At 42.9% G+C, this 44,283-nt stretch carries 37 protein-coding genes and 2 tRNA genes (1 of these 39 running past the window's edge); 25 read left to right on the top strand and 14 right to left on the bottom strand.

Annotated features, from left to right (window positions below; translation table 11 throughout):
- The first annotated feature begins 191 nt into the window (after positions 1 to 191).
- The 7 genes from BW716_RS15430 (at position 192) to BW716_RS15400 (ending at position 10,639) form a co-directional block, all read left to right on the top strand.
- Positions 192 to 1,229, top strand: a complete 1,038-nt coding sequence (locus tag BW716_RS15430) for an aldo/keto reductase (protein ID WP_083723541.1) — start codon at positions 192 to 194, stop codon at positions 1,227 to 1,229.
- A 190-nt stretch (positions 1,230 to 1,419) separates the two neighbouring features.
- Positions 1,420 to 2,004, top strand: a complete 585-nt coding sequence (locus tag BW716_RS15425) for an RNA polymerase sigma factor (RefSeq protein WP_179091149.1) — start codon at positions 1,420 to 1,422, stop codon at positions 2,002 to 2,004.
- Positions 2,005 to 2,099: 95 nt separating this feature from the next.
- Positions 2,100 to 3,224, top strand: a complete 1,125-nt coding sequence (locus tag BW716_RS15420; RefSeq protein ID WP_179091148.1) for a FecR family protein — start codon at positions 2,100 to 2,102, stop codon at positions 3,222 to 3,224.
- Between the two features lie 209 nt (positions 3,225 to 3,433).
- Positions 3,434 to 7,063 (top strand): SusC/RagA family TonB-linked outer membrane protein, encoded by a 3,630-nt coding sequence (locus BW716_RS15415; RefSeq protein WP_143708859.1) that lies wholly within the window; start codon positions 3,434 to 3,436, stop codon positions 7,061 to 7,063.
- A 23-nt stretch (positions 7,064 to 7,086) separates the two neighbouring features.
- Entirely contained in the window at positions 7,087 to 8,778 is a 1,692-nt protein-coding gene (locus tag BW716_RS15410) for a SusD/RagB family nutrient-binding outer membrane lipoprotein (RefSeq protein ID WP_083723535.1), read from the top strand.
- A gap of 56 nt (positions 8,779 to 8,834) precedes the next feature.
- Positions 8,835 to 9,353 carry a redoxin domain-containing protein gene (locus BW716_RS15405; protein WP_083723533.1) on the top strand — a complete coding sequence of 173 codons (519 nt, stop codon included), beginning with the start codon at positions 8,835 to 8,837 and terminating at the stop codon, positions 9,351 to 9,353.
- Complete coding sequence (locus BW716_RS15400; protein WP_143708858.1) at positions 9,353 to 10,639, top strand: cytochrome c; 1,287 nt, start codon at positions 9,353 to 9,355, stop codon at positions 10,637 to 10,639. The genes BW716_RS15405 and BW716_RS15400 overlap by 1 nt, the downstream gene beginning before the upstream one ends.
- Before the next feature lie 338 nt (positions 10,640 to 10,977).
- Here the strand turns inward: BW716_RS15400 and BW716_RS15395 are convergent, their stop codons facing one another.
- The gene (locus tag BW716_RS15395; protein WP_083723529.1) at positions 10,978 to 12,624 is read right to left on the bottom strand and encodes a 7TM-DISM domain-containing protein; all 1,647 of its coding nucleotides are present in this window, start codon (positions 12,622 to 12,624) and stop codon (positions 10,978 to 10,980) included.
- Positions 12,625 to 13,094: 470 nt separating this feature from the next.
- On the opposite strand from BW716_RS15395, the gene BW716_RS15390 reads away from it, so the two are divergent.
- A complete protein-coding gene (locus BW716_RS15390; protein ID WP_083723527.1) occupies positions 13,095 to 16,406 on the top strand; it encodes a carboxypeptidase regulatory-like domain-containing protein in 3,312 nt (1,103 codons plus the stop codon).
- Between the two features lie 315 nt (positions 16,407 to 16,721).
- On the opposite strand, the gene BW716_RS15385 is transcribed toward BW716_RS15390, so the two are convergent.
- Genes BW716_RS15385 through BW716_RS36775 form a run of 5 tightly spaced genes read right to left on the bottom strand, consistent with a single transcriptional unit; the run spans position 16,722 to position 20,850 of the window.
- Positions 16,722 to 17,384, bottom strand: a complete 663-nt coding sequence (locus tag BW716_RS15385; protein WP_083723525.1) for a hypothetical protein — start codon at positions 17,382 to 17,384, stop codon at positions 16,722 to 16,724.
- An 18-nt stretch (positions 17,385 to 17,402) separates the two neighbouring features.
- Positions 17,403 to 18,029, bottom strand: a complete 627-nt coding sequence (locus tag BW716_RS15380; RefSeq protein WP_083723523.1) for a hypothetical protein — start codon at positions 18,027 to 18,029, stop codon at positions 17,403 to 17,405.
- A gap of 9 nt (positions 18,030 to 18,038) precedes the next feature.
- Entirely contained in the window at positions 18,039 to 20,252 is a 2,214-nt protein-coding gene (locus tag BW716_RS15375; protein ID WP_083723521.1) for a TonB-dependent receptor, read from the bottom strand.
- An 11-nt stretch (positions 20,253 to 20,263) separates the two neighbouring features.
- Positions 20,264 to 20,644: a LytTR family DNA-binding domain-containing protein gene (locus BW716_RS15370; protein WP_083723519.1), complete on the bottom strand. Its 381-nt coding sequence runs from the start codon at positions 20,642 to 20,644 to the stop codon at positions 20,264 to 20,266.
- Positions 20,645 to 20,673: 29 nt separating this feature from the next.
- The gene (locus BW716_RS36775; RefSeq protein WP_179091147.1) at positions 20,674 to 20,850 is read right to left on the bottom strand and encodes a hypothetical protein; all 177 of its coding nucleotides are present in this window, start codon (positions 20,848 to 20,850) and stop codon (positions 20,674 to 20,676) included.
- Positions 20,851 to 21,149: 299 nt separating this feature from the next.
- Here BW716_RS36775 and BW716_RS15365 point away from each other — a divergent pair, with 299 nt between their 5' ends.
- The 14 genes from BW716_RS15365 to BW716_RS15300 all read left to right on the top strand — a co-directional run bounded on the left by BW716_RS15365 (position 21,150) and on the right by BW716_RS15300 (position 34,247).
- Positions 21,150 to 22,259, top strand: a complete 1,110-nt coding sequence (locus BW716_RS15365) for a sensor histidine kinase (RefSeq protein ID WP_083723517.1) — start codon at positions 21,150 to 21,152, stop codon at positions 22,257 to 22,259.
- A gap of 2 nt (positions 22,260 to 22,261) precedes the next feature.
- Positions 22,262 to 23,002, top strand: coding sequence for a LytTR family DNA-binding domain-containing protein (locus tag BW716_RS15360; protein WP_083723515.1), 741 nt, complete (start codon positions 22,262 to 22,264; stop codon positions 23,000 to 23,002).
- 339 nt (positions 23,003 to 23,341) lie between these two features.
- Positions 23,342 to 23,749, top strand: coding sequence for a hypothetical protein (locus tag BW716_RS15355; RefSeq protein WP_083723513.1), 408 nt, complete (start codon positions 23,342 to 23,344; stop codon positions 23,747 to 23,749).
- Positions 23,742 to 25,145, top strand: a complete 1,404-nt coding sequence (locus BW716_RS15350) for a class I adenylate-forming enzyme family protein (RefSeq protein ID WP_083723511.1) — start codon at positions 23,742 to 23,744, stop codon at positions 25,143 to 25,145. The genes BW716_RS15355 and BW716_RS15350 overlap by 8 nt, the downstream gene beginning before the upstream one ends.
- Positions 25,142 to 25,747 carry a 4'-phosphopantetheinyl transferase superfamily protein gene (locus BW716_RS15345; protein ID WP_083723509.1) on the top strand — a complete coding sequence of 202 codons (606 nt, stop codon included), beginning with the start codon at positions 25,142 to 25,144 and terminating at the stop codon, positions 25,745 to 25,747. Before BW716_RS15350 ends, BW716_RS15345 begins: the two co-directional genes overlap by 4 nt.
- On the top strand, positions 25,744 to 26,202 hold the full coding sequence (fabZ, locus tag BW716_RS15340; protein ID WP_083723507.1) for a 3-hydroxyacyl-ACP dehydratase FabZ: 459 nt from the start codon (positions 25,744 to 25,746) through the stop codon (positions 26,200 to 26,202). The genes BW716_RS15345 and fabZ overlap by 4 nt, the downstream gene beginning before the upstream one ends.
- On the top strand, positions 26,199 to 27,374 hold the full coding sequence (locus tag BW716_RS15335) for a beta-ketoacyl synthase N-terminal-like domain-containing protein (RefSeq protein WP_083723505.1): 1,176 nt from the start codon (positions 26,199 to 26,201) through the stop codon (positions 27,372 to 27,374). The genes fabZ and BW716_RS15335 overlap by 4 nt, the downstream gene beginning before the upstream one ends.
- Positions 27,375 to 27,376: 2 nt before the next feature.
- The gene (locus BW716_RS15330; protein ID WP_083723503.1) at positions 27,377 to 28,126 is read left to right on the top strand and encodes an SDR family NAD(P)-dependent oxidoreductase; all 750 of its coding nucleotides are present in this window, start codon (positions 27,377 to 27,379) and stop codon (positions 28,124 to 28,126) included.
- 14 nt (positions 28,127 to 28,140) lie between these two features.
- Entirely contained in the window at positions 28,141 to 29,352 is a 1,212-nt protein-coding gene (locus BW716_RS15325) for a beta-ketoacyl-[acyl-carrier-protein] synthase family protein (RefSeq protein ID WP_083723501.1), read from the top strand.
- A gap of 30 nt (positions 29,353 to 29,382) precedes the next feature.
- Positions 29,383 to 29,658 (top strand): hypothetical protein, encoded by a 276-nt coding sequence (locus BW716_RS15320; protein WP_083723499.1) that lies wholly within the window; start codon positions 29,383 to 29,385, stop codon positions 29,656 to 29,658.
- Positions 29,659 to 30,783: 1,125 nt separating this feature from the next.
- A complete protein-coding gene (locus tag BW716_RS15315) occupies positions 30,784 to 31,992 on the top strand; it encodes a M50 family metallopeptidase (RefSeq protein ID WP_083723497.1) in 1,209 nt (402 codons plus the stop codon).
- The gene (locus BW716_RS15310; RefSeq protein WP_083723495.1) at positions 31,977 to 32,735 is read left to right on the top strand and encodes an alpha/beta fold hydrolase; all 759 of its coding nucleotides are present in this window, start codon (positions 31,977 to 31,979) and stop codon (positions 32,733 to 32,735) included. Before BW716_RS15315 ends, BW716_RS15310 begins: the two co-directional genes overlap by 16 nt.
- Positions 32,725 to 33,837: a hypothetical protein gene (locus BW716_RS15305; protein WP_083723493.1), complete on the top strand. Its 1,113-nt coding sequence runs from the start codon at positions 32,725 to 32,727 to the stop codon at positions 33,835 to 33,837. Before BW716_RS15310 ends, BW716_RS15305 begins: the two co-directional genes overlap by 11 nt.
- Before the next feature lie 5 nt (positions 33,838 to 33,842).
- Positions 33,843 to 34,247 (top strand): DUF2141 domain-containing protein, encoded by a 405-nt coding sequence (locus tag BW716_RS15300; RefSeq protein ID WP_083723491.1) that lies wholly within the window; start codon positions 33,843 to 33,845, stop codon positions 34,245 to 34,247.
- A 180-nt stretch (positions 34,248 to 34,427) separates the two neighbouring features.
- Here BW716_RS15300 and BW716_RS15295 read toward each other — a convergent pair whose 3' ends face one another.
- The 6 genes from BW716_RS15295 to BW716_RS15265 all read right to left on the bottom strand — a co-directional run bounded on the left by BW716_RS15295 (position 34,428) and on the right by BW716_RS15265 (position 41,109).
- Complete coding sequence (locus BW716_RS15295; protein ID WP_083723489.1) at positions 34,428 to 34,970, bottom strand: hypothetical protein; 543 nt, start codon at positions 34,968 to 34,970, stop codon at positions 34,428 to 34,430.
- Positions 34,971 to 36,355: 1,385 nt separating this feature from the next.
- Positions 36,356 to 36,427, bottom strand: a tRNA-Arg gene (locus BW716_RS15290).
- 74 nt (positions 36,428 to 36,501) lie between these two features.
- The gene (locus tag BW716_RS15285; protein WP_083723487.1) at positions 36,502 to 38,286 is read right to left on the bottom strand and encodes a long-chain fatty acid--CoA ligase; all 1,785 of its coding nucleotides are present in this window, start codon (positions 38,284 to 38,286) and stop codon (positions 36,502 to 36,504) included.
- A 15-nt stretch (positions 38,287 to 38,301) separates the two neighbouring features.
- Positions 38,302 to 38,592 carry a 2TM domain-containing protein gene (locus BW716_RS15280; protein WP_083723485.1) on the bottom strand — a complete coding sequence of 97 codons (291 nt, stop codon included), beginning with the start codon at positions 38,590 to 38,592 and terminating at the stop codon, positions 38,302 to 38,304.
- A gap of 355 nt (positions 38,593 to 38,947) precedes the next feature.
- On the bottom strand, positions 38,948 to 40,162 hold the full coding sequence (locus BW716_RS15275; RefSeq protein WP_083723483.1) for an MFS transporter: 1,215 nt from the start codon (positions 40,160 to 40,162) through the stop codon (positions 38,948 to 38,950).
- Between the two features lie 260 nt (positions 40,163 to 40,422).
- Positions 40,423 to 41,109 (bottom strand): FadR/GntR family transcriptional regulator, encoded by a 687-nt coding sequence (locus tag BW716_RS15265; protein WP_083723479.1) that lies wholly within the window; start codon positions 41,107 to 41,109, stop codon positions 40,423 to 40,425.
- A gap of 89 nt (positions 41,110 to 41,198) precedes the next feature.
- On the opposite strand from BW716_RS15265, the gene BW716_RS15260 reads away from it, so the two are divergent.
- The 3 genes from BW716_RS15260 (at position 41,199) to BW716_RS15250 (ending at position 42,791) form a co-directional block, all read left to right on the top strand.
- A complete protein-coding gene (locus BW716_RS15260) occupies positions 41,199 to 41,849 on the top strand; it encodes a lipopolysaccharide assembly protein LapB (protein ID WP_083723477.1) in 651 nt (216 codons plus the stop codon).
- Positions 41,850 to 42,043: 194 nt separating this feature from the next.
- Entirely contained in the window at positions 42,044 to 42,655 is a 612-nt protein-coding gene (locus BW716_RS15255) for a MarC family protein (RefSeq protein WP_235643719.1), read from the top strand.
- Positions 42,656 to 42,719: 64 nt separating this feature from the next.
- Positions 42,720 to 42,791 (top strand) — tRNA-Arg (locus BW716_RS15250).
- A gap of 240 nt (positions 42,792 to 43,031) precedes the next feature.
- Here BW716_RS15250 and BW716_RS15245 read toward each other — a convergent pair.
- Together BW716_RS15245 and BW716_RS15240 are read right to left on the bottom strand one after the other, a co-directional pair.
- Positions 43,032 to 43,946: a nucleotidyl transferase AbiEii/AbiGii toxin family protein gene (locus BW716_RS15245; protein ID WP_083723473.1), complete on the bottom strand. Its 915-nt coding sequence runs from the start codon at positions 43,944 to 43,946 to the stop codon at positions 43,032 to 43,034.
- A protein-coding gene (locus tag BW716_RS15240; protein ID WP_083723471.1) for a type IV toxin-antitoxin system AbiEi family antitoxin crosses the window boundary here: on the bottom strand, positions 43,930 to 44,283 show its 3' end. The gene runs 426 nt beyond the window's last position; the window shows 354 of its 780 coding nt (coding positions 427-780); the start codon falls outside the window, past its right edge; it ends in the stop codon at positions 43,930 to 43,932. Before BW716_RS15240 ends, BW716_RS15245 begins: the two co-directional genes overlap by 17 nt.

Genomic DNA, 44,283 nt, shown 5'->3' with positions numbered 1-44,283 from the left:
AAAAGTATAAACAACTTCGAGAACAAAAATTGAGCATGCCAATGCCTGGTTAGACGCGTTTAAAGCTCTATCTGTTCGCTATGAAACAAAAGTATTCACATGGATGGGGTTACATTGGCTTGCTCTTATTACATTATTCTGTCGAAAATTAAAAGTTTAAACAACTTCATACAGATAAAAGTTTTGAAACTATGGAATACAGACAATTAGGAGGATCAGGATTAAGAGTACCCGTATTGAGTTTTGGGACAGCGACCTTCGGTGGTGGCAACGAGTTTTTTAAAGCATGGGGTAGCACGCAGGTAGAAGAAGCGCGTCGCCTGATAGATATCTGTTTAGAAGCCGGTGTCAATTTTTTTGACACTGCCAATGTATATTCAGCAGGAACTTCTGAAGAGATCCTGGGCAAGGCCCTGAAAGGCCTGCGCGATCAGGTCCTGATTTCTACAAAATCCACTTTCCCGTTGGGTGAAGGGGTGAATGATTATGGTTCTTCCCGTTTTAATCTTATCAAGAGCGCTGAAGCGAGTTTGAAGAGACTGGGTACAGATTATATCGATGTGTATCACCTGCATGGCTTTGATGCCAATACGCCTGTAGAGGAAACGCTGAATGCCCTGAATACGCTGGTACAGAGTGGTAAAGTGCGTTACATAGCCTGCTCTAACTTCTCCGGCTGGCACCTGATGAAGTCACTGTCAATATCTGAAAGATATGGCTGGTCTAAGTACATCGCACACCAGGCCTACTATTCACTGGTAAACAGGGATTTTGAGTGGGAGTTGATGCCACTGGGTATCGATCAGAACGTGGGTACCATCGTATGGAGCCCGCTGGCAGCAGGCAGATTAAGTGGTAAATACCGCCGTAACCAGCCTGCACCTGCTGATTCAAGGGTAGCACAGGGTGGTAGCCCCATTCCGGCATCTGCCATCACTGACGAGGTGTTTTACAACATCATCGACGAACTGGAAGCTATTGCCAAAGAAGTAGAGAGAACAGTGGCGCAGGTAGCCATCAACTGGTTGCTGCAAAGACCGACTGTTTCCAATATCATCATTGGAGCCAGGAATGAAGAACAGCTAAAACAGAATTTTGGAGCAGTAGGCTGGAACCTGACCGTAGATCAGGTAAAGCGATTGGATAAAGTAAGCGAGGTACCACCGGTGTATCCTTACTGGCACCAGCGTGAGTTCCCAATGCTGAATGCAGCGCCGAAATTGTACTAAGGCCGTTTTCTTATAACAGAAGATTGCAAAGCCCTTAGAAAAATGCTTCAACATTTTTCTAAGGGCTTTGCTCGTTTTATAATAATGACGAATGGTATTTCTTTGATGCTAACCGGATTTTTGTATTTTTATTCGGTTACTAACATTATTTAATCGCATGGGTGGGGCAGATACCAGTTTCAACCAAGATATGACGAGGACACATTTGGATACTGTCTTCTTCCAGCGCATCGCAGCAGGTGATCAGACTGCATTTGCAGTTTTGGTATCCCAATACTCTAAAGTTGTGTATAGCGTCGCATACAGGCTCACAAGGTCTGTTCCCCTTTCGGAAGAGATTGTGCAGGATGTATTTCTGAAGATCTGGCTGAAAAGGGCAATGCTTGTTGATATCGTGAACTTTCCAGCTTTTCTGCATACTGTTTCAACAAATATCATCTATAGTACACTCCGGCAACAACAGAGGGATGTTTTGAGTATCAATGCGACAGACATAGAAGCGCATCAACCTGCGGTGAATGCAACAGAAGACATAGTTCAGGACCGGGAATATGCCGGCTTATTGGAGAAGGCGATCCGCCGGTTACCAGAGCGCCAGCAACAAACCTATATACTTATTAAAAAAGAAGGGATGAAAAGAGATGCAGCCGCTGCGGCTATGAACATCTCTCCGGAAACAGTGAAATCTAATCTGGAACAGGCAATGAAGAACATCCGGGCATTTTGCCTGGCTAATCTGGACATACTGATGATTATTATCTGGCTGATCCTGTAATTTTTTTTATAAGTCATACCCCCAAACCTATTTTTTAAGCGTCATTATTAATAATGGATTCATTTAACCGTCTGGAAGAATTATTTCAAAGATGCATGAGTGAGCAAGCTACTAAAGAAGAAGTAGCGGAACTGACCGACCTGTTGCGACTACCTGAAAATGAGGAGAAAGCCAGGCAGTTAATAGAACATGCTCACCTGACAGTGCCAGAAATGGAGTTGCCAATGAGTACTATTGCATCCATTACAACCGCCATATTCCAGGCTGAAGAAAAGCAACAGCTGGTAGTGGTAAAGAAAAGTAATTTGCGCTGGGTACGGCATGCGGCTGCAATTATTCTGCTACTGGCAGTAGGTGGAGGGTATGTATGGCGGTCATACCACAAGTCTAAACCGGAGGTCCTGACGCAACAGGTATATGATATCATGCCCGGCGGAGATAAAGCAATCCTGACACTGGCAGATGGCTCTACTATCGCCTTGGATAGTATGGGAAATCAGCAGATTGCAAAACAAGGCGGGACTTCTATTTTAAAATTAGCAGGCGGCACATTAGCCTATAATCCTGAGGGCAATAGCAATGAAGTTTTATACAATAAAATCAGCACACCACGCGGAGGCCAGTTCCAGATAACATTGCCGGATGGGTCACAGGTATGGCTCAATGCCCTATCGTCACTCCGCTTTCCGACAGCGTTTACCGAGAGTAACAGAACAGTGGAACTAACCGGTGAAGCCTATTTTGATGTACAGCAAAATGCAGCTAAACCATTCATAGTAAAGGTTGCAGGCATGAAAATAGAAGTACTGGGCACAAGTTTCAATGTTATGGCCTATCCAGATGAAAAGAGCGTTCAGACAACTTTAATGACAGGCGCAGTTAAAGTCTCAGCCACAGGACAAACCAGGCTGTTACTGCCTGGACAACAAACACAATTACAAAAAGATGGCAAGCTTGATGTGATATCCACCACAGACACAGAGAGCGTAATTGCATGGAAAAACGGTTATTTTAAATTCAACCAGGCAGATTTGCCAGATGTTATGAGACAATTGGCCCGTTGGTATGATATCGACGTCAATTTTGAAGGTCCTATACCTGATTTTCGATTCGTAGGTGAACTTAAGAAGGGAGCTAGTTTATCGACCAATTTAAAAATCCTGAGTTATAGTCAGGTAAATTTTAAGATTGAAGGAAATACGCTAACAATTACTCCGTAGCGGTCTATATCTATTAAATATCAAACCAAAAACTAACATCATTATGAGCAGTAATCAAATGAAAAATTAACTTATTATCTAAACTGTTGTAAGCTTACTACTTAGTAAGCCGGGATTGCTACAACAACCCCGGCTGGTAGTTCTGGTTTGGCTATATGCATATAGCCTTAATGTATCGTCATTTTTCTTAACCAAAACCGACTCAAGGTATGAATTTATCCATGCACGGCAAAGCCTGGCCTGGCAGCCGTTTTATGTCTTCCGAAATCTTAAAAATTATGCGCCTTGCTATTTATCTGATATTGGCCAGCTGCCTGCAGATTCATGCAAAAGGGTTTTCTCAGAAGGTCACTTTCTCCGGCAGGAATGTATCATTAACACATGTGTTGAACACTATTAAAGAGCAAACAGGGTACCTCTTCTGGTACGATGCCCGTTTAATTGAAAACGCACATCTTGTGAATGTCTCCTTGAAGGATGCCTCAATTGATGAGGCAATGTATGTCTGTTTGAAAGATCAGCCGATTACTTACAAAATTGAGGACAATACAATTGTATTAAGTCCTAAAAAAATAATTGATCCCGTGATACTATTCCGGCAGGTCATCACAGGTATCGTAAAGGATGAAAAAGGTACGCCGTTACCAGGCGTATCTGTGCGTGTAAAAGGTGCACAAAAAGGAACTTCAACCAAACCTGATGGTAGCTTTGAGCTGGATGCCCCGGCTGGAGCTACCCTCGTATTTTCTTTTGTTGGTATGGAGCAGAAGGAGGTGGTTGCAAATTCAGGCGAACCGCTCAAGATAGTGCTGGTGTCCAAAACAGGTGCCCTGAATGAAGTAGTTGTAACCGGGTTTGGTGACCGTAACAAAGGAGAACTGGGTTATAGTGCGGTAACCGTATCTGGTTTGGATGTGCAGAAAGCAACTCCAATCAACCCGATCGCAGCACTGCAGGGTATGGTGCCCGGGTTGCAGGTACAATCAGGTACCGGGGGACCTCAGGGTACCACACGTTTCCTGATCAGAGGGAGCGCTTCGCTTGACCCTTATGGCAACCAGCCACTGGTAGTAGTGGATGACATCATCATGGACCAGGATGTAATTATGCCTAACAAAGGCAGTGATCAGGATATGGGTAACATGCTGAAAGACATCAACCCGGATGATATTGAATCTATCACTGTATTGAAAGGTGGCGCTGTAACCGCACTGTATGGTAGCCGTGCTTCCAATGGCGTGATTCTCATCAAAACAAAAAAAGGATTTAAGCAAAAAGGTCTGGGTGTGAATGTGAGTGCTGATATCTATGCGAGCACGCCTTATAAAACAGTGGATTTCCAGGATAAATTCGGGTCAGGGTATGGTCTGAGTGACTTTGTTACTGACGCTGATGGCAACCTGAATGTGAATCCTAATACTTATGGTTACAATTTTGGTCCTGAAATGACAGGCCAGACTGTAATTGATATCACCGGTAAAACAATTAAAAATAATCCACGTCCTCATAATATCCTGGATGCATTTCGCACCGGTATCACTAGAAACTTTAACGTAGGATTATCCAATGGTAGTGAACTCGGTACCTATAGAGTGTCTTATTCTAATCTCTATTCAGAAGGTGTGACACCCAACAATGATTTGAAAAGAAATAACCTCACCTTCCGGGGTACTACTAAGATTGCCAATGTACTGACAGTAGATGCAAACATGACTTATGTACAGAGCACTGCCCTGAACCCTGCTAATACTGGTAGCACCTATGGTACTATGAAGAACTTTGTGTATGGTGGTACACGTAACTACGATACCAAATACTGGATGAATAACTACATTGATAAAACAAACGGTGGTGTAAATAACAATGACGTGAGTGGATTGACATGGTATGTATGGTATCCTATCTATCAGAACAGAATGACGCAGGTAGAAAATAACTTCAGGGGAAGCCTGAATCTGAAAGCAGATTTAGCCAGCCATCTCAGATGGGAGGCCCTTGCAAATGTGAACTACATTGGTACTGAATATGATAATAAAGTAAGAGGTAAAGATGAAGGCTTCGGCAATCCAGGATATTCTACCAGCAGTACTAACAAGAGAGTAGAGCGTTATATGTCTAATCTGACTTATACCAATGACCTGACATCCTCCCTGAGTCTGATCGCACAGGCTGGTGGTGAAATAGATAGAGGTACTCAGAAATATATGTATGCTGAAATGAATGGTTATATCCTTCCTGATATCTATCGTCTTTCCAACTCTTCAGGCACACCAACTGTAACGGAAGGTGCACCTAACCAATATCAGACCAGCTCCGCATTTGCACAGGCTACACTCGGCTATAAACAATATCTTTACTTAAACCTCTACGGCAGGAATGACTGGAATTCGACACTGGTTTACAATGATGGCCATGGTAACTATTCCTACTTCTATCCAGGTGCTGATGTCTCCTGGATCTTCACAGATATGTTCAAACTGCCTGCCGCATTCGATTATGGAAAGTTTCGTGTGTCTTATGCAAGCGTAGGTGGAGGTACATCTAACTATAAAGCGAATACCGGTGCTTATTCTGCTAATACACCCTATGTAAATGCAGTAGGTGATAACGTGGCTAACTATAGTTATTCTTCCAATACATTGCCTAACCAGACATTATTACCTACCCGCTCTAACAAGTTTGAAACAGGCCTTGAACTGAAACTTTTCAAAAACAGATTGGGCGCAGATATTACTTTTTACAATCAGGACAGCAAAGCACAGATCATCAGTTTCTCTGCCCCTGTTGAATCAGGTGTAAACGCTACCCTGATCAATGGTGGAAAGGTACGTAACCGTGGATGGGAAATACGAATTAATGCTACACCTGTTAAGACAAAGAACTTCTCATGGGATACCTACTTTAACTATACCCGCAACAGAAATAAAGTATTGACCTTGCCATATGGATTAGACTATGTAACACTGGGTAGCGGAGATGGATTCTCTGTGATAGCTAAAAAAGGTGGCGACTATGGTACTATCATCGCTAACTATGGATATGCACTATACAACAGCCCTGATGGAAAACATAGTGAAAACAATGGAAAACATGTAATTACTACTTCCGGTGCGAAGAGTTCTTCTTATTATGTAAGAGCACAAAACTATGCTGATGGCACCTCCAAAAGCCCGGCAGTAGGTAATATCACCCCTGATTTCCTGGGTAACTGGCGCAATAATTTTAACTACAAAAACTGGCAGTTAGGTTTTGTACTTGACAGCAAGTTCGGTGGTAAGGTGTATTCCTTTACACATGATCTGGGTAGCTGGCTCGGTAGTATGAAGAGCACTATTCCCAACAGAAACGCTAAACTGGGTGGTTTAAAATATACCAACTCGTCAGGTGTGGATCAGGAGAATGGTATGATCATCGATGGTGTGTACAAAGATGGTACTGTGATCACCGGTCTGGATGGTAACTCACATGACATCTCCGGAATGACGATGAAGGATGTATATGCCAATGGATGGATCAATCCAACAAGTGCTTTCGCCTATTATCAGAACACTCATAGCTGGGGAAATGGTATCCGTGAATCTTCAATGTTTACTTCTTCCTGGGTATCTCTGCAGCAGGTAAGTCTTACTTACGATATGCCGGCTAAGGTAGCCAGTAAGTTTAAAATGAATGGAATGCGTCTTTCCATTATTGGCAACAACCTGATGTATCTGTATAACAGTGCCAAAGACCATATCAATCCGGACAACCTGAACAGCAGCGGATCTGATGCATTCCAGGAGGTATCTGCTATGCCTTATATCCGCAATATAGGTTTTCAGATCTGGGGTAGCTTCTAATTTTAAAAGTAAACTTGTTAAAGATGAACATTACGAATAAATTAAAATATATAATCTTGTTGCTGTTTGTACCGGCTTTGTTTATCGGATGCAGCCGCGAAAAGTTTGCAGAAATGAATACTGATCCGGATGATCTGTTAAGTATAAATCCAGAGACAGAATTTACTTCTGCTTTATTAGCCATTAATAGTAGTAGTTTCGAGTATTATTACGATCATAACAGAGCAATGTACTACTGGACACAGTCCTTTGTAACATTAAATGGGGCCTCTTCCACAGTGTATGATGGTTCTGGTAACCTGAATCAGCGGTATAGCAATTTTTATAATAATGTAGGAAATCAGCTGGTGGATGTACAAAAACTGATCGAAAAAATGACAGGTGAGCAGCGTGAGAAGTATACTTATCTGTATGCTATATCATACATTCCGCTGGCTTATTATGCGGCTTATGTATCTGATGTACAGGGTAGCATTGCATACTCTCAGGCATTCCAGGCAAGGTATACCGGGTTGCTCACACCTGCTTATGATACACAGGAGGAATTGTTTTCCAACCTGCAGGTGAAACTGGATAGTGTTGTGCAGGTATTAAAATCCACTCCTTCTGTTGAGCAGGTAAATCTGAGTACAGCTGATGTAGTATATGGTGGCGATGAAAAGAAATGGATCAGAGCGGCAAACAGTTTGCGCTTAAGATTAGCAATGCGTCTTATAAACAGGGATGCTGATGAAATGAAGACCCTGGTAGCCGATATACTGTCAGATGATGGTGGATTAATCAGCTCTAATGAAGAGAACTGGCAGTTTGTAGGCGGTGTGAACTTCGCATCTGGTGGCAACTATAATCCTCAAAGTAATGGAGATGTATCTGGTTCTAAAAACCTGATTGATTATATGTCTGCTACATCAGATCCTCGTACCAGAATTTTCTTTCAGAAATCTGATTTTACAAAAGATAAATTTGATTCTGCAAAGGCCCAGGGTAAACTGCCTGCTACATTGACATGGGATGGACAGTTGTATAGAGGGCAGTTTGCGAATCCAGCTGCGTCTTCAGTATCTTCTAACAGCTATTATTTTTCAGACATTTCTTATAGTTATAAAGGCGTAACCACCGCAGATAGATGGGTGTCTAATATCCAGGATAGATTATTTTACAATCCTGAAACCAAGGCGCATATTACATTCCCTGTTATTACTTATGCTGATGTTTGCTTTATGCGCGCAGAGCTGGCGGTAAGAGGGATCACCAGTGAAGATGCTTCAGGTCTGTATACTGCCGGTATAGAAGCTTCTATCAAGGCGTATGATGAAATGGGTAGTAATGCGTCCCTGAGTGACTATACTGCCCTGGGGGCTACTGAGATTGCAACGTACCTTTCTCAAACTGGCGTGGCATATGATGCTGCCAATGCATTGGAACAAATCTGCATTCAGGAGTATCTAAACTGTTTCAAAAATCAGAACGAAGCATGGGCAACCATCAAACGTACGGGTTATCCTTCTATGACAAGCAGTATACTTAAGAGAGAGACTGTAGTAGTAGATGGTGATACGAAGACAATGCCAAGACGCTTTATCGTTAGTTATCCTTCAATTTCTGATCTGAACTATACCAACAGATTAAATGCGATCGAAGAGATGACGAAAGATGCTGGTTTCAGTACACCAGATGACATTACCGGTCGGGTATGGTGGGATACTGCTAATTAATAATTCTACCGGTGGCTACATTCATAGCCACCGGTTTTTTTTAAATTAAGTGATGTATGAGGGTGTCAGTTTTACTTTTATTGATCTGTAATTTTGCAGTAGCGCAAAATGTACAGCAATTTCTAAAGCAGGTACATACACCTATGGTGGCCATTGTATGGCTATCGCCAGAATGCCCGTTGTGCAGGAATTATACTAAACCATTGAATGAACTGAGCCGGAAATATGCCAACACAGTTACTGTGGTCGGCGTCTTTCCAGGGCATTGGTATACCCAAAAGGATTACACTGCATTTCAAAAGAAATATAAGGTCTTTTTCCCATTGTTAACTGATAGAAAGAACAAATTGGGTAAGCAGCTGCATGCATCTGTAACACCGGAAGTATGTCTCCTGAATAAAAAGGGGAAAGTGTTGTATCAGGGAGCAATTGACAACTGGGCAACTGGTTTGGGACAAACAAAAACCGGCACTGCAACAGAACATTACCTTGAAGATGCAATTACAAATACTATTGCCGGGAAAACTATATATCCAACGGTTACCAAACCAGTGGGATGTTTTATTAATGATTAATGATGAGAGCACTAATTTTATTGATGGTGATATTATTGCCTGCACGCCTGTTGCTTGCACAGACATATACAGATGTACAACCTGTTTTTGCAACAAGGTGTGTGGGTTGTCACCATACAGGTGGATCAGCACCATTTTCATTAGCCACTTATGATGAGGTAAAAAGAAGAATTTCGTTTATCAAAGAAGTGATCAATACCGGTTACATGCCCCCATTCAAAGCAGATGTGCACTATCGGGATTATGCCAATAACCGTATCCTGACCCCCGACGAAAAGAATGCTATTCTGAACTGGATAAGTAAAAATGCGCCAAAAGGGAAAACGGTGGCGCCGGCAAATGTTGTAGATGTGAATACCACAGCTCCTGATCTCATTCTGAAAGCAGATAAACCCTATATCGTAAAAGGCGATAACCAGGAGCGGTTTGTTATATTCAAAGTGCCTTTTGAACTGAAAGATGCTGCTAATATTGAGCGACTCGAATTATACACAGATAACAAGAAAGTCATTCACCATATCAATTATGGGTTTTATGCCGTGGCAGATGCCGGCAAAGACATCTCCATTGCTCCTTCCTTTGTAGAAGCAGATATTGATACCGCTGGCCTGGAAGTAAAAAGGTTCGGACCATTAAAGCAAAATATGGTGTACTATTCCGGATGGATACCCGGCACGACCGAAGAATTTTACCCTAAGCAGTTCGGATGGGTACTGCCTAAGCGCGGTGTCGTATTATTAACTGTACATTATGCCGCAGTAGCAGCAGACGAAGTATCTACAGTAGGGGTAAAGTTATTTTATAAGAAAGGACCTATACAGCGAAAGGTGCAGATCATCAGCCTTGGATCCGGAGGTATAGCCGAAAGAGATATTCAACCCAGGTTTGTAATCTTTCCGAACCAGGTTAGCACTTATACACTGAAGGTAAAAACACAGGAGACGCAGTCTGTTATGTATGTATGGCCGCATATGCATTTGTTGGGTAAGGAGTTTGTGGCTTACGCCGTGACGCCGGATCGTGATACCATCCCATTGGTACATATCCCTGCCTGGGATTTCCGCTGGCAGGAATTGTATCGTATGCAGCACCTGGTGAAAATACCTGCAGGTTCTGTCATTCATATGATTGGAATTTATGATAATACGACGGGCAACCCAGTGAACCCAAATAATCCGCCAAAGCTGGTGATGTCAAGTGGAGATATGCGGGCCAATGAGGAAATGTTTACCCTTATGATGATCTATGTGCCATATGAGTTGGGGGATGAAAAGATTACATTGTGATCAGTGATCAATCCCCTGACTGACCAGAAAAGATTCCTTTTCCAGCCAGTCAACAGGGGTTGGGATGGGGCTAATAGCGTTATCTAATTCATCACGCTTTGATAGAAATTTAAAAGAGGGCTTATCCCGAAGTATTGTTGGGGCTACAAATATGAATGCGCTTACGAACAATTCTTTCTTCGCAGTGAAGAAAGGGGATTAATTTCACTACAGGACTAATAGGCCGTTATGCTGATATGCTATTGCGAAGTAAAGAAAGGATAAAACACTCAAATCTGTATAAAATGAGCGTCTACAAAGTGTATACAAGGTATTGATTTGTAGTTGTGTAGTATGTTTTATTCGTTGGTTTTCAATTTTTTATTCAATCTTGCCTTTGCCTGCCGCACACTCGCTGCCTCAATATTAAGGAGGGCAGCAATCTCTTTTGTTGACAAATTGATGTGGAAATAAGCATATAATCTCAATTCATTATTGGTGAGATTTGGATGTTTGGACTTCAGTTTTTCGAAAAAACCAGGATGTACCTGTTCAAAATGTAACCTGAATTTATCCCATTCGGCATCCAGAAATTTATGTTCTCTCAATGAAGATTTGATTGATTTTATGCCCGGGTATAATTCGTCAATGTCGTGGATCTGTTTCTTCAGGTCATCCAGCAGTTTATTTTTCTGATAGATGTAGAGACTATTACTCACCAGCTCCCGGTTGTTGGTATCCAGCTTTTGCTGCAATAGATCGTTTCTGTCTTTTTCTGCCTGCATGGCCAGGGAGATCTGCTCATTTTCCTTTTCTATGAGCCATTGATGGTGTTTACTTTGGGCAATGTCCATTTCCAGTTTCGCTATTTCATATCCTTTTGCATCCAGTTCCTCATGGATGCTCTTGATCCGGCTCACCAGTACCATGGTGAAGGTAATGATCTGGGAAATGATGGCGATCTCCGGCAGCAGAGTGCTATTGTTACTATAATCAGGAGTAGAATTAATAATGAAAAACACGGCCAGTCCGGTGGCAAATATAATCGGCAGCATATTCGCCAGCATGAACACACTGGCCCCCCGTATGTGTTTCTTGTGAGCTACTACGCTGGTAATCAATAGACTTAAAGAAAGTACACAGATGAAGATGTCATCATATACCAGAGTATAATTGTCCATGTAAAACCAGCCTGAAATCGTGATGATACACGGAACTACCTCAAAAATTATATACCCGATCAGCAGATAACGAAGCATCCTGTCGTATGATGGCAACAACTCTTTGGTTCGCAGGTAGGAGCGGGTTAACTGAATGAGCCCTGTAAAGATGATGGTACAACCAACATGTAAAAAGAACGAGTTCAGATCGTACATATACACCGTACCATCCGGCATGGCCCTGAGCTGATAGTAGGAGAGGGGAAGTAACTGGGTGGTGAAATGCTTAAAGGAGGTAACAAATATCATGGCCCCCAGCTGTACCAGCAGGTACCAGATATTAACACGGTCGTGCAGTTGGAACCAGATATATAAATTATAAGCTGCAAAACAGGCCAACAGGGAAATGGTGACGATCCAGGAATTATGCATTAGGTGATCCCGGCTGGCGGCGGCGATCTCTTTTTCAAGCCGGATCATGGGATGGACCTTATATCCATAGCGCTGTATTTCGGCTAAATCTGGTTGTAGGTACAGGGTAGTGGTCGCATTGCCATTGAAAGTAAGATGTATTTCCCCTCTTTCCCGCTGGCGCGAGGGAATGGCCGGGCCTGCTTTGTACACCTTCCCGTCTATATATAATGTATAGTTTAGGGGCTCGGAAAGCGAGAACCGGTATTTTTCTTTGTTGGGATAGGGGTTCCCCACTATAACCTGAGCAGAATCAGTGCTGATTTCCAGTACCGGTTCATTGTTCAGATAGTGTATTTTAGATTGTGCGCGTACCCCCAACGTAGCGAACAGTAATAGTATAGGAATGAAATGATTGGCGACTCCCGATGGCATAATTATCGAATAGCGGGGAAGGTAGATGATAATCAGCGAAAAAGCAAAATGATAGAAGTTGTATATTGTGGGTATAAAATGGTTCGTATTTCTCTTTATACCTGTATCTTTCTCGTGCCATCAGTATCCTAAACAGCCAAAACAACCAACGACACAACAAGAACGATAACAGATACAACAAAAGAAGAGGAAGAAGAGATAAGTAATGCAGAAATTGGGCAATACGAAATAGATTCTCTGTTTGCACTAAAGAAAGATTGAGTTTAAGAATGGGGATTGTTGTGAAATTAGAATACAAGGCAAACAACCTTTTAAAGTGCCTTATAATACTGCCTATAAGTATGTACCGGAATTGTATCAGGATGCTGTAAAATACAAACTGGAAATGTAACCAACACTTAACACACATCTCATAATAAGTAGCTTGTAATTCATATAATTTAACAACCAAAATCAAAATCAGGCACATCATGTCGATCCGAAATTGTCTATTAACACTCGTGTTAATACTTTGTCTACCTATGTTCCTCCTGGCGCAGGAAACAACCTCAGAAATTCACGGTATCATTACCGACGGCCAGACTGGTGTACCAGGCGCCGTTATCACAGCTGTACACACCCCAACCGGCACCCGCTATGTAACCACCAGCCGTGCGGATGGTCGCTACAATTTTGCCAACGTACGTGTAGGCGGTCCTTACACCATTTCCGTGACCTATATCGGGTATGGCGATCAGCACCTGGACAACATCAATCTGTCGCTGGGACAGGAATTTACCGGCAACTTCACCCTCGCCCCGAGTACCAAACAACTGGGCGAAATAGTAGTGAAAGGCAAGCAGGATAAAACCTTTAACAACAGCCGAACCGGTTCCCAGGAGATCATCAGCAGAGATCAGTTGGAAAAACTGCCAACCATCAGTCGTTCTGCACAGGATTTTACCCGCCTTGAGCCTACCAGCAGTACTGTAGCCGCTGGCCAGAGCTTTGGTGGCAGAAGCCCCCAGTACAACAACTTTACGGTAGATGGTGCTAACTTCAACAACTCCTTCGGTCTGTCTGGTACCCTGGGTGGTCAAACCAGTGCACAACCTATCAGCCTGGATGCGATTGAGCAGGTACAGGTGAGCGTATCGCCTTACGATGTACGTCAGGGTGGTTTCTCCGGTGCCGGTGTAAATGCCGTAACCAGGAGTGGTACCAATACCCTGAAAGCATCTGTATACACCTACATCAAAGGTGCAGGTACACAAGGGTATAAAGTAGGCAACAGCCAGGTGAACAAAACACCGCTGTCCTTCAATATCCGTGGCCTCTCTATCGGTGGGCCGATCATTAAGAACAAAGTGTTCTTCTTCCTGAGCTTAGAGTCTTCCCGCCAGACCGCGCCTGCTACCAGCTGGGTACCTTCTGATGCTAATCACCCTGCTAATGCCAGCGCTGGTGTATCACAAGCCAATGCCGATACGCTGACTGCACTCGCAGCTTTCCTGAAGTCTAACTTCGGCTATGACCCAGGTGCTTTCACCGGTTATTCTTTCAGAACAAACAGTGATAAGGCTACGCTTAAATTCGACTGGAACATCAATGAAAAACATTCATTGACAGTGAAGTACAACTACCTGAAATCATTCACTGATCAGTTCGCGAGCAACAGCCGCCCTGCCGGCGTTACTACCGGTCAGCCGGGCACGAACGCCATGCCTTTCTTTGGTAGCGGTTATGTGATCAATAACAACTTCAACATCTTTATCGCTGAGTTGAATTCCCGCTTCAGCAATAAAGTGTCCAATAAGTTCCAGGTGGGCTATACCGCACTGCGCGACTATCGTACACCTAACTCTACTTCAAATACCTTCCCACTGGTGGATATCCTGAACAACGGTAATATTTATACCACCTTCGGATACGAACCATATACTTACAACAACGTACTGAATACAGACGTATTCCAGATCTCAGACATCTTCACGTACTATGCCAGTGCACACGAGATTACCGTGGGTACACAGGACTATTACAGGAAGTACCAGAACGCATTTGCTCCCGGCTACCAGGGCGCTTATCAGTTCAATAGTCTGACAGATTTCTACAACAGTGTAACCAATGGCACTGCCAATGCAAAAAGTTATTACCTGCAATACTCTGCACTGAAAGATGGTTCCTTCCCATGGGCATATGCAGGTTCTACAGAACTGGGTGTATTTGCACAGGATAAATGGAGAGTCTCCGATCGTTTCACTTTCACCTATGGTGTAAGGTTTGACATGACGATCTACAAGCAATCCTTTACTGACAACCCTAATTTCGACAAACTGATTTTCAAAGATGGTCAGTCTTACAACATCGGTAAAGCGCCGGGCAATGCAGTGCTGATCTCTCCACGCATCGGTTTCAACTATGATGTAATGGGCGACAGAACCCTGCAATTAAGAGGTGGTTTCGGTATCTTCTCAGGTCCTCCTCCGTTTGTATGGTTGAGCAACCAGGCTAGTAACAACGGTATTCAGTGGGGGTCCTTCACGAATACTTCCGGTGTGGCCTTTAGCGCAGATCCAAATGCATACCGTCCTGCGGGTGCATCAGCTAACACTTCGTACAGTGTAGCACTGACTGACAAGAATTTCAAATACCCTTCCGTATTGAAATCAAGTCTGGCTGTTGATAAAAAGATCAATGACTGGGTATTCACAGTAGAAGGTACGTATACCAAAGATATCAATGCAGTCTACTTCTCTAACATCAACCTGAATGAGACGAATGGTTATGCATTGAATAATGGCGGTGATAACCGTATGCGATATAATACATCGCTGACTACTTCTCTGAATACAAGCAATAAGTATTATTCAGGTACCACACTGGAAAACCCTAATATCGGCAATGCTATTCTGATGAAGAATACCAACAAAGGGTATACATACAATATCACAGCAAGAGTAGAGCGTACTTTTGGTAACCTGTACACCAGCGTAGCTTATGCACATGGCGACGCAAGAAATACTTCTGAAACAGGTAGTACCGCATCTTCTATGTGGAGTGCACGCGCAGTAAGTGGTGATCCAAATGGCGCTAATCTTGCATATGCTTCTTACAGACTGCCTAACCGTGTCATTGCGATGGCATCTTACAAAGTGTCTTATGCAAAGTATTTCTCTACTTCATTCGGTGCTATATTCGAAGCGGCACCTGCTGGTACCGTTTCTTATATTTACAATGGTGACCTGAATGGCGATGGCTTTAACAATGACCTGATCTATATTCCAAAGAGTGCTACCGATATCAACCTGATCAATGTGGGTTCTTACAATGCTACCACACATACAGGGTCTACTACAGGTACTACTGCTGATCCAAGAACTGCTTCACAGATCTATACACAGCTGGACAACTTCATTGGTCAGAACAAATACCTCAATTTCCACCGTGGTGAAACAGCAAAAGCAAATGCGGCTGTATTACCTTACTACAAAAAGCTGGATGTAAATATCACAGAAGATATCTCAGTAAAAACAGGAAAAGACAGACATACATTGAGACTGTCTCTCGATATTATCAATGTAGGTAACTTCCTGAACAGGAACTGGGGTATCGTGCAAGCCGCTACAGTCAATAACTTCCTTAAGTTTGAAGGGTTGGCTGCTGATGGTAAGACGCCTTTATTCTCATTCCCTTATGCTGATGCAAAAAATCAGGTATCTTATGTGAATAGCTATGCAAATAACACAGCTCTTACTTCAAGATGGCAGATGCAGTTTGGTGTCAGATATTTATTTAACTAAGAAAAACACTATCATAAAGAGCGTGTATCAAAAATAAATAAACCTCCTCAGAAGTGCTTAAAGGACTACCTATCTCCATTAGGTATCCGGATAAAACGAGGCTGTATCTTACTTAAGATACGGCCTCGTTCTTTGAAAATAGTTTTCATTCCCCGTTGGAAAATTCTCCTCTTTCGTGACTGTTTTATTCAGATACCTAATGGATCCAGGTTTTTATTTATTCGATTCTCAGGTTTTTTATTTATTTTATAATACAACCTCTTTTCTGAAAATGGTTTCATTCCCCGTTGGTGAATTCCCTTTTTCATGAATGTTTTATTTCGTTAATGCCAATGCAGACCCTTTTATCTTCGAATTCCAGTAAGTAATATAGAAAGTCCCTATAATCGAAGGCATTATCCACGTAACCAGCGTTTGTATATGTAAACCCGCCACCATAAAGGCTGTAATAGAAGCGATCAGCGCCGCCACCATCCTGCCTATATGACTACTCAACCATGCATTTTTCTTCTCTTTAAAAACCCTGAAAGTGTAAAAATCCTTCAATGTCATATACAACCCAAATCCACCAAAGAAAGCAAACAATACGGCATTTCCACCTTTGTGTGTAGTGATCTGGTAAATGCCGATCAGCAACATGATGACAGAAGCACCCAGCATAGTACCCGATATCGTTTTATCAATCGTATCAGCACTGCTTTTAGTATCATATCTGAATGTAAGCGCGCGATTGCCTGCCAGTACCAGATAAATGGTAAATACCCCGATCAGGAATAAGAACAGGTTCTCATGGCCAGGCATTCGCGCGATCACCAACGATAACAGTGAACTGATGACCATTGAATAAGAAAAAGTTTTGCCACTGTTTTTATGCAGCTTGCTGCCCTTTTTTACACCTATGCTGGCAATGCCGCTGACAAGGCCCAGGCCACCACATAAGGCATGTATATAAATAAGAACTTTTACGAGCGTTTCCATGGTAATAACAATTGATGGTTAATTACATTTGGCCAGGTATCTTTCTGTCTCTGCCAGTCCCCAGTGTGGATATAACTCTGCTGGTTTCTCTGCTTTAAAGAGTTGTTCTGCTTTTACAAACAGTGGTTTTGCTTTCTCTTTTCCTCCACCTATGTATTCAGGTTTACCAAAGGTAGAAGCACCATCTAGGAAGTACAGGCGAGGGTTGTTCGGATCCAGTTTGTATCCTTCCTGCAGGTAAGTATACGCTTTGATGCCAAAGGTTTTAAAGCGTTCCATGGGATTCACCAGCATCTGTATAGTCGCTGCCATATTGCGGATGGTGCAGAACTCTGCATTTTTCTGAATTGCTTCTCCTTTTGCTGCCAGGTCATTGGCTTTCTGACCGATGGCGTCTTTATCTGCTTTAGGATCGCCAAACCCAATGCGGGTCTGTGCCAGCGCTGCATAGTAGTAAGGCAGCCACTGTGTTTTTTCAGCATCACCAATACGTTCAAATGCCTGTGATACGGTAGCGAGTTGTTCGATGGTTTTGGCAGAATCAAGCAATTCGAGGTTATGCTGCATAGCTGCCACATACTTTGTGCTCTGTGCATGGGCACCAATGGTGACCAGTAAAGTAAGGGCGAAGATGATTTTTTTCATGGTTATATTTTAAAGGTTATCAATAGTGCTTTGTCTTCTATCTATGCCCCAGTTCAGTATCAGACCTACAAAGAAGGTGCGTTGTGCCGGGGGGAGAATGGGTTGTTTTACCAGGGCATTATAAGAGTAGTTGTATCCTGAGATGTTCGTACGCCCAAGCAGATTGGTAGCAGAAGCATATAGAATAGCCGATGCTTTGCCGATCGTGGTCAGGTGATAAACGCTCATGTCCAGTGTTTGATAGCCGTTTGTTTTGCCCTGATCTTTGATGTAGTAAGCTTTGCCTGTACTATCAGGGATGATGGCATAATAAGGCCTTCCTGTAGCAAAGGTGTACGTCAGACTGGCACCGGTTCCTATTTGAGTAAAGAAGCGTTTTACAGAAGCGGTAGCGGTGTGATTGGCTGCAATATTAGGCATGAGTGCCCTTGGATAATTCAGGTAATCACGTTTGGTATCCAGGTAGGAATAGCTGATGCTGTAATCCAGGTGTTTGAACGATGTCTTGTCACGGAAGTACAGTTCAATTCCTTTGGCATAGCCACTGCCGCTGTTGTTGTACGTAGGCACTGTTTTAATCAGGTCTTCGTATTGCTTGTAGAATGCTTCCACTCTCAGGAAGGTACCGCGTACCTGTCGCTGATAGTTGATGATATAGTGAGTGGCTTTGGTATAACCGAGCGATGAGGTCACTTGCAGATAGGTGTTTTCTGGTTTTTGCCAGAACTGTCCGTATGCTGCAGAGATGGTAGATCCATTGCCCATCCTATAGGCCAATGAGGCACGGGGTGCCACTTTGGCCTTTTGGAGGATGGAAGAATATTCTGCCCTGATGCCGAAAGTAGCCACGAGCGAATTCGTAAAGTATAGTTCTGTTTCAGCAAAGCCGGCGGTCAGTTGATCCGGAAGCTCCTTACTGATTTTATTATAATGGAAATTATAGGAAGAGTACCAGTATTCACTACCAAAGCGAATGGTATTCAGGTTGCTGAATTTTTTCTCTATCACAGCTTTGCCTTGTATCAGGCTTTCTTTTCTGTCTAATCTAAAATTCACCGTATCCAGCCAGTATTTTTCAGAGATGTATTGAGGTACGTTGTTCGCATCCTGCAGCTGACTGCTGATGCTGTCGTGGGTAATGCTATAGCTGGCGGAGAGGGTCATTTTCCAGCCGTCTCCCAGGTTTTCTTTCCAGTTGAGGGCATTGAACCAGTTATAATTACTAAGGGTGATCGCGGTTTTCATATCAACCGTGTCGATATTGGGATTGCGTACACCCAGTTTATTATAACTAAAGGTGGTGTAGTATTTTATCATTCCGTTCTTAGTCCTGATGCGGAAGTTAGCATCCGCATTATGAAACCGTGGACGGATAAAGTAATCAGGTGTTTGTTTCACCAGTGCATAATACAGGCTGGTGTTGGTATATTGATAGTTAAAGCCAAAAGAAGATCTTTGGTTCTTCGCAAGCTTTTGTACACCCAGGCTATTCTGGATAGGAGAGATGAAGGCATTGGCTTCTGATTGCTGTGGCAGATCGATGGTCTCCATGATCAATACAGAGCTGAGGGCCTGTCCATACAGTGCGGAATAGCCACCGGTACTAAAGGCAAAGCCTTTGAACAGGGTAGCCGGGTATCTGCCACGGCTGGGGATATTAGAGGCACTCAGGTAGTAAGGTCTGCTCACGAGCGATCCGTCTATGAACTGTTTGGCTTCATAGCTATCACCCCCTCTTACAAAGAGGCCTTCCTGGTTGTTGATCTGTTGTGCACCGGGTAGGGTATTGACAGCCCGGGAAATGTCTGCGTTGGCGCCGGCCGTGGTTTGTACGTCCAGCGAACTTAATACGGTAAGGCCTTTTTTGCCCAAACCTCCTCCAAATGCGCCTGCGGTGATCGTGACGGCATTGAGTTCACTTATCTTTTCCTTGAGGGCAAAGTCTATTTGTATAGGTTCACTACCCAGGGTGATGGTTTGTACTTTGGTCTCATACCCTGTGGCGGAGGCGATCAGTGTGAAAGTACCTTTTTCTGTGGTACTGATACGGAAGCGCCCGGTAGAGTCAGTGGTGGCACCATCGTAGGTGTCTTTTAAAGCGACAGATACACCAGGTATTGCCTGCTTTTTGTTGTCAGTAACCGAACCGGTTATTTGTGCCTGCCCAAGGGCCACGGTGGTTACAAGCAGGAACAATATGATGGTAAGTATCTTTTTAGGCATACAATGAAGGGTTAATTTAATTTGGATGCGTGCAGGTCCTTTATTCTCCCTATTTCTTTTTTAAAGAGCAGGAAACTCACGGGTTTGTTTAAATATCCTACGTTGGCTAATTGTCTGGGCAATATATCCAGCACATAGTCATATGGATATTTGGTGACGAAAACATAGACAATGTCCTTCTGGAATATGTCGTCAAACACCAGGTTTTCAATACCTGAAATACTGACGTCTATAAAAACTATATCCGGAGCGGACTTACTGATGGTGGTCAATATATCGGAGGCTTTGGTCGATTTGGCAATGAGCCTTATTCCATCCGTCTGACTGATATAGTATTCCAGCATATCAACACTGAGCGGGTCTTCGTCTATTATAATACAAGTCAAATACATTGCTGGTAGATAATTAATGAAAAAAGGGATTAAGCGGTTACAGTCGCTAAGCTGGATACACCGGTAGGCAGGGTGTTGATAGAAGAATAGTTGTTGCCCTGGCCATTCGCACCTTTGCCGCAACCGCAGGCGTTGAGCTTGCTGATAATTTCTTTGTTCAGGCTCAGATTTGATTGTTTGCCGGTAGTGTTTTTTACTTGTTTCATAGTGGTAGTTTTTTGTTGTTGATTACGATACAAACTTTCATCTTTTCCCGCCGGGCAAAAATTCTTTTAGACCAAAGTGATGTCTTACCCAACGAAATGATCACACCGTAGGCATCAAGGATTTTGAAAAACAGGAAAAATGGGGGAAGAAGGGTTTTTTTTGAGAGATTACTCACCAAAATTTGAGCTGGAAAACCCCCTTAGATAAGGAAATACGCCAAAAAAAACATATCTTCATTAAGTATTGTAGAAAATGACCCAAAGAGAAGGCACTGATTTATAATTGTTTAGAGGCGGACATGAAAAAACCCTTTGATTTTACCCGACTACTTATCCCGGAGAATGTAAAGTATGTGCACATCGTATTCTGGTGTATTATGTTGATCCTGTATACCCTGAATATTATGTTCCTTTACTCGACGAACGGACTTATTTCCCTCATGTTTGGTTTAAGGAACTTACTGGGGGCCATGTTTTTCTTTTATTTCATCTTTTATGTACTGGTACCGGTTTTCCTGAACAGGAAGGAACGGATACTGTTCTTTGCAGGCCTCCTGGTTCCCTTCTGGATCTGGGCAGTGATCAACTATTCCTTTATGTCACTGCTTATTAACTATTTTACGATAGCAGACAGGGATCTACTGGCCTCGGTAAAGGTGATTGCTGACAAATCTATCTGGCAGATCATGGCGCCACACACCATTTTGCAGACCTCCATCGGGGTGCTCATGATCGTAACGCCGCCTATTACCATAAAACTCGTCGAGGAAATCTCCCGATCAGTCAACAGGGCCCTCCGGTTGGAAAGAGATAACCTGAACCTGGAAGTGAGTTTTCTACGATCCCAGCTAAATCCACACTTTTTATTCAACACGCTCAATAATATCTATTCGCTGTCTGTCAGAAATAATCCCAGGGCACCTGAATTAATTATGCAGCTCTCCGATATGCTGCGTTATACCCTGTACGAATCAAACCGCGAAGAAGTAGAATTGTCAAAAGAAGCCGATTTTTTATATAACTATGTTCAACTGGAAAAAGCCAGGTATGGAAAGGATGTAGATATTCAGTTTGTATACGATGCTGAATCCCTGGAGGGATATAAGATCGTACCGTTGCTGACATTCCCGTTTATCGAGAATTCATTTAAACACGGGCTGGATACATCAACCCAAAATCCATGGCTGAAGATTTCATTTGAGGTGGCGGACAATACCCTCTTTTTTGAAATCGCAAATAGTAAAGGGGACGAATCATTATTTAAACATCATAAAGAATCCGGAACGGGGGGGATAGGGATTGCAAATACGAAAAAACGCCTATCCTTGTTATATCAGAATAAGTACTCATTATCCATCAACAATAGTCCGGATTCCCATAGCATCAACCTTAATATAACTCTTATCTAGCCATGAAGAAAATCAAATGTATCATCGTAGATGATGAGCCGTTATCCCGGGAATTGTTAGAAAGTCATATCGAGCGCATACCCTTCTTAGAACTTGTCAAATCCTGCGCAGATGCTTTCGATGCGATAGACATATTGCAGACAGATACCATTGAGCTCCTGATCACAGATATCCAGATGCCGAGAATCAATGGTCTGGAACTGATCAAATCATTGTCTAATCCGCCCTTCCTGATTTTTGCCACTGCCTATTCCAACTATGCGATCGAGGGGTACGACCTGAATGCGGTAGACTTTTTACTAAAGCCTATTTCGTTCGAAAGATTTTTAAAAGCGATCAATAAAGCAAAGAAAGATATTGATCAGAAAGCAGGAGAAGCAGCAGCAGTCGCTCCTGCACCAGTGAGCGCCACACAGCTGCCACAGCACCTGTTTGTAAAAGACGGACACAAGTTGTCAAAGATCCTGTTCGAAGATATTCTGTACATCGAAGGCATGAAAGATTACATTAAAATAGTCACGAAACAAAAGAATGTAGTGACTTACATGCGTATGAAGAGTATTGAAGAAGTACTGCCTGAAACACAATTTGTACGTATACATAAGTCTTATATTATTCACCTGCCTGCTATTAAATCAGTAGTAGGGAATTCAATTGAATTGATAAATAATGAATCAATCATCATTTCAAAACAACATAAACAAATGTTGATCGATCGATTGAATGTAGCTGGTAAAGTATAGCTAAACCCCCGCCAGTATTGCGGAAAGCCCGCTTCAACATAGTGTTGGAGCGGGCTTTCCGCATTTAAGCGCATTTTACACGATATCTAAACCAAGGTCTATTTGGTGTGGTAAACTCTCAATTTCGTCTAAAAGAGTTTTTGTGCGAAGCGTTTTGTTAGACATTTGAATCATCGAAGCAAACATGATCAAAACGAAAACGAAAATGTTCGCCACCAGATACAAGATTTGAAGAGAATGAACTTTGGTTGTGTAGAAACATCATCTTGTCTAAAAAAATTTTCTAAGTGTACGTTTCGAAGCAATTTTAAACCATCAATCAAAACTGAAAATAAAAACATGGAACTTAAAAATTACAGCACAGTATCGAATGCCTTCTACAAGGTGGTGCAGGCTGGAGCAAAAATAGATGAACTGATCACAGCCATCAAAACCACCAGCCTGCCTGCATCTGAGAAGTATGCATACCAGGCGTTCTGTTATGCGATGATGGCGAGAGAAGCTTCCGGAATGTTGCAGAAAGGAAAATATATTCAGCAGTACGGTGAGTTCATTGGCAAATCGATCGTGATCAACAATGATTGTTTCGAAGCAAGACTGATGCGCTTCATTGTAGAAAAGAAATTGTCTGACGTCGGTTTTGTAAGTCACAAAGAAACAGACATTGCATTCCTCTCGACCAATGTCGAATCCATACAGGACGATTGTTTAAAGCATGTAACCTTAAAAGCCCTTTCAAATGTATAAGGACTCATTTTTCATCCCTTTCAAAGAACATCACGACTCGATCATAATAGATGCTACACAGTCGAAGAGTTATACCTATGAAGAAGTGTATAGCCAGATTGAAGGTATAGCTGCAGGCATCGAAGCGTTGCAACTGGCAAAACATTCTATCGTAGTGATCTATGGCTACAAGAATGCATTCAAATCATTGCTGTTGTTTTTCTCCTGTCTGAAATGCGATCTGATCCCATTCCTGGTAGAAACAGGCGGATTGAGTAAAATCACTGATCTCAAGTTCAACGCACTCATTGCAGAAGCAGCTGTAACAGATAGTATCGTAGAAAACGCCACTGCACAAAAAGTAAATGATGCATACGTTTATTACAACCTGCACGATGATATTTATATAGGCGATGAAAATGATCTGCTGGTAGTATCCAGTTCCGGCACTACCGCAGGCACTCCTAAGAAGATACTGCTGGGCAAACAGCAAACCATTGCAAACATTGCCTCCAACAGAGAAGCGATGGCTATCACAAAGGATGATGTGACGCTTGTATTACTACCTGTATCATACTCCTACGGCCTCATCGCACAGTTCCTTACACACTTCTTTACAGGTGCAAAGATCGTACTGGGCGAAAGATTGCTGGGCATCTTACAACTACCACAGCTCTTTCAGAAACACCAGATCACGAATGTGTTTATGACGCCCCTGTTGGCAAGACTCATCTTATACTACTATCAGAAGATACCTAAGATCAAAAATAATCTGCGGTTCATGACCATGGGAGGAGATAAGCCACACCTGCCTACATTCCAGAATGTATTCAGACTGTTCAGCTGCCCTATCTATAGCACCTATGGCCTGGCTGAAGCGGGACCCAGAGTCGCAACCTGCAAATATACAGACGTACCCGAACAGGATAGTGAAGCCTGCATTGGCCTTGTCAATCCAGGTATCACCCTCCGGGTAGCACACACAGAAAAATACCAGGACAAGTACAACGATACGCCCATTGGCTATCTGCAAATAGAAAGTCCTTCCATCTACCTCGGTTATATCAGGGGCAATGTGCTGGACAAACCAGCTTCCAATGCGGTACTCACGACAAAAGATATTGTGGTGAAGAAAGATAACCGCTACTTTATACTGGGTAGGGAAGGTGATTTCATCGAGTACAAAGACAGGATCATCTGGTTCAATAGTCTCTCCGATGAACTCTATCATGCGCCCGAAGTACTGAAAGTAAGTATCCGGAAAGATAGTGAAGACAGAATGGAAATAGGCGTCTTTCACAGAAATAAGATCAACGTGCCCGAAGTGGAACAGGCGCTGAAAGATAAGTACGACCTGCACGCAGGGGATCACTATGACCTGAAATTAATAGAATTTAATAATACCTATTACAAATGACCCGGCTATTCATTGCTGAAATAAAACCAGCTGCTGATGACAGCTGTATGGATACGATCAGACATCATTTCAGCGATGAATTAGTAAACAGACTAACGAAATCTCCGGGTACGGGACACTGGTTAAAAAGGGTGACTTCCAGGTTAATGCTTGTAAAGATCTTCAAGGAACTGGGGCTGGACACAACGCTGCTCAGGGAACTGCATTACAACCCGCATGGAAAGTTAGTGATGGATAAGGGGATCCTCAATATATCTATCTCCTATAGCAACAGTATCGTAGCATGTGTAGTGAGTGAAAACAAAATAGGGGTGGACATAGAAGACGTAAGTGCGCCTCCCACCAGCAAAACAATGACCCTGCTGGAAAAGTGGACAGGCAGAAAGGTAAAGGATCAGATGGATTTCTTTATGCTATGGACCCAAATAGAATCGATCGCCAAGCTATACGACGACAAGGGACTTGCTGATATATTCTACGGCAATCTGCTATCAGAAAAACATTATACCAGACAATATCTTTTAAATCACAATTACCTCGTATCCATGTCTGCATTGACATGCCTGGATACTGTTGACCAAATAAAAACATTGACTATATGACAACGGCAGAATTTGATACCCTGAAGCCTTCCGCGCTACTACCCCACAGAGAGCCAATGTTGCTGGTGGACAAGGTACTGCACACAGATTTTAAAAATACCATTACCACCGAAACCGAAATAGGGGAGGACATGATATTCCTGAAAGGACACTTTCCCGGTTATCCCTTACTACCAGGTGTAATCATTATCGAAGCCATGTTCCAGGCATCTGGTGTACTCAACAGAGTCGCTACGCTGGATAGAGATGGTGAAGCACAACAGAAGAAGAAATTGGGCAAGGCAGTGAAAGTTAAATCTGCCGTGTTCTACAAAGAAGTGTTACCCGGAGATAAACTCGTGATCACATCTGAACGCATCAAGAATATATTAAACTTCAGCGAATACAAGGCGACAGCCACAGTGAACGGTGAAGTAGTATGTAAAGCAGAAATCACTTTATCTATTAGCATATGAAAAATAATAACAAAATTCTGATCACTGGCCTTGGCAGCATTTCCCCACTGGGATATGGATCTGCCGCCGCATGGGAGAAAATACTCGCAGGTGAGAATGGCATCAAAATAAAAACCAACTGGGCCAATGCAAGTATTCAACCCCAGTATTACGGTGAAGCACCTGTTGTAGAATTTGCAGGCGAAGTAAAATGGGATGATCGGTTCCCTCCCCAGCAATACTCCAAACTCGGTCTGCTGGCCTGTAAGAAGGCCCTCGACGATGCAGGCATTGTACTCGAAGCCTCTGACAACGAAATCGGCCTGGTCATAGAAACCAGCCTCGGTGCTACGGCTAGTGTAGAAGATTACCTGTATGATCTGTACCGGTTCGGGTTACAAAAAATAAGCCCGGTGAAGTTTACGAAGACTGTTGCCAATACCGTATTGGGTGACATATCAAGAGTCTTCAAACTGAATGGCCCCAGCTCTTTGATCTATAATTCCAACAGTATCACCTACGGGTTTGACCTGATTAAAAAAGGTCTTGCAGATATAGTGATCTGTGGTGGAGTGGATCACTACACAGAGTTCAGGGTGCTTAGTGAACAGGAAAGCAATCACCTGGTCAATGTAAATGAAGAGACGGATGCATACAGTGCTGCTACAAAAGAGCCGGATGACCGCCGCAATATACTGGGAGATGGCGCCGCCTTCCTGGTGCTGGAAAGTGAAGACAGCGCAGCACGCAGAGGAGCCAAACGATATGCAGAACTGGTAGAATACCACAGCTGCTTCGACTACCAGAATGTGGAAGATACCACCCGTCGCTCACCAGCAGTCGTAAAGTCTGCGATCGATGCACTCAAACCCATCGTAACAGCCAGTGGTAAGTTAGTCTACCTGAGTGCTTACACCACTGCCGAACAACTGGAACACAGCGAACGGCACCTGTTAGAAGACCTGAATAAACAACACGAAACTTACAGCCTGCGGCACAAAGCCTACACTGGTGATATGAAATCGGCCAGCAGCATTATGGGGGCAAGCATTGCCAGCCAGATCCTGTACAGTGACCGGTTCCCTGAACCAGATGCAGCGGGAGAATATCCTTCCGGATTCGGTTATGCCCTGGTCAATACAAGCCACGAAGGTGGCGGTAGTTCTCATCTCTTACTTAGAAAAACACATTAATCATGAAGAATATTTTCATCACAGGCGGTTCCAAAGGAATCGGCAAAGAACTGGTAAAAACCTTCGCCCGACTGGGTCATCAGGTTGTATTCACCTACCAGTATTCAGCAGAAAGCGCACAGAAAATAGTGGAAGAACTCCACGCAGAAGGTTTCCCAAATGTATACACCTTCAAGTGCGACATGGGCAATGAAGCAGAAGTAAAAGCTCTGTTCAAATCCAACAAAGAGATCCTGAGAGATGTGGATGTACTGATCAACAACGCAGGTATCCGCGACAGCAAGCTCAATGCAAACCCCAAGCCTTTCCTCATGACGTCGGGTGCAGAGTGGTGGGAAGTGATGCACAACAACGTGAATGGTGTAATGAATACCAGTCGTGCAGTACTGCCATCTATGATCAAAAGAAAGAACGGCAGGATCATCAATGTGACTTCGCTGGCAGGTATCAAAGGCAACCCCGGACAATCGGCTTATGCCGCCTCCAAAGCCGCCATCAATTGCTTCTCCAAGTCCTTGAGCAAGGAAGTAAAGGGCATGGGTATCATCATCAACTGTGTGGCGCCTGGCTTTATTGAAACAGATATGGTAGACAATCTTCCTGATCAATATGTAAGCAACAGGGTGGGTAATAGTCTGCTAAAGCGGATGGGTACCACCGATGAAATTTCGAACTTCATCTCTTACCTGGCGCTGGAATGTCCCGAATTTTTAATCAACCAGGAAATCGTGATCGATGGTGGTATGAACTAAAAAAACTATGTAACATGAAAAAGAGAGTCGTTGTTACCGGTATCGGTGCCATATCAGCACTAGGCAATAATATAGCTGAAATGACAGAAAGCCTCGAAAATGGCAGCATCAAATACAATGCAATTCCATCAGACAGGTTTAGCACCGCCCACAAACTATTTGCCAACAACAGGGGATTTATGATGGATTATGAACTCTATCAGAGCTCCTGGGACAAAGATGTATCCATCATGAGCGAAGTAGCCGTAAAGTGTATACAGGAGGCGATAGATAGCGCAAACCTGTCAGAAGAAATACTGCACGAGCACAATGCAGGTCTCATCATCGGTACATCAGTAGGGGCCAGTTTTCCCATCCTGCAGCGAATCAAGAAATCAGTGCAGGAAAATGAGGATGACTATGAGCTGGCGCTGTATTCGACCCCCAAGATCTTAGGCAAGATCGCCCGCGCTTTCAAACTACAGGGATACGTTTCTGCCATCTCCACAGCCTGTGCTTCCGGCACAAACTCGATAGGCAGGGCCTTTGACCTGATCGAAAACGGAAAGGCCGATATCATGATCAGTGGTGGAATGGACATCTTTACGGAGCTCACTTATACAGGGTTCAATAGCCTGATGGCTATCTCCAAAACCAAGTGTAAACCCTTTACCAAATCAAGAGATGGTATGTCGCTGGGTGATGGGTGTGCCATCCTGATCCTTGAAAGCCTGGAATCGGCTGTCGAAAGGGGAGCGCCCATCTATGCAGAGATCAAAGGGTATCACATATTAAACGAAGCCTATCACGCTACAGCACCTCATCCGGATGGCATCTATGCACTGAAGTGTATGAAGAGTGCCCTTGCATATGGTGGTATGAGTACAGATGATGTGGATTACATCAATGCACACGGTACGGGTACCGGCAAGAATGATAGTGCGGAACTAAAAGGGTGTGAAGCCTTGCTACAGGAAAAGACCAGTAAAACATATGTAGGGTCTACCAAGTGCCTCACCGGTCATACCCTGGGTGCAGCAGGCAGCATAGAAGCGATCATCAGCATCCTGAGTATGCAGCACAATGCCCTCTATGCAAACTACGAGGCGGACGACCTGCCTGAATCTGAAAAGATCGAATTCGTCACACAAAACAAAAATAACATTCCGCTGGATACAGTATTGTCCAACTCCTTTGGATTCGGCGGAAACATGGCCAGCATTTTATTAACAAAATATAAAAACTAAAAATTTAAAAACCTTTAAAAACTTATAATTATGGAACACAAAGTAATCGAACAAAAAACTAAAGAAGTTCTCATCAGCGTACTGAACCTGAACAAATCAGTTGATGAATTATCTAACGATCAGGCCTTGTTTGGCAATGACGAAAACCCCGGATTGTTTGACGACAGCCTGGCAGTACTGGAAGTGACTTCTGTACTGATGGCAGAATTCGAACTGGAAGCATCTGACTTCGGCGAAGAAAGCTTCAAGACAGTGGGTACCCTTGCGCAGCGCATCTATGATGTATTGCACCTGGCAGTTGTATAACCGTAATTCAAGCCCCATGCAAAAAGAACTAGTCAAAAACGGTCTTTCTAACATTGTGTCACCGGAGGGTGTGCGTAGCATCAGAAGGCCTTTCAGGCAGGTTTGCATCAATAAGTAAGCTACCCCCGGTTTAACCCACTCATCAACCAAAATTTATATCAACATGTCCATGCTCGAACTCAACGTAGTAGAACTGGAAACCCGTCTTGAACTGGCTGGTGCTACTGTGATCGATTCAATCGAAGTAAACTGTTAATCATTTTCATAAACAATTTAAAACTTACACACATGCAGGAAACAACTATCGTAGAACTGGAAAGCCGCATAGAGCAGGCAGCAGCAGCAATCGACATCACAATCAATTGCGACTAATTAACATTCATAAACAATTTAAAACCTACACACATGCAGGAAACAACTATCGTAGAACTGGAAAGCCGCATAGAGCAGGCAGCAGCAGCAATCGATATCACAATCAATTGCGACTAATTAACATTCTTAACCCTTTTAAAACTTAACAAAATGCAGGAATTAAACATCGTAGAACTGGAAAACCGCGTAGAACTGGCGGCAGCCGCAGCAGCAATCGACATCACAATCAATTGCTAATTGCACAGAAGCTATTCATGCAATAGCTCATTGAACATCTTTTTTCAAACCTTTTAAAACTTAACAAAATGCAGGAATTAAACATCGTAGAACTGGAAAGCCGCGTAGAACTGGCGGCAGCTGCAGCAGCAATCGACATCACAATCAATTGCTAATTGCACAGAAGCTATTCATACAATAGCTCATTGAACAACCTTTTTCAAACCTTTTAAAACTTAACAAAATGCAGGAATTAAATATCGTAGAACTGGAATCTCGCGTTGAACTGGCAGCAGCTTCTGTGATCGATTCTATCACAATCAATTGCTAATCACAGCAGCCTGTAACCACCGGCAGGAGAATGCGAACCCCCAATTTATAACAGTCTAAAATCGATTCCCATGAAAAGAATAGATCCTTGTTATAAGTCATTACCCAAAGTTGGTGTTGGTGTATGTTACCCGGCAATATATGATCACTAATGATGGGCATTTGATAAAAATGCCCATCATTTAAAAACCCTTCAAATCATTTTATATGAATCCTCTACAAACAGAAAATTCCTTGTTAAACTATGATTACTCAATCACCAGTGCTTCTAACAATGAATTTGTACTTTCCTACGAGGGCAAGTACTTCAAGATAGGCGAGTTCATGTATCAGATCTTAAGGGAAGGCCAGCAAGCCAAATACCTGGAAGACTTACAAGCCCGACTTGATAACGTCAGCCTGGCCGGCCTGAAAGAAATAATAGACACAAAGATTTTGCCCATCTTCAAAACCACAGAAAGCAAAGCCAGTGAAGCGTCCGACGATGGATTCTGGTATAAGAAGCAAGTTCTTTCCAGCAGGCAATCCACCACACTGGCCAAACCATTGTCCTTTCTGTTTGGCAAATCATTCTACTTCCTGTTCCTGTTACTAACAGGTGTAAACTTTGCGCTCTATTCCCGTACACACAGTATCGTAGCCAACGATGACCTGCCACTGGGAACAGAGATACTGACCTGGGTCGCCTCTTACTTTTCCCTCTTCTTCATCATGTTTGTGCATGAACTGGGTCACACAGCCGCTGCCTATAAATCAGGTATCAATGCCAGGAGTATAGGCCTTGGATTCTACACCATCATGCCAGCCATGTATACCGACCTGACGGATGTATGGACAGTGTCCAAAAGCAACAGAATAAAAATCAACCTTGCAGGAATTTATATTCAATTGATCATCAACCTGGGCCTTGTAGCAGCATTGCATACCACTAGCAACGATTTTGCACAAAGCTTTGTCTGGAAGATCTATGTGTTCAACAGTGTGCTCATGGTGGCGAACCTTGTACCACTCTTAAAGCTCGACGGCTATTGGGTATTATCAGACTTCCTCGGTGTACCGAACCTGATAAAGACATCCAATGAACTACTCCTGAATGCGGTCACTAAGAAAGACCCGTTCGCAGAAGAGCAACCCCGCGACTATAGCTTTAAAAAGATCTTACTGGTTGTATATACCATCATTCGCGTATCGTTTATCATATTCGTCACCTTTATGGCATTTGCCTTTATATATGCCTCCATATTGAAGACAATTGCACTGATCAGGTATATACCTTACCTGAGTTTTAATTTCGAGACGGCCATTGAAGTGCTCAAGCGCATAGTGACCATAGTGATCATATCACTGTTTACCCGGAAGTACAGGAAGCTATTTTCAAACGTCATTTTAAAACGTGTAAAATGGTACAGAGCATAAATAAAAATGCGGATGAATGCCTGATATTCTTTAACCCCATGAGTTCAGACAGCCGCTTCTGGACAACCAATATTCCCAAGGATCTATTGGAGCGCTTTGAGGTCATCTTTTACGAATATCCAGGCTACAACAGGCCATTTATCAAGCTGGAAAATTTTAAGGAACTGGCCCAATATATCGACAAAGAAGTACTGGATCATATACATAAACCCATACACCTGGTCGGTTATAGTTACGGAGGTCTCCTGGTACAGCACTTATTGAATCTGAACCGTCACAATATCAAGTCTGCCGTACTGATAGCATGTGCCAACAGAATTCTGGCAAGAGATAAAGAGCTGCTGTCTGTACTGAAAAAAGTGAGTGATGTAGATATGTACCTTTTCTGTAGGGTACTGAGTCTCTTCTCTCATGGTTACGAAGACTTCAACAAGAATCCATTGATCGGGTTACAGAAGTTTTCAAATCTGAAACTTTCTATACCTGATAAGGTTCCTATTATCCAGCAGATGAATCACATTATCCGTACCTCGCGGATCGAGATTCGGCCACAGTCTACGAGGGCGATGCTGCTGTATGGATCGGAAGACAAGATGATCGACATGGATACGTTGGATAGTCTACATGAATATTTAGAAAATCTGAGTTTTAAAAAATTGATTGGTGAAGCACACATCATTGATCCAACGAAAATGTTTCATCACATTCATCAATTCCTAAAAACAGAGGAATATGCAATCTAAAAATTTAAGGCTCGAAATATTCGAGGAAAGCAAGCAGGAACTGAAAGTATCATTTGAAAAGAAGTGGGAAAGCCACAGTCTGCAGACGTTTCAGTTCCTGTCTGCCAACCTTTCGAGGTGTCTGCCAGCAATGCCGGAATCCCAGCATAAAAGCGCCTATTTCGATATCCTGTCTTACAAGGTGCTACAAGGGATCGATACACAGTTCAGTTCAAAGTTCAGTGGTATAGACGACTTTAATGAATTTAATTATGATGAAATTAAAAAGCATTTGCCAGCGCTGTTTGTTTCTTATCATACAGGTTCATACAGATCAGCCATTGCTTTTTTGGTGAAGTACAATATTAATGTAGTGCTGATAGCAGATCCGCTTGCTTACAAGTTTAACCTGGAGAAAATGATGTACCAGTTCCAGCTGGTGAAAGATGCATTCAATTCTACTTCAGAATTCATCGTATTTCCTGCTGATAGAGCAGACCTCGCTTTGCAGATTATGGGTAAAATGAAACAGGGCTATTCAGTACTGGCTTATTTAGATGGCAATTCCGGATCCAATGGTTATCTGAACCGGGATAACAGCCAGCAGATCCCATTCTTCGGTCAGGAAATGTTTGTGAGAACAGGTTTGCCTACATTGTCATTCTATCTGAAAGTGCCTATCATACCGATGTTGTCATATTATGATGAGCGCTTACAGCCCAGGTGGAATGTGTATGATCCTATTGCACCGCCTAAGGGAGAACGGAATCCTGCAGCTTATGTAGATCAGAGCATTCGCTATTTGTATAGCATATTGGAAAATGCATTGCAGACATATACTATGCAGTGGGAGGGGTGGATGTTTATACACCGGTATCTGACTATAGTAGCTCCTGATGCGGGTATACCATCCAGTCTTACAAATATAGCGATCAATGATAAAGCTGGGTTGTTCATGCTCGATGGCAGGTACTATATATTGAATAGAGAGAATTACAAATTGATGGAACTTGATAAAGATGTCTTCCATTTGTTTAACAATAAAAACCGGGACGCAATTATAGACCGTCCATTGGCAGATGTTCACCTACTTTATAAAAATAGATTCTTAATTCATAACTAACTATCATGAAAATATTATTTACATCCTTGTTGCTGTTGACAGCGTTCGCGGGCTTTGCACAGAGAAATTGTTCTATAAAGGTCAATGTTAGAAATATACTGATCAATAAAGGGGATTTCTATTTCGCGCTTTACAACAAAGAAGGTGACTTTATGAAAGTACCTTTTTCAAAAATCAAAGTGCCTGCCAGCCGTGTGAAAAACGGGGTGCTGTTTACCAAACTGCCGGCAGGGGAGTATGCGGTTACTATATTTCAGGATCTGAATAGTAACAAGACGCTGGATAAGGTGATGTCAGTGCCTGTAGAGCCGTATGGGCTTTCTAATAATGTACCGGCTTATCCGACGTATGCGAGTACAAAGTTTACGGTGACGGATCAGTCATCGATAACGGTAAGTTTAAGGAATTAGGCGAGAGCTAGCGGTATCGCTAACTCTCGCTTTTTTAATAAGCGTATTTGTAATTCCTTTTGATGGCATATTTTTTTTGTGACACCAACCGTACATATATGACAATAGGCCGGTGTGGCAGATGTGCAATCTGCCAGATCTGAAATAAAAGGATATTAATTGGAGGTGAAAGAGTCGTTATTATCCGCCTATCGATAGCTCTTTTACCGTTTCATTGCCCGGCAAATCGACCGCGACTATTATCACCTTACCACCTGGGGGTAAACTGGTAGCCTTATAATGCCAATCCACGCCGTTTCTGCTTAATACTGCATTTCCTCTTTCCTGTATGTTACCTGCTTTATTTACCACCCGTATTTCCACTGCAGCTACTCTGAATTCGTCTTTCGCGGTTACGATTACAGTCTCCTCTTCAAAACGAATGTTCTGCACTTCTGGTGACTTGTAGGCATCCTTTACTGCCATATTATAGGCATTCTGGCCGGGTCCTGCGAGGGATTTATAATAAGCTTTCAGCTCAGGATCTTCCAGGATCGCCAGTGCATAAGCTGCTGCTATTTTCATCTTATACCTTGCTTCCAGCTGTTTTATTGTGGGCTTATTCTTTGATGGGCCGCGTTTTTTGGCGATAATGATCTGTCCGTTCCTTTCGTAAATCGTGAGTTGATCGCCCAGGGAGCCGCGGATGCATTGTAGGAGGATATTGTCTTTGACAAGTGCCATAAAAATTTATTTTGGGGTTATAAAATCAATATTAAGGATTAGTTCGGTTACATAGTGCGACTATATTGCTAATTGAGTACTAATACGTCATTAAAAGGGCACTTCAATATCGAATGGATATTGAAGTGCCCTTTTAATGACCTTATGGTGGCCTTATGGAAGTATGGTCGTGTAATAGTCTATTCGCGTATAATTGGTTGAATAGCATTACTATCTCGGGGAATTCTTCTGAGAGATGTTAGATGGTCATTATATAGTTTGTCTTATTGACCACATTGTCAAGTTTTTCAAGGAATGAGACTAATTCTGGCTCGAGCCAGTTGATAAGATCATATATTTTAGCCCTTATCGTCAAAGCCTCGGAACAATTGATGGTATTTCCAATAAAACATAATGGTTCGCAGTGATTAACCCTGTTACGAAAACTTTGTATGTCGTCTAATTTTGCAAGAATACTTGCCCTGTTTTCTGTTCTTGGTTTATGAGGAAAAATGTGAATTGGCTGACCAGCTATCAGGGTATAATGATGGGGCAAAAATAAGGATACCCAAAATCCCAGTGTCTGATCTGAAATTATTTTTCCACTTGTAGCAGGAATTGATCTTCTCCTTAATTTGCCCTCTGTTTTTTTGCACAGCGTTTCTTAAAAAGAAGGTTGGACTTAATGACAGGTGTCGCATAAATCCGTTTTTTTGATTGATAATCCAATCCGGGTCTCTGAAATGACTTGATAGAATTGTATTTAAACTATTCCTTAGTATTACTTCGAACTGACTAAGAATGGGGTGGAATGCCTGAGCTAGACGTATGTTTGCATTATACAGTTTTCTGGCTCTGTCATTGTCATTTCCGGTAGCGATCAGATACCTGTTATATCTGGAATTTGATAAATATCTATTTCTTAAGACCAGCTTCATATTTGGCGGATTCGGGAAAACTTTTTATTTTCGATACGTAGACTTGATAAAGCCTCTTTCTCTCTGTAGAAACGTAATCAAGTAAAAGATATAGAGGGGGTATTACCCCCTTTTTTCATTTATAGTCTATAGTGTAGCATTTTCATCTTATCTGTTGAAGAGATTGAAACCCGCAAAGAAAAAAGAAAAAAAACTAAAAATTGTGAACCCCATGTTAACGCACACAACAATTTGTAGGAGGTAATAAATTCAATTTATCTTATTGAGATATTGGTCAAAGGGCAACTTGAAATAGTACTATTCACTTAAGTGTCATGTGAGATTCAGGTTCCCGAGGTAAAACAGGGGATAACAAAACTTATTATTCTCAGGGGGGAGATATTATCGAACTAAAAAATGAACTTGGTATTTCACCACTCACGGTGGGAGGAAATAAAAAAAGCCAGCATCGCTGCTGACTTAATTTCGTAGCCCGGACAAGAATCGAACTTGTATCTAAAGTTTAGGAAACTTCTATTCTATCCATTGAACTACCGGGCCGTCACTTTAGGAAAAGTCCTCCTTTAGCGGAGTGCAAAAGTAAAGGATTTTTCCAAAATTCCTCACACATTTAATTAATTATAGATTTTCTCAATCTGTTCAGCATATTTCTGGGCAATCACTTTCCGCTTTACTTTCAGCGTTCCCGACAGCTCCCCATTCGCGATCGTCCACTCATTTGGCAGCAACTCAAACTTCTTCACCTGCTCTATATGGCTGAAGTACGCATTGTACTTCTCCACGATCTGCTGAAACAGGATCTGTATCTCTGGTAGCCTGCACAATGCCGCATGATCGCTGACCTGTATCCCTTTTTTATGCGCCCAGCGTTCCAGCTGAGGGAAAGACGGTACAATCAACGCCCCGGTGAATTTGCGGTCTTCGCCCACCACCATCATCTGCTCTATAAATATGGATTCTTTAAACTTGTTTTCGATAGGCTGAGGGGCCACAAATTTACCCCCCGAGGTCTTGAACAGTTCCTTCTTCCGATCCGTGATCTTCAGGAATTTATTGTTCACCAGCACCCCGATATCCCCGGTATGAAACCATCCATCTTTGATGGCTTCTGCCGTGAGATCGGGACGTTTATAATAGCCGATAGTGATGTTGGGCCCTTTTACAAGGATCTCTCCATCTTCGGCAATCTTCACTTCCACATTATTGATCAGGGGGCCTACAGTACCAAACATGCGATCTTTTTCTTCCGTACGGTTTACGCTGATCACAGGCGAGGTTTCTGTCAATCCATAGCCTTCCAGGATGGGTATTTTTGCCGCTGTAAAGATTTTCAGCAATCTTACCTGGCAGGCGGCGGAGCCTGTTACAATCACATCGATGTTGCCACCCAGTGCTTCCCGCCATTTGCTGAACACGAGTTTATTGGCGATGGTCAGTTGTAATTTGTACCACCAGCCCTGGTCCTGATTGATATCAAACTTTTTGCCCAGGTCTACTGCCCAGAAGAAAAGCCCTTTTTTGATGCCTTTTAGTTCCAGTCCTTTACCCATGATCCGCTCATACACTTTTTCCAGCAACCGTGGTACGGTGGTGAAGATGGAGGGTTTTACCTCCCGCAGGTTATCGGCAATTGTATCCAGGCTTTCCGCGTAGTAAATAGGTACGCCGGCAGTGAGATAGATATACGATACGGTGCGTTCGAAAATATGATTCAGTGGGAGGAAACTAAGTGCTTTGGCAGTAGGGTTCACTGGCAGGCAGGGGGTACAGGCGTGTACATTGCTCATGATATTCTGATGGGTGAGCATCACACCTTTGGGTGTACCGGTTGTTCCTGAGGTATAAATGATGGTAGCTAATTGTTCCGGCTCAATGCTGTCTTTGATGGCGGCAATCTTTGGAAAATCCACTTCATCGGCCATGGCTGGAACTTCCAGCCAGTGTTTGGCACCAGGGACCTTGTTAAAAGTAAACACTTCCCTGAGGTGTGGCAGCTTGCTCCGGAAGGCCGAGACCTTATCGTACAGGTCTTTGTCGCTTACAAAGAGAATGCTGGCTGCAGCATCATTCAGAATATATTCCAGGTCGTGCTCGCTCAGTGTAGGGTAAATGGGGGCAAGTACGGCGCCCGCCTGCTGGCAGGCCAGATCCGTAATAAGCCACTCCGGGCGGTTGGGCGATAAGATCGCAATCTTATCTACTCCTTCGGGGGTGCGGTCCCCGTTGCCAATACCTAATTTAAGCAAGCCTGCACTGAAGCGTAGTGTCAGATCGGCTACATCCTGTGTGCTATATTGTTTCCAGACGTTGTTTTCTTTTCCTACCAGCATGTCAGCTTTTGGAAAATGGGCCAGCTGGTATGCGATAATGTCGAATAATCTCCGTGGCTGATCAGTCATGTTGCTTTTGGTTTATTACAGGCCTCTTTGTTCCTTCTCGGCTTGTAACCGCTCATATTCTCTTAGTGTATCCCCAAATGGGTCGCGATGGAAAGCGTTGAAGTACTGGAATGCGATGGCTAATCCCCATCCCAGACCTGGCCATACCGGCCATGGTGTGCCTCCATAATAACGACCAGTGGTGATATACCAGATCGCCCAGAAGAAGAGGTTCATAACGAGGTAAACAATCAGGGAATTCTTAAAAGCTGCTCTTGATTTTGCAATCTTCCACAGCCTTTCATCCCGTTGTTGTATAGTTTCCATATGTTTAGTGGTTTAAATAGATAGGCGCGTATCTAAATATAGATAATTTTCCTGAATTATCCGGAGGGGGAATAACTGCAATATCATTTCAGCAGAATAGATTAATTTTGGTTTAAGAACCTAACAGACAGACTACGAACAATATTTAACTACCAGATCAGCGCATTACGACATTCCACGGCATTCACCCAAACTTATTGACGATTCATCACACGCAACGATATTCAAAGATTGTGTCTTAATGGTTATTTAATTGATGAAACCCAGAGCGTTTTGTTTAATAATGCACTCACCAGTCCCTGGTGATAAATTTATCTTTTATCAACAAGGACCGGTGAGCTGGTTTTTACACAAACTACTTTCGGGATTTCTCAACATCCGGCAATAGTCCTGTTAATAAGCCTATCAATGGCAGATAGGCGCATAACTGGAATACATAGTCTATACCCTTACTATCCGCAATATTGCCCAATACTGCGGAACCTATACCACCCATACCAAAGGCCAGTCCAAAGAAAAGGCCGGCTATCATGCCTACCTTTCCAGGTACTAACTCCTGTGCATATACTAATATTGCTGAGAAGGCTGAAGAGAGTATAACACCAATGAATATACTCAGTATACATGTCCACATCAGGTTTGCATGTGGCAGTAACAATGAGAAAGGTGCCACACCAAGAATAGAAATCCAGATCACATACTTACGGCCTATGCGGTCGCCCAGTGGGCCGCCAAAGAAGGTACCTGCTGCAACAGCAAAGAGAAATACAAACAGGTAGATCTGCGAAGCCTGTACACTTACATTGAACTTGTGCATGAGATAGAACGTATAGTAACTCGTCATGCCTGCCATGTAAAAATACTTAGAAAATACCAGTACCAACAGGATGCTCAGTGCAAAAATCACTTTTCCACGAGACAGATGGTTGTCTGTATGCTCCTGTACTTTTTTAGGTTTCAGGCGATGGGTATTTTGCTTATACCAGGAGCCGATATTGATCATCACCACGATGGCCAGAATCGCCAGTACAGAGAACCAGCTCAAACTGGATTGTCCATGAGGTACAATGATCATTGCTGCCAGCAAAGGGCCCAGTGAGCTACCTGCATTTCCACCCAATTGGAAGAGTGACTGTGCCAAACCATGTTGTCCGCCGGAAGCCATGTGAGCCAGCCGGCTGGATTCCGGGTGGAATACGGAGGAACCTACACCTACCAGACCTACAGAGACAAGAACGAAGTAAAAGTGGTGTGCCTGTGATAAACATACGAGTCCGAACAATGTAAAGCCCATGCCTATAATCAGGGAATAAGGCTGTGGTTTTTTGTCCGTATACAAACCTACCAGTGGTTGTAACAGGGAGGCGGTGAGCTGATAGGTCAATGTAATGTAGCCTACCTGGCTGAAATTGAGATTCAATGAATCCTTTACAATCGGATAAATGGCGGGGATCAGTGACTGGATAGCATCATTGATCAGATGAGAGAAGCTGAGGGCCAATAATACAGAGAATACGGTCCTCTCAGCGGCCTGTTGTACAGGTGCTTTGGCAGTGGCGATCTTTTCCATAAAATGTATCAGTGAAAAAATAGGCAATACAATTCCTTTACCGCTTCCCTGCAGTGGAGGCGGTTTCAGCAGAAATTGGTATTACTGGTTGAAAATTAAAATCGTGGTCGATGATTTGGGAGACATGTTGCTATGGCTTTTGATCATCCTGTACCACTTACTGGTAGAAAATTTAAAAATGTGATATAAGTGTGGTTGATGATTTCCCAGACATAATACTATGTCTTTTGATCACCCAGCGCCACTCACTGGCTGAAAATTTAAAGGTCCTTGCTATCGTTGTGGTCGATGATCTGCTGTACACATTTCCATGCTTTCTGATCATCCTGCGCCACAATACTATTCAAAAGACTTTTGTGCAGGTGCTGCGTATTTGTAAAAGTATCAGTTGTTTTAAACCGTTCTATAAACTTCGCTTTCAGGTGCATGGCTACAGTTCTGTACAAATCTGTGAGGATGCTGTTGCCCGAAGCCTGTGCAATGGCCACGTGAAAATCGATATCCGCCTGTATACAAGCTGTTACGTCATTGGCCACCCCGTATTCTTTTCGCTTATTCAGGGCCTCTGTCATCCGCTCTATATCCTGTTCCGTTCTATTGAGGGCAGCTTTTTGTGCTATTTTCAATTCCAGCAGTTGTCTTACTTCGTCCAGATCTTCGAACTGTGCGCGTTTCAGCCGTTGGGGGAGGGGTTCTGCGATGCCTGTCTGCTCTTCTACAAAAGTGCCAAGGCCCTGTTGTACCCTGAGTACCCCGCTGTTCGCCAGTATGCGTACGGCTTCTCTGATAGTAGACCGACCTACTCCGAATGACTCCATTAAAGCCGGCTCGGTAGGTAATTTTTCCCCGGTTTTGTAGGTTCCCAGGGAGATCTGCTCCTGTAGCCGCTGCGCAACCTCATCTGCCAGGCTGTTTCGCTTAATTGGTAAGGTCTGTTTATTCATCATATCATCTGATGATTCAAAGGTAGTAATTCCTTTTAAATCGTCACATCTTTTTTTATTTATCTTTGCGCCTCTTGTAATAGATTTGACAGATGAAAGCATTAAACTTATTTATTCGTTATAGGTTACCACTGGGTATCATTCTTTTGTTAGGCGGGATCGCGTTGGGTGCTTCAGTGGGTTGGTGGGAAGCTACCATCTTACTGGTACTGGCTATCATCTGCCTGGTTACCCATTTCATGTTTGGCCCTATGCGCCTGGTACAGGAAGCTGTTGAAGCTGGTGATATTGAGACCGCTATGGCGATGATGAATACTATTAAATTCCCTAAGTTGTTATATAAACCTATTCAGTCTGTTTATTATTTCATGCAGAGTAATCTGGCCATGTATAATAAGGATCTGGATAAGGCAGAGGCATCTATCCGTCAGAGTATCAAGTCTGGTAGTCCGATGAAGGAGTATGAGGGAATGCAGTACTTTCAGCTGGGTACCATTGCTTATCAGAAGAATGACCTGAAAGAAGCGGATAGCAACCTGAAAAAGGCGGTAAGAATGGGATTGCCTGATAAAGAGAATACAGCTGCTGCGCTGTTGACGCTGGCGTCGATTGCGATGAGTCGCCGCGATTTCAAAACTGCAAAAGACTTTTTCCGCAGGGCGAAGGCACAAAAGCCGACTACTGCTCAGATCGTAGGTCAGATCAAGGAGATGGATAAATATATTTCCCGTATGCCAGGTTGATGCTGGCTACAAGCTTCAAAAAAGGGTGCTCCTGATCGGAGCACCCTTTTTCTTTTTATGAAATTCAATACCGAATCGCCCCTCCCATTATTTCCCGCTTCCAGCCGGCCGCAGGCCCAGCCCCGAAACCATTGCTTTTACCTTCGGTAAAAGCAATGGTTTCGGGTGCGATCTTCCTTTACTAAGGATGTCTCATGGAACCAATTAAATATTACATTTGCAGGAAATACGAACCCTGCATGTTTCATTTTGACCAGATCTTAGCCATAACCTTTACACTCTTTGCTGTAATTGATATTGTTGGTTCAATACCCGTTCTCATTTCCATGAAAGAAAAACTCGGTCACATCGATTCGGGCAAGGCGACGCTTGCTTCTGGTGTACTGATGATCCTTTTCTTACTGGTAGGTGAACCTTTCCTGAAATTATTGAGCGTAGACGTACACTCATTTGCCGTAGCTGGTTCGATCGTGATCTTTGTAATTGGTCTTGAAATGATCCTTGGGGTAGAGTTCTTCAAGAGCGAGAAGGATACGAAGACAGGCAGCCTCATTCCCATCGCGTTTCCGCTGATAGCGGGTTCCGGTACCCTGACCACCATTATGTCGCTGAAGGCAAACTTCGACCAGTGGAACATCTTAGCAGGTATCCTTATCAACCTGATTATCATCTATGTGGTGCTTCGTTCCCTTAGTTTTATCGAAAGAATACTGGGTAAAGCAGGGTTGATGGTGGTGCGTAAGTTCTTCGGTGTCATCCTCCTGGCGATAGCTGTGAAGATATTTAAGAGCAATCTTAACCTGTAGTTTTTGTAATTGAGATCAAAAAGATTAGTTTTGCTTTCCTTGCTCGAAACAGAGAAGGTGTTTTGGCCTCGTAGTACAATGGATAGTATAAGAGTTTCCGAAGCTCCAGATACAGGTTCGATTCCTGTCGAGGCTACATCAAAGTTTATTCAGCCTGTTTTGGTTTTGCCAGAACGGGCTGTTTTCTTTTACAGTGGCGGGTTTTCCAGTTAAGAGCGAAAAAGAGAGGGAAACAATGATTAAATTAATCTGTACCCCAGCGTGTACCCCAATAGCTATTTGGGGTAAATTCGGAAAAACGTTACCCTGATCATGGATGTTCGTCTATACCTCAAATGACCAGACGCAAAAGATGCTACCAGGATCTTTGCCCGTATTATTCAACAGGAGCCTTAGAATGAAGCTTTTTTTCAAGAACGTCGTAGAGTACATGGTGTTTATCTGGGTTTTTCTCTTTGAGGTTTTGCAAATTCTGTAACTTCCAACGGATTGCAGGGAACTTCTCAAAATCGTAAATATTCCAATCAGGAGCAACGTTTTTTACGCTTAGCAAAAATCTTTTATCATCTTCTGTCAGGTTAGCATGTATGGTTCGTACTAATTTTTCACGAACACTTTCATACTCTTCATAATCAAATGCATCAACCGTCATCCCTGCAAATTGATTATCCATTGTGGCCCGATGATCCTGAAAGTGTGGGATAATAATTTCATTGATCGGCCTGTCGCTGCAAAGTAAATAATGTAGAAAACCTTCTTTTATTTCCTGTGTGAAGCCTTCCGTTTCCAGCAAGTACTTTACATCGAAAAGGTCGCGCGGGTGTTGCCTATCCAAAGCAGCGATGATCTTTCCTCCAAAAAGTTGACCAGTCGATACAACGGGCATAACGCAAAATGCCTCAAAATCATCTTGTGCTCTTTCACACAATTTCATTGCTCTGGGGGCCGCTAAAGCGCCACGATTAACCAGATTAACTTCCAGTTTTATATCGACTTTGCCAGTTGAAATCTGAAGTTTAGCTGCTTCTTGTCGATGGCTTACTTTAACATTTGGAATAATTTTTTCAACACTCGCTTTTATTCTTTCAAGCGCTTCCGTAATATTGGTAAGTGAATCTTTTCTATTCTCTATTGGTAAATAGGTAAGATCAATGTCGACAGACAAACGCGGCATATTTCGCACAAAAAGATTAATCGCCGTACCACCATGGAGGGCGAAGCATTTTTCTTTTGCTACCTCTGGCAAAACTGACAATAAAAGCGAAACTTGCTTTTTATATATTTCTTCCATGTTGCTCCAATTCTGGGGGGATTGTGATTTTGTATTTATCATTGTAAACCCCCTTCTTGACAATGCTGCGTTTGCCGGTGCCTAAGTTTATTTTATTTAAATCCAAATAGCTAAACCAGCTATGCCCGGCCTTTTCAGCCATGTAAAGAAACAAACGATTTACTTTGATGGAATTACAGTTTTCAAGCAATTTTTGAACTTGCCTGGGAGGAAGGTTATTTAACCCTTCCATTAGTTCGAAGCATTCAATGAGTTCTTGTTTTTGGGGAACCAAATATAAACATTCCAGCATTGCGCGGATAGCATCTGATATTTTTATAGAAAAATTTTTTGTTTC

Origin of the sequence: [Flexibacter] sp. ATCC 35208, from assembly GCF_001975825.1 — a bacterium.
Classification (GTDB): Bacteria; Bacteroidota; Bacteroidia; order Chitinophagales; family Chitinophagaceae; genus Chitinophaga.
This window is presented reverse-complemented; position numbering and strand designations above follow the sequence as displayed.

What these genes read in the sequence shown, in the direction of transcription:
- BW716_RS15430 (WP_083723541.1), top strand. Translation starts at nt 192, where the DNA reads ATGGAATACAGACAATTAGGAGGATCAGGATTAAGAGTACCCGTATTG.
- BW716_RS15425 (WP_179091149.1), top strand. Translation starts at nt 1,420, where the DNA reads ATGACGAGGACACATTTGGATACTGTCTTCTTCCAGCGCATCGCAGCA.
- BW716_RS15420 (WP_179091148.1), top strand. Translation starts at nt 2,100, where the DNA reads ATGAGTGAGCAAGCTACTAAAGAAGAAGTAGCGGAACTGACCGACCTG.
- BW716_RS15415 (WP_143708859.1), top strand. Translation starts at nt 3,434, where the DNA reads ATGAATTTATCCATGCACGGCAAAGCCTGGCCTGGCAGCCGTTTTATG.
- BW716_RS15410 (WP_083723535.1), top strand. Translation starts at nt 7,087, where the DNA reads ATGAACATTACGAATAAATTAAAATATATAATCTTGTTGCTGTTTGTA.
- BW716_RS15405 (WP_083723533.1), top strand. Translation starts at nt 8,835, where the DNA reads ATGAGGGTGTCAGTTTTACTTTTATTGATCTGTAATTTTGCAGTAGCG.
- BW716_RS15400 (WP_143708858.1), top strand. Translation starts at nt 9,353, where the DNA reads ATGATGAGAGCACTAATTTTATTGATGGTGATATTATTGCCTGCACGC.
- BW716_RS15395 (WP_083723529.1), bottom strand. Translation starts at nt 12,624, where the DNA reads ATGCCATCGGGAGTCGCCAATCATTTCATTCCTATACTATTACTGTTC.
- BW716_RS15390 (WP_083723527.1), top strand. Translation starts at nt 13,095, where the DNA reads ATGTCGATCCGAAATTGTCTATTAACACTCGTGTTAATACTTTGTCTA.
- BW716_RS15385 (WP_083723525.1), bottom strand. Translation starts at nt 17,384, where the DNA reads ATGGAAACGCTCGTAAAAGTTCTTATTTATATACATGCCTTATGTGGT.
- BW716_RS15380 (WP_083723523.1), bottom strand. Translation starts at nt 18,029, where the DNA reads ATGAAAAAAATCATCTTCGCCCTTACTTTACTGGTCACCATTGGTGCC.
- BW716_RS15375 (WP_083723521.1), bottom strand. Translation starts at nt 20,252, where the DNA reads ATGCCTAAAAAGATACTTACCATCATATTGTTCCTGCTTGTAACCACC.
- BW716_RS15370 (WP_083723519.1), bottom strand. Translation starts at nt 20,644, where the DNA reads ATGTATTTGACTTGTATTATAATAGACGAAGACCCGCTCAGTGTTGAT.
- BW716_RS36775 (WP_179091147.1), bottom strand. Translation starts at nt 20,850, where the DNA reads ATGAAACAAGTAAAAAACACTACCGGCAAACAATCAAATCTGAGCCTG.
- BW716_RS15365 (WP_083723517.1), top strand. Translation starts at nt 21,150, where the DNA reads ATGAAAAAACCCTTTGATTTTACCCGACTACTTATCCCGGAGAATGTA.
- BW716_RS15360 (WP_083723515.1), top strand. Translation starts at nt 22,262, where the DNA reads ATGAAGAAAATCAAATGTATCATCGTAGATGATGAGCCGTTATCCCGG.
- BW716_RS15355 (WP_083723513.1), top strand. Translation starts at nt 23,342, where the DNA reads ATGGAACTTAAAAATTACAGCACAGTATCGAATGCCTTCTACAAGGTG.
- BW716_RS15350 (WP_083723511.1), top strand. Translation starts at nt 23,742, where the DNA reads ATGTATAAGGACTCATTTTTCATCCCTTTCAAAGAACATCACGACTCG.
- BW716_RS15345 (WP_083723509.1), top strand. Translation starts at nt 25,142, where the DNA reads ATGACCCGGCTATTCATTGCTGAAATAAAACCAGCTGCTGATGACAGC.
- fabZ (WP_083723507.1), top strand. Translation starts at nt 25,744, where the DNA reads ATGACAACGGCAGAATTTGATACCCTGAAGCCTTCCGCGCTACTACCC.
- BW716_RS15335 (WP_083723505.1), top strand. Translation starts at nt 26,199, where the DNA reads ATGAAAAATAATAACAAAATTCTGATCACTGGCCTTGGCAGCATTTCC.
- BW716_RS15330 (WP_083723503.1), top strand. Translation starts at nt 27,377, where the DNA reads ATGAAGAATATTTTCATCACAGGCGGTTCCAAAGGAATCGGCAAAGAA.
- BW716_RS15325 (WP_083723501.1), top strand. Translation starts at nt 28,141, where the DNA reads ATGAAAAAGAGAGTCGTTGTTACCGGTATCGGTGCCATATCAGCACTA.
- BW716_RS15320 (WP_083723499.1), top strand. Translation starts at nt 29,383, where the DNA reads ATGGAACACAAAGTAATCGAACAAAAAACTAAAGAAGTTCTCATCAGC.
- BW716_RS15315 (WP_083723497.1), top strand. Translation starts at nt 30,784, where the DNA reads ATGAATCCTCTACAAACAGAAAATTCCTTGTTAAACTATGATTACTCA.
- BW716_RS15310 (WP_083723495.1), top strand. Translation starts at nt 31,977, where the DNA reads ATGGTACAGAGCATAAATAAAAATGCGGATGAATGCCTGATATTCTTT.
- BW716_RS15305 (WP_083723493.1), top strand. Translation starts at nt 32,725, where the DNA reads ATGCAATCTAAAAATTTAAGGCTCGAAATATTCGAGGAAAGCAAGCAG.
- BW716_RS15300 (WP_083723491.1), top strand. Translation starts at nt 33,843, where the DNA reads ATGAAAATATTATTTACATCCTTGTTGCTGTTGACAGCGTTCGCGGGC.
- BW716_RS15295 (WP_083723489.1), bottom strand. Translation starts at nt 34,970, where the DNA reads ATGGCACTTGTCAAAGACAATATCCTCCTACAATGCATCCGCGGCTCC.
- BW716_RS15285 (WP_083723487.1), bottom strand. Translation starts at nt 38,286, where the DNA reads ATGACTGATCAGCCACGGAGATTATTCGACATTATCGCATACCAGCTG.
- BW716_RS15280 (WP_083723485.1), bottom strand. Translation starts at nt 38,592, where the DNA reads ATGGAAACTATACAACAACGGGATGAAAGGCTGTGGAAGATTGCAAAA.
- BW716_RS15275 (WP_083723483.1), bottom strand. Translation starts at nt 40,162, where the DNA reads ATGGAAAAGATCGCCACTGCCAAAGCACCTGTACAACAGGCCGCTGAG.
- BW716_RS15265 (WP_083723479.1), bottom strand. Translation starts at nt 41,109, where the DNA reads ATGATGAATAAACAGACCTTACCAATTAAGCGAAACAGCCTGGCAGAT.
- BW716_RS15260 (WP_083723477.1), top strand. Translation starts at nt 41,199, where the DNA reads ATGAAAGCATTAAACTTATTTATTCGTTATAGGTTACCACTGGGTATC.
- BW716_RS15255 (WP_235643719.1), top strand. Translation starts at nt 42,044, where the DNA reads ATGGAACCAATTAAATATTACATTTGCAGGAAATACGAACCCTGCATG.
- BW716_RS15245 (WP_083723473.1), bottom strand. Translation starts at nt 43,946, where the DNA reads ATGGAAGAAATATATAAAAAGCAAGTTTCGCTTTTATTGTCAGTTTTG.